The organism is Leptothoe spongobia TAU-MAC 1115 (genome assembly GCF_018739885.1).
In the GTDB taxonomy this organism is placed as follows: Bacteria; Cyanobacteriota; Cyanobacteriia; order Phormidesmidales; family Phormidesmidaceae; genus Leptothoe; species Leptothoe spongobia.
Genome location: NZ_JADOES010000045.1, coordinates 1 through 42,175, shown reverse-complemented (window position 1 = coordinate 42,175; position 42,175 = coordinate 1). Strand labels below are relative to the sequence as shown.

The 42,175-nt window shown below is 48.2% G+C and carries 32 protein-coding genes; 19 read left to right on the top strand and 13 right to left on the bottom strand.

Translation table 11 applies throughout. The annotated features are described in order from the left end of the window. Positions 1–186: 186 nt before the first annotated feature. Complete coding sequence (locus IXB50_RS18490; RefSeq protein WP_215610472.1) at positions 187–1,323, top strand: THUMP domain-containing class I SAM-dependent RNA methyltransferase; 1,137 nt, start codon at positions 187–189, stop codon at positions 1,321–1,323. Between the two features lie 393 nt (positions 1,324–1,716). On the opposite strand, the gene IXB50_RS18485 is transcribed toward IXB50_RS18490, so the two are convergent. Next, positions 1,717–2,688: an endonuclease/exonuclease/phosphatase family protein gene (locus IXB50_RS18485; protein ID WP_215610471.1), complete on the bottom strand. Its 972-nt coding sequence runs from the start codon at positions 2,686–2,688 to the stop codon at positions 1,717–1,719. 83 nt (positions 2,689–2,771) lie between these two features. Here IXB50_RS18485 and IXB50_RS18480 point away from each other — a divergent pair, with 83 nt between their 5' ends. The 3 genes from IXB50_RS18480 (at position 2,772) to IXB50_RS18470 (ending at position 8,076) form a co-directional block, all read left to right on the top strand. Next, a complete protein-coding gene (locus IXB50_RS18480) occupies positions 2,772–3,719 on the top strand; it encodes a glycosyltransferase family 2 protein (RefSeq protein ID WP_216867697.1) in 948 nt (315 codons plus the stop codon). A 103-nt stretch (positions 3,720–3,822) separates the two neighbouring features. Next, entirely contained in the window at positions 3,823–7,374 is a 3,552-nt protein-coding gene (locus IXB50_RS18475; RefSeq protein ID WP_215610470.1) for an AAA-like domain-containing protein, read from the top strand. Positions 7,375–7,689: 315 nt separating this feature from the next. Then, a complete protein-coding gene (locus tag IXB50_RS18470; RefSeq protein ID WP_215610469.1) occupies positions 7,690–8,076 on the top strand; it encodes a PleD family two-component system response regulator in 387 nt (128 codons plus the stop codon). Here IXB50_RS18470 and IXB50_RS18465 read toward each other — a convergent pair. Continuing rightward, entirely contained in the window at positions 8,044–9,402 is a 1,359-nt protein-coding gene (locus tag IXB50_RS18465) for an AAA-like domain-containing protein (RefSeq protein ID WP_215610468.1), read from the bottom strand. The genes IXB50_RS18470 and IXB50_RS18465 overlap by 33 nt on opposite strands. 265 nt (positions 9,403–9,667) lie before the next feature. Between IXB50_RS18465 and IXB50_RS18460 the strand changes: the two genes are divergently transcribed. The 11 genes from IXB50_RS18460 to IXB50_RS18410 all read left to right on the top strand — a co-directional run bounded on the left by IXB50_RS18460 (position 9,668) and on the right by IXB50_RS18410 (position 23,634). Further along, positions 9,668–10,825: a PQQ-dependent sugar dehydrogenase gene (locus IXB50_RS18460; RefSeq protein WP_246564690.1), complete on the top strand. Its 1,158-nt coding sequence runs from the start codon at positions 9,668–9,670 to the stop codon at positions 10,823–10,825. 583 nt (positions 10,826–11,408) lie between these two features. Further along, the gene (locus IXB50_RS18455; RefSeq protein WP_326520835.1) at positions 11,409–12,434 is read left to right on the top strand and encodes a glycosyltransferase family 2 protein; all 1,026 of its coding nucleotides are present in this window, start codon (positions 11,409–11,411) and stop codon (positions 12,432–12,434) included. Positions 12,435–12,498: 64 nt separating this feature from the next. Beyond that, positions 12,499–13,728 (top strand): DegT/DnrJ/EryC1/StrS family aminotransferase, encoded by a 1,230-nt coding sequence (locus IXB50_RS18450; RefSeq protein WP_246564689.1) that lies wholly within the window; start codon positions 12,499–12,501, stop codon positions 13,726–13,728. A 143-nt stretch (positions 13,729–13,871) separates the two neighbouring features. Next, complete coding sequence (locus IXB50_RS18445) at positions 13,872–14,936, top strand: Gfo/Idh/MocA family protein (RefSeq protein ID WP_215610465.1); 1,065 nt, start codon at positions 13,872–13,874, stop codon at positions 14,934–14,936. 9 nt (positions 14,937–14,945) lie between these two features. Continuing rightward, positions 14,946–15,611 (top strand): acyltransferase, encoded by a 666-nt coding sequence (locus IXB50_RS18440; protein WP_215610464.1) that lies wholly within the window; start codon positions 14,946–14,948, stop codon positions 15,609–15,611. After that, positions 15,608–17,041, top strand: coding sequence for an NAD(P)/FAD-dependent oxidoreductase (locus IXB50_RS18435; RefSeq protein WP_215610463.1), 1,434 nt, complete (start codon positions 15,608–15,610; stop codon positions 17,039–17,041). The genes IXB50_RS18440 and IXB50_RS18435 overlap by 4 nt, the downstream gene beginning before the upstream one ends. Before the next feature lie 56 nt (positions 17,042–17,097). Beyond that, positions 17,098–18,096 (top strand): polysaccharide deacetylase family protein, encoded by a 999-nt coding sequence (locus IXB50_RS18430; RefSeq protein WP_215610462.1) that lies wholly within the window; start codon positions 17,098–17,100, stop codon positions 18,094–18,096. Between the two features lie 96 nt (positions 18,097–18,192). Further along, positions 18,193–19,224 (top strand): lysylphosphatidylglycerol synthase transmembrane domain-containing protein, encoded by a 1,032-nt coding sequence (locus IXB50_RS18425; protein WP_215610461.1) that lies wholly within the window; start codon positions 18,193–18,195, stop codon positions 19,222–19,224. 65 nt (positions 19,225–19,289) lie between these two features. Beyond that, positions 19,290–20,879 (top strand): ArnT family glycosyltransferase, encoded by a 1,590-nt coding sequence (locus IXB50_RS18420; protein ID WP_215610460.1) that lies wholly within the window; start codon positions 19,290–19,292, stop codon positions 20,877–20,879. A gap of 60 nt (positions 20,880–20,939) precedes the next feature. Continuing rightward, on the top strand, positions 20,940–22,913 hold the full coding sequence (locus IXB50_RS18415; RefSeq protein WP_215610459.1) for an ATP-binding protein: 1,974 nt from the start codon (positions 20,940–20,942) through the stop codon (positions 22,911–22,913). 61 nt (positions 22,914–22,974) lie between these two features. Beyond that, positions 22,975–23,634 (top strand): response regulator transcription factor, encoded by a 660-nt coding sequence (locus IXB50_RS18410; protein ID WP_215610458.1) that lies wholly within the window; start codon positions 22,975–22,977, stop codon positions 23,632–23,634. A gap of 7 nt (positions 23,635–23,641) precedes the next feature. Here the strand turns inward: IXB50_RS18410 and IXB50_RS18405 are convergent, their stop codons facing one another. The 7 genes from IXB50_RS18405 to IXB50_RS18375 all read right to left on the bottom strand — a co-directional run bounded on the left by IXB50_RS18405 (position 23,642) and on the right by IXB50_RS18375 (position 32,387). Continuing rightward, entirely contained in the window at positions 23,642–26,437 is a 2,796-nt protein-coding gene (locus tag IXB50_RS18405; protein WP_215610457.1) for a protein kinase domain-containing protein, read from the bottom strand. Positions 26,438–26,522: 85 nt separating this feature from the next. Further along, on the bottom strand, positions 26,523–27,467 hold the full coding sequence (fcl, locus tag IXB50_RS18400; protein WP_215610456.1) for a GDP-L-fucose synthase: 945 nt from the start codon (positions 27,465–27,467) through the stop codon (positions 26,523–26,525). 509 nt (positions 27,468–27,976) lie between these two features. Beyond that, positions 27,977–29,362, bottom strand: coding sequence for an adenosylhomocysteinase (gene ahcY, locus IXB50_RS18395; protein ID WP_215610455.1), 1,386 nt, complete (start codon positions 29,360–29,362; stop codon positions 27,977–27,979). A gap of 135 nt (positions 29,363–29,497) precedes the next feature. Beyond that, the gene (metK, locus tag IXB50_RS18390; protein WP_215610454.1) at positions 29,498–30,652 is read right to left on the bottom strand and encodes a methionine adenosyltransferase; all 1,155 of its coding nucleotides are present in this window, start codon (positions 30,650–30,652) and stop codon (positions 29,498–29,500) included. Positions 30,653–31,135: 483 nt separating this feature from the next. After that, on the bottom strand, positions 31,136–31,330 hold the full coding sequence (locus tag IXB50_RS18385) for a hypothetical protein (RefSeq protein ID WP_215610453.1): 195 nt from the start codon (positions 31,328–31,330) through the stop codon (positions 31,136–31,138). Positions 31,331–31,471: 141 nt separating this feature from the next. After that, on the bottom strand, positions 31,472–31,852 hold the full coding sequence (locus tag IXB50_RS18380; RefSeq protein WP_215610452.1) for a VOC family protein: 381 nt from the start codon (positions 31,850–31,852) through the stop codon (positions 31,472–31,474). Positions 31,853–32,093: 241 nt separating this feature from the next. Continuing rightward, positions 32,094–32,387 carry a hypothetical protein gene (locus tag IXB50_RS18375; RefSeq protein ID WP_215610451.1) on the bottom strand — a complete coding sequence of 98 codons (294 nt, stop codon included), beginning with the start codon at positions 32,385–32,387 and terminating at the stop codon, positions 32,094–32,096. Between the two features lie 406 nt (positions 32,388–32,793). Between IXB50_RS18375 and IXB50_RS18370 the strand changes: the two genes are divergently transcribed. The 3 genes from IXB50_RS18370 to nirD all read left to right on the top strand — a co-directional run bounded on the left by IXB50_RS18370 (position 32,794) and on the right by nirD (position 36,216). Beyond that, the gene (locus IXB50_RS18370) at positions 32,794–33,021 is read left to right on the top strand and encodes a hypothetical protein (RefSeq protein ID WP_215610450.1); all 228 of its coding nucleotides are present in this window, start codon (positions 32,794–32,796) and stop codon (positions 33,019–33,021) included. 200 nt (positions 33,022–33,221) lie between these two features. Further along, complete coding sequence (gene nirB, locus IXB50_RS18365) at positions 33,222–35,786, top strand: nitrite reductase large subunit NirB (RefSeq protein ID WP_215610449.1); 2,565 nt, start codon at positions 33,222–33,224, stop codon at positions 35,784–35,786. Between the two features lie 58 nt (positions 35,787–35,844). Then, a complete protein-coding gene (gene nirD / locus IXB50_RS18360) occupies positions 35,845–36,216 on the top strand; it encodes a nitrite reductase small subunit NirD (RefSeq protein WP_215610473.1) in 372 nt (123 codons plus the stop codon). A 44-nt stretch (positions 36,217–36,260) separates the two neighbouring features. Here the strand turns inward: nirD and IXB50_RS18355 are convergent, their stop codons facing one another. Next, complete coding sequence (locus tag IXB50_RS18355; protein WP_215610448.1) at positions 36,261–38,330, bottom strand: hypothetical protein; 2,070 nt, start codon at positions 38,328–38,330, stop codon at positions 36,261–36,263. A gap of 874 nt (positions 38,331–39,204) precedes the next feature. Beyond that, positions 39,205–39,750, bottom strand: a complete 546-nt coding sequence (locus tag IXB50_RS18350) for a hypothetical protein (RefSeq protein WP_215610447.1) — start codon at positions 39,748–39,750, stop codon at positions 39,205–39,207. 221 nt (positions 39,751–39,971) lie between these two features. Here IXB50_RS18350 and IXB50_RS18345 point away from each other — a divergent pair, with 221 nt between their 5' ends. Further along, positions 39,972–41,261 (top strand): MFS transporter, encoded by a 1,290-nt coding sequence (locus tag IXB50_RS18345; protein WP_215610446.1) that lies wholly within the window; start codon positions 39,972–39,974, stop codon positions 41,259–41,261. A 73-nt stretch (positions 41,262–41,334) separates the two neighbouring features. On the opposite strand, the gene IXB50_RS18340 is transcribed toward IXB50_RS18345, so the two are convergent. Both IXB50_RS18340 and IXB50_RS18335 read right to left on the bottom strand, forming a co-directional pair. Continuing rightward, a complete protein-coding gene (locus IXB50_RS18340; RefSeq protein ID WP_215610445.1) occupies positions 41,335–41,745 on the bottom strand; it encodes a hypothetical protein in 411 nt (136 codons plus the stop codon). A gap of 83 nt (positions 41,746–41,828) precedes the next feature. Then, entirely contained in the window at positions 41,829–42,014 is a 186-nt protein-coding gene (locus IXB50_RS18335; protein WP_215610444.1) for a plasmid partition protein ParG, read from the bottom strand. Positions 42,015–42,175: the final 161 nt, after the last annotated feature.

Here is a 42,175-nt window from a genome sequence, read left to right as displayed (position 1 = left end):
CATTACTTGGCGGGGATAGGGGTCTGAGCTCTAGTGTACTATTCGCTATTCTCTTATATTTTCTAGCGAACCATGAGTACTAGGTTCACATTTAGGAGTTTGGCTACAGATACTAATTTTTGCATTTGCAACTAAGCCTTTGTAAGGCATGATTGTGGGGCTTTCTTAGGAGTCTATGGCCTTTTTATGTTCCAATGCTTTGCTACTGTCGCTCGTGGTCTGGAAGAACTAGCTGCAACTGAGCTTGAACAGCTGGGTGCAGACGGAGTGGAGCCTGGGTTCTGTGGTGTAGGGTTTCGGTGCGATCGCAAACATCTCTACACCATCAACCTATGGACAAGACTATCCTTTCGTATACTAGTCACCCTGGCCCATGTCCCCTGTCGCGATAGCGATGCCCTCTATCGCGGCATCCAGAGCATTGACTGGGAGCAATATCTATCCCCAGAGCAAACATTTGCGGTGAAGGCCACCGGCAAGAACGATCACCTTAACCACAGTCATTTCACCGCCCTGCAGGTAAAAAACGCCATCGTCGATCAGCAGCAGGATCGATTTGGCGAACGTTCCGATATAGACACAGAAATTCCTGACGTGCAGGTCAACGTTCATATCAAGGACAACAAAGCCACGGTTAGCTTAGATAGTTCTGGCAGTAGTCTCCACCGTCGTGGCTATCGACCCGCCATGGGCACCGCACCCCTAAAGGAATCTCTGGCCGCCGCCCTGGTACAACTAACGGAATGGTCCGGTAATGTGGCATTTCTCGACCCCATGTGTGGCTCGGGAACCCTGCCGATTGAGGCGTGTTTAAACGCACTAAATATTGCCCCTGGGCTATTTCGCGAGGGCACCAGTCAAGGATTTGGCTTTCAAACCTGGCCTGACTATGATCAGGCCCTTTGGCAGAACGTGGTAGCGGCGGCAAAGAACCGACAGCAGAGTGAGTTAGGGGTACCCGTGGTGGGTTGCGATCTCGATCTAGATATTCTCACCAATGCCCGTACCAATGCCGACAACAGCGGTGTCGATGAACACATCGAATTTAACTACACCGACTTTGCCGACATTGAACCCCCTGCCGACAGCGGCATTCTCATCTGCAATCCACCCTACGGAGAACGCCTGGGCCACACCGAAAACCTCGCCCCGTTTTACAAACTCATGGGGGATATTCTCAAACAGCGCTTCAAAGGTTGGACCGCCTATATTTTGAGCGGTAACAAAGCCTTAACCAAATGCATTGGTCTGAGAACAGCCAGAAAAATACCTATTTATAACGGGTCTATTCCCTGTCAGTTTTTAAAGTATGAAATGTACTAAAAGATAATGAACAACTAGTCATAAACTTCACATATTGAGTTGTTCAAAAAGACAAAAAAAATCCTTAGCCCAATGGGCTAAGGACGTTATCAGGGTGCATCTACCAATTAGAACTACGGGAAATAGAACCTGTTTCAGGACATTTAATCGGTTTATCTAAAAAGACAAAAAAAATCCCTAGCCCGATGGGCTAAGGATTTTATCAGGGTGCATCTACCAATTAGAACTACGGGAAATGGACCCTATTTCAGGATATTCTTGAACGATATTTGAAAAACCCCATATCTTCAGGCTATCAACCTTGACTCCAAAGGGTTCATCTTGTGGGGAGTGTACCTGGTGCTAACCCTGCAAAGGCAAGGGTGACTAGCCAGGATTTCAGAAATCAATACATCAAGTACGATGGCTCAGAGTCACTGTCAGTGGCAGATGGTCGGAACCCACATAGGGGCCAATGGTCCGCTGCTGGGTGATTAGATCAGGGCTATATAAACAATGGTCAATGGCAATTTGAAACAAAATAGGTAAATTGCCTGGCCACGTCATCTGCCAAATCCAGCCTTGCTGAGAATTCTTTAAATTTCCACGAACCATCATTTTCCGGACTCGCTGCGACCATCCAGTAGAGTTAAAGTCACCAATAATAACGACCGATTTATCAGCATCTATCTGTCTACGACTCCAGTCGGCAACAGATTGAAATTCGATGTTTTGAAATTTTGATGCACCGGCATTACCAGGGCGGGTAATATGCACACTCATGAGACTCACAATGGTCTCACCCAAACGCACATCAACCGTGAGTAAAGGTCGCTGCGAATAATTAGGCACCTGAATAATCTGCTTTTGAACAATCTCTAAAGACGAGTCTAACGGCACGAACATGGCGCTGCCATGGGAGTTGGTTTTGGGTTCAGCAGCCACTAGCCGATAGTGGTTTAGCTGCTCGACAATTATCGGCAATGTTGTTGGCGTGATCTCCTGGAAAAAGACAATATCAACAACCTGGCTATCAACGTAATCAATCACTTCGGTGGGTTGACGATTCTGATGATCAATATTGGCATGCAAAATCGTCAGGCTCGGTCCTGTCAAAGAACTGTCTACGACTCCCTGCGTGGGCCATGCCAGTGACAAAATCAGGGCACTGTTTAGAGCTAGGGGAACTAACCACACCAGGCTCCATCTCTGCTGCTGCCATAGACCCATCAGCAAAGGAATCAACAGCAGCCAACAGTACTGCCATCGGAAATGATCCAATAGTTCAAACTGCCACCATAGGCTACCGGCCAACCCACAAAATGTCGCCAGGGTGATGGTCAGACCCAAAATAATGCTGAAAAGATTTAAGGCAATATGGCCCATAGTGCTAGATTCTTTCCCGAAAATGAAAGACTCATCCTGGTATTTGGCACAATAGCTGAGAGCGATTATAAAGGCCACAGACTATGGATTTAGAAACGATATCGTTCAGTATTGTGATTACCACCTATAACCGGGTGGAGCTATTGAAACGTGCGATCGCAACCGCCCTAAACCAAACCGTCCCCTGTCAGGTGATCGTCGTGGACAACGCTTCCACCGATGGTACCCAGGCCTATGTGGAAAGCCTGGGAGACCAAGTGCTCTACCATCGCAATCCCACCAATGCCAACCATTCAGGCGCTGTCAATGCAGGGGTGGAGCGCGCCACGGGTACCTGGATCAAACTGGTGGATGACGACGACTACCTCGCCCCCATCTGTATCGAAGCAATGACTGCAGCCATTAAGCAGCGACCGGAGGCCGTCATTTGCTCCTGTCAGGCTGCCCAGGTCAATGGCGAGGGCCAGGAACTAAGTCGCACCCCCATTATCGGACCAGGCCAGGTATTTTATATTCCCCAAGTCGACATCCACTACGGCATGTTCCTGGAGGTGGTCCCCTTTGGCACCCCCATTCAAGTAGCGGTAAGGCGTGACGCCTTTCTCAAATCAGGCGGATGGGATCTCACCATGACTGGATTTGACGACATTGATTCCTGGATCCGTGTAGCGAACTATGGGGACGCCCTCTTTATTAATAAATGCCTCACCTATCGCACCGTATGGCCCGGCGGCTACGACCAAAAAATCACCCTGCAGCGTCGCCTCGATACTAATATCCTGATTAAGGAGCGCATCTATCAACACGTCAGCCCCAAGCATCAAGACAAATTGCCTACATTACAGACCATTCGTCAGTACCTCAGCCTGCACTGGATGATGGTCGCCCTCAAGCAAAAGCAGCTTTCCAGTGCCCTCACCTTTGGTTTTCCAGCCATATTTTCACCCAAAGCCTGGCAGCTACTTCAGCAAGCTATCAGGTTCCGTCAACAAAAGGCTACCCCTCCCATTAACAAATTAGTCCTTGAATAACACCCAAGTTTTTCCACAAGAAATATACTTGGGTAGGCAATACTGAACCCACAAAACTCCTTCTCTGCCAACGCCCACCTGCCCCACTCACCCCCAATCCCCCATGAACACCACCACCCTATCTCTTTACCAAGTTGGCGGTAGTCTTCATGCCCAAGCCCCCACTTATATCAAGCGCCAGGCCGATGACCACCTATACGAAAGTCTAGGACGAGGAGAGTTTTGCTATGTGTTCAACACTCGGCAGATTGGTAAGTCGAGCCTGCGGGTTAGAACAAAACATCGTCTTGAACAGGATGGTGTGTGTTGTGCAGCCATTGACCTGACCAATCTAGGGAGTGATAACGTCACGACAGAAACCTGGTACATGGGGATTGCCGCAGAACTATGGCGCAGCCTGCGACTAAACGGTAACTTTCAGCAATGGTGGGAACAAGGGGATAGCCTCTCTGCTGTACATCGCCTAGAGCGATTTATGAAGGATATAGTACTGCGGCAGTTAGAGGCTGAACGGATTGTTATTTTTATCGATGAAATTGACAGTGTACTGGCCCTACCCTTTGCCGCTGATGACCTGTTTACCCTGATTCGATACTGTTACAACCAGCGCGTGGATAATCCGCAGTATCGTCGGCTAAGTTTTGCGTTATTTGGGGTGGCCACTCCCACTGACCTCTGTCAAAATCCCAACCGCACTCCTTTTAATATTGGCACAGCCATAGAACTCAGTGGATTCAACCTCGAAGAGGCGATGCCCCTAAGCCGTTGGCTCTCACCCATAGTTAGTAATCCGGTAGAAACATTGGGTTACATTTTGTCTTGGACCAACGGTCAACCCTTTCTGACCCAGAAACTCTGCCAGATGGTGGTTAATCGATTGTCCCCACGGACAGAGGTCTATGTTGAGCAGCCGTGGGTGGATGGTTTGGTGCGATCGCAGCTAATCAAAAATTGGGAATCCCAGGATGAGCCCCCCCATCTCAGAATTATCCAGGAACGACTGCTATCACGGCCTAAACTCATTAGCCGACTGTTGGGCCGCTATAAAAAACTGTTGTCAGGCCAATCGCTCTCCCTCGAAGACAATCACTTACGAGAAGAGTTGTTATTGTCAGGATTAGTGGTTAAACAATCCAGTCATCTCGATGTTCGTAATCGTCTTTATCGAGAAGTTTTTAATGAGTCCTGGATCGACTATCAGCTGGCGCGTTTACGCCCCTATTCCCAAGCCTTTGAAGCCTGGATAAACTCTGGCCAACGAGATCGTTCACGATTGTTGCGAGGACAGTCCCTGGTTGAGGCCCAGGCTTGGGCTAAAGACCAACAGCTAAGTGATTTAGATTATAAATTTTTAGCAGACAGTGGGGCCATTGATCGGCAAGAGGTACAACAAGCCTTAGAGTCTGAACGGCTCAAAGAGCTTGAAGCCCGCTTGGAAGCCCAACAACGAAATGTCACATTACAACGCTTTTTGTTAATTGGTATGGGAGTGGCCTTTCTCAGCATTACCAGTATTGCTATGCTAGCTTACCGCCAATCGCGGCAGACCATGTTGACACGGCAAGACAACCAAAACAATCAGGCACTTTCCGCTAGTTACTACTCCGACGCCCTCTTTAATCGAGACAATCGTCTTCAGTCACTTTTAGAAGCCGTGCGCGCAGCTCAGCAACTACAGCGACTGTCAGTTCCTCAACCTAATGTCAAACAACAGGTCGAGCAAACACTCCGGCGGACCCTCCAGAGTATTACCGAAGCCAACCAGCTGCGCGGCCATCGGGCTCCCGTTTATGGCATCACCTTTAGTCCCGATGGCCAATATTTAGCCTCAGCTAGTTGGGATAATACCCTTAAACTCTGGCATGCCGATGGACAGCCCATTACTACCCTCAGTGGTCACACCAATGCAATTTGGGATGTTGCCTTTAGTCCCGATAGTGAGTATCTAGTCTCTGCCAGCGCCGACACCACTGCCAAAATCTGGCCCATTCGCTATGACAACGATATCCCCACTGTGGTGGCCCCGCCATTGACGCTGAAGGGGCATGAGGGACGAGTAAATGCCGTGGATGTATCCCTAGATAGTCAAACCCTGGTAACAGCAGGAGAAGATGGCCATCTAAAGCTGTGGGATAGGACAGGGGAAATATTGTTAGATATCCCAGCCCATCAGGTCAGTGTTACCCAAGCAGTGATCAGTCCCGATGGATTGACACTGGTAACAGCGAGTGAAGATAAAACCATCAAAATCTGGGATGCTACCAGCGGCAGCTTATTAAAAGAACTTAAGGGACACCAGGCTACAGTCAACGGTTTGGCCTTTAATCCCAGCGGCAGCATACTGGCCTCAACCAGTGATGATCAAACGATCAAACTTTGGCAACTAAGGCCCGATGAAAATAGTTTTGATGATGACAACAGTAGTCCTAACCGTTCTGGAGAGCCCAAAACAATTACGTTAGAAGGGCATCAGGATCGAGTTTGGAACGTTAAATTTAGCCCCGATGGTCGCCAGTTGGCATCGACCAGTTGGGATAATACGGTGAAACTGTGGACCAGTAGCGGTACCCTAGTAACCACCTTAAAAGGTCACGATGCAGGTACCTGGAGTGTAGATTTTAGCCCTGATGGCAATGTATTGGCCTCTAGCAGTGATGATGCCACTGTGCGACTATGGCGCTTAGATAAAATTCCGCAGACACTCCATGGCTACGAAGGTCCTGTCACCGGCCTGGCCCTCAACCAACAAACTGTAGCTGCAGGTAGTTGGGATACAACAATTCGTCTTTGGAATTGGCAGGGCAACCTGCAGTCAGTATTACAAGATCACACAGACCGAGTACGCCAGGTAGCCTTTAGTCCCGATGGACAATCGTTAGCCTCTGCCAGCTGGGATCAAACCGTTAAACTATGGCGACCTGAAGGTAACCTACTGCAAACATTTCGGGGCCATCGAGATCGAGTTTGGGGAGTGGCCTTTAGCCCTGAGGGACAGGAAATTGCCTCGGCCAGCTGGGATCAAACTATCAAGATCTGGCATCCAAACGGTGAGCTGCTGCGCACTCTGCGGGGTCATCGCGATCGGGTATATGGTATTGCCTACAGTCCTGACGGTCAGCACTTAGTATCAGCCGGATGGGATCACACCATCAAGCTCTGGAATCGAAAAGGTGAATTGCAAAAAAGCATCCACGGTCATCGGGCTCCTGTGTGGGGGGTAGCGGTTAGTCCAGATAGCCAGATGATTGCGTCTGCCAGTGCCGACCACACGATCAAGATTTGGACCATCTCAGGGCGCTTTGTGGCCACGCTAAGCGGTCATCAGGCCAGGGTCCATGGGGTAGTATTTAGCCCAGATGGTCAGCTTATAGCATCAAGTAGTTACGATCGCACTGTACGTATTTGGCGACAGAACGGTACCCTAGTAACGACGCTCTATGGTCACAATGGTCCCACCTGGGGAGTTGCCTTTAGTCCTGACGGTCAAACTCTAATTTCTAGCGGCCATGATCGCAGAATTATTCTATGGGACTGGCAGGATAGCCGCAGCTTTGAGCAGCTGCTAGAAGATGGCTGCCGCTGGTTAGACAACTACCTTGCCAACGGGGAGAATCTATCTGATGCCGATCGCCAGCTATGTAGTGGGGGTATCTAGTGCGACTGTTAGGATATTCTTTTAAATTACTTTTTTCACCTTACACAATTTCGGTGTTTTCCCTTAAATTGCTTTCATAGCGAGCTAGTCCATCGGGTATCGGTTGACTTGTAGGCCAGTTGCATCTGAGGCTGCAGTCAGAAAGATCATAATAGTTGTCATCGTTGCTGAGCAAAGACTTAAATGGGTACTTTTGCTCACCAGTTGTCGTTTTTACTCTTTTAATTCTTTTGTTTTTCAAATGGCTTTATGGCCACACTTTTGACGCCGTATCGTTACTGCCACGCGATTTGAAGGATTACAGGAGATGAGGTTATGAAGGCTATTGCAATCGTTGGAAATACTGATCAGTCTCAAACGCTACTTGCTGATTTGTTGCACTGGCATGGGTTGTCTGCATTTCAAGTGGATGAAGGAAAGGCCTTACTGCCTTTATTAAGCTTTATTTCACCTGAACTAATTGTTATTGAATCTTCAGGTTGGGTAGACGCAGAGGTCATTTGCTCACGTATTAAGCGTAGTCCTGTACTCAAACATGTTCCTGTGATTATCTGTGCAGACCGGGCGGATACTGTTGGCCATGCTGATGCCTATGTAAGTTCTCCTTACACCGCTGAAGAAGTGTTTGCCAATGTTCAGGCTCTACGTCCTATGTTTAAGCCCCTATCATCAGACAGCGTAGTCGCTCGACTCGACTCCTAAGCGGCCACCAAAGTACTGCCTGTAAAGATTACAGCTAGCAGTTGCTGTATTTCCCACTAAGGTGACCAGACCCATACTCTCCAAACGATAGGCGGCCATGGGTTCTAATTCGGTAGCGGTATCTTGTTCAATCACTCGATAAAATGTTCTGGCTAGAGTGGGTTCTGCTTCAAAGATAGCCAGATAACTACGCAGATGATCGCTGTAGATACCACTCTGTTGAGGCGCTTCGTTGATCAATCGAGTGAGATCCATCTTATGTACGCTGAGGTTATAGAGCGCTAGATGAACCAAATAGGGATGACCTTCTACTAAGGTATGGAGGGAAGTTAATCCCTGATCCCAAGGTATGTGGTAGCGCTGGGCTAGCTGTTTGGTTTGTTCTAGAGTAAAAGCAGGCAATCGCAGAGGTAGCCCTACATTAAATGGAGACTGATGGATCTGTAGTGGAATGTAAGCTTCTGTCGCATAGGCAACAAGCAATCTGAGATACCCCCACTCTGTGAGATTTTTGGCTTCTTCATGCCACACTCGTAACATGGGCAAGAATTCTTGAGCCATTACAGGATGCTCAAACACGGCTTGAAGATCATCAATCACCAAGAGCAAGGGTTGATGTAGCGGATTTAAAACACTGCTCTGCATGTAGTTGGTACAGCTGACTTTGCTACCTAGATCAATGTTCCAAACATCATCTAGTTGAGCCGTTAGCTTTAACTGTTGAGCAATATTGGCGCAAAACCACCGTAAGAATTTATCAAAGTTGGCTAAAACTCCTGCATCGGCCTGACGGAAGTTAAGTCGAACTATTTTAAAGTTAAGTTTTTGAGCCTGGGCGACGAGGCGATTAACCAGGGAAGTTTTCCCCCATCGTTCTGGTGCACGAATTCTTAGCAACGCTCCCGGCTTTAATAATTCACCCATGGCCTGGTTTTCCACAGGAGGTCGTTCAATATAGAGGGAACTGCCTAAGGGGAGAGGGCTACCAGGAAACGTAGTGTCTGAACTATCGGCACCGGGCCACCAGGGATCGGGGGTGGCAGGCTGATGTAGCTGATAGGCTTGCTGCCGGAGCACCGCGTGGATATTTTTTTTGGTGACACGTTCCCCCAAAACCTGGGATATTTTCTGCCAGAGACGAGAACCTGTGACCCTTACATAATCAGCATCATAGCCCTCGCTAGCTGCAATTTGCGCATAGGTCGAACCCTGCCAACATCGTCTAAAAACGACCTCTTGGATAGCCGTTAATCGATACGGTGAAAGCAGTTTATCAACGAGTGTAATGGCATCTTCAGGAGACATGGGGCCACCACCGTCAACCATAGGTATAGAAAAACACTATCAGTGGACGTACCTCCTACTAACCCTTGGACACTAGGAAGCCACTAATATATCAGGCCATTTGCGTTCTGTTTTGTAATTCAATGTGTATTTTTGATTCGGATTTTTGCCAAAACGTTGCTGAGAAAGCATTTTAGAATTGATTACTATCCATAGGTCTATCTTTATATCTCCCATCTGTTACAAAAAACTACAGACTCAGATGTGAACAAGGTTTAATAGTTCCATGCCGCTGTAGGACATGCTTATGATCGGTCGTTTTAATCGCCTGTGGGGGTGCCTGGGTGCAGCTGCGTTGATTGCCACCACAGCTTGTCAACCATTGCTATCCAGTGTCTCCGATGGCACAAACCAGGAATATCAGGTTCGTGCCATCGCATCAGGCCTGGATCATCCCTGGAGTATGGCCTGGCTCCCCGATGGCAGCCTATTAATTACTGAACGTCCCGGCAGTCTAAGCCATTGGCAAAATGACCAGCTAATACCCATCAGTGGAGTTCCCCCTGTACTAGCCCAGGGTCAAGGGGGCCTATTAGATGTAGCCATCCATCCTCAGTTTGCTGAAAATCGCTGGGTTTACTTTACCTATGCAGCAGGTAACCCAAATGCCAATCATACTCAGGTAGCACGAGCCCAATTAGAGGGGAATGCCCTCAGCAACTGGGAAATAATTTTTTCTGTGTCCCCTCAAAAACAAGGTACACAGCATTTTGGGTCACGGCTGCTGTGGCTGCCCGATGGGACCCTGTTGATATCCATTGGCGACGGCGGTAATCCACCGTTGGAGTTAGAAGGAGCCTTGATCCGTCAGCAGGCCCAGAAAACGGATAGTAACCTGGGCAAAGTAATTCGTCTCAATGCCGATGGCTCAGTCCCCGTTAATAATCCAGTCATTGCTGAGCAGGGAGTGTCGGCCCTGTGGACCTATGGACACCGCAATATTCAAGGACTGGCCTACGATGCGGTCAATCAGCAAGTATGGGCCACTGAGCATGGGGCTCGGGGGGGGGATGAACTCAATCTTCTAACGTCTGGAAAGAACTACGGTTGGCCCTTAGTTAGTCATAGTCGGGAATATCATGTGGACCGGCTTGTCAGTCAGATCCAGTCTCAGCCCGGTATGGTTGACCCATCGATTGTTTGGACCCCATCCATTGCCCCATCGGGATTGGCCGTTTACAGCGGTAATACATTCCCCGAATGGCAAGGAAATCTGTTTGCCGGGGCCTTAGTTAATCAAGAAATTCGTCGTATTCGAGTCACACCCGATGGCAATGCCATTGAAACAGAAGCTATCCCCATCGGACAACGGGTACGGGATATTCGCCAAGGTCCAGATGGAAATCTCTATGTATTGACAGATGAGGATAACGGTCAATTATTGGTGATTGAACCGAAGAACTGACCTAACAACATAAAGCAATCGCCTAAAACATCTGAAGCAGTTGATACCGTCCGTTAGCATCTATTCACTGGCAATTGCACATTCCGGTAATTGCACAAACCTAATGTCAGACAGCTTTATGAAGTCTTTGAATAACTATGAAATCCTCTTTCATAGTTAGCAGTTGTTGTCCTTAATAGTCAACAAAATTTAACACTGCCACCAGGTTTCATTACTCAGGACGCTTTCAGATTTCCCGGTTCTTTTTCATTTCATTTTAAGGAACTTACAGAGGGCTGAGTGAGACATGCTACTAAGCGGGGAAAAATGCTAAGCGCTTTTTGTAAGCCTTCTATTGAAGGTTTGTCAATGAGCCGAAGGATTTATAGGCCCCCTGGGAAGCTGTCCTTAGAATGAGCCGAAGGATTTATAGGTCCCCCTGGGAAGCTGTCCTTAGCCTGTTTGGGGTAATTAAAGTTACCCGTTGAATCGCATTAGAGAAGTGATGAGCTCAACTGTTCGAATATCTCAGAGTCCTGCTCAGTGGCCTGTCGATCCATATCAACATGAGAGACTCTCTGATCACTCATCGGAGAGACCTTTTGTGTCTGTTGTGGTACCAGCTTATAACGAGGCTGCTATTCTTGAAGACAATCTCAACATACTCTGTGACTATCTCCATACGATAGAAACACAGTACTCTTGGGAAATTGTATTGGTTAACGATGGTAGTCGTGACAACACAGGGTCACTTGCTGAACTGGCTGCCCAGCAACATCCCGGTATTAACGTTGTGCATCACCGTGTGAATCAAGGTCTGGGGCAGGCCCTCAAAACGGGGTTTGAGCATTGTCGTGGCCAGTATATCGTCACGCTAGATTTAGACCTGAGCTATGCCCCCGAGCACATTGAACAGTTACTTCAAAAGATCCAGGCAACTCAAGCTAAGGTCGTGGTAATTTCTCCCTATATGCCAGGGGGAAAAGTTTCCAATGTGCCTTGGTCACGGCTAATGTTGAGTGTGTGGGCAAATCGTTTCTTGTCCCTGGCAGCAAAACGAGATACAGCTACATTAACGGGCATGGTGAGGGCTTATGAAGCCTCGTTTATCAAGTCGTTGAGCTTTCGTTCAACTGGGATGGACGTTAATCCTGAGATTCTTTACAAGGCCCGCATGCTTAAGGTGCCGATTGTAGAGATTCCAGGCCACCTTTGCTGGCGCAATCATAGTCGACCACACACACGCAAAGCGGCAAAACCAGCTCGTCGTAAATCCAGCATGAAGATTTTACGACATAGCTGGTCGGTAGTTTTTTACGGGTTTATTTTCCGGCCCGTTATGTTTTTCGTACTACCGGGACTGATGCTATCCCTGGGGGCGGCCTATGTGTTTGCCCATATTGGCGTGCATTGCCTAGAAGCTTATGGTTCGCTGCCCCCTGGAACTGGGTTTTCTGAGTTGATCTCCTACACCTTTGTTGAATATCCCCATGATTATTTTCTAGGGATGATCACGCTAATTTTAGCGTTCCAGTTTTTGAGCCTGGGGTTATTGGCCATGCAGATGAAACATTACTTCGAGGAGAGTTTCTTTTTGGGAACTCAAATCAATAAATCTAATCGCTCTTAAAGCCAGAGATTTAGATTGTCTTACTCAAACGATGTAAAGAGATAAATTAAGGAGCTTAAAAACTATGGTTGGTATGATGCCTAAGCCGACTCAAATGCAACTGCCCTCAGACCAAAACTCATCGGGGAGAACATTAGGAGCAGAGGAAATACAGTTGCTGACAGAGGCCATCAATAGTGGCACTTTGACTAGCACCAAAGGTACCTTTGTCAAAGCTCTAGAAAAAGAGTTTGCCGAAATGTTTGGGGTTAAGTATGCCTACGCTTGTGCCTCTGGTTCAGCAGCGGTCCATACGGCTGTAGCAGCCATCGATCCTGAACCAGGTGATGAGATCATCACTACCTCCGTTACTGATATGGGAGCGCTGGCCCCAATCCTGTATCAGAGTGCAGTGCCGGTGTTTGCAGATATCGATCCAGTCACCTGGAATGTGACAGCTGAGACCATTGAAAAATGCATTAGTTCTCGCACTAAAGCCATCATGGTTACTCACCTGTTTGGCAATCCCTGTGAGATGGATAAAATTATGGCCCTAGCTAAGGCTCATAACATTCCGGTGATCGAAGACACCGCGCAGGCATTTCTAGCGACCCACCGTGATCAAATTGTTGGCACCATTGGCGACATCGGCTGCTACAGCATGCAGCAAGGTAAGCACATTACCACTGGTGAAGGCGGCATTGTGGTCACTAACAATGAGGCTCTAGCTCGCCGCATGTATTTATTTATTAACAAGGCCTGGGGCTATGGCGATCCCAAGCCTGACCATTATTTCTTGGCTCCCAACTACCGCTTGACCGAGCTTCAAGGTGCAGTAGCATCAGCCCAGCTACCGAAGCTAAAAGGCGTTGTTGAAAAGCGCCGTCAGCTAGCCAACAACTTGACCAGTCAGCTGCAGGGTCTATCCGGGGTAACCCCCCCTCACCATGAAACCCATAACACCCATGTGTACTGGAAGTACTGTCTTAGCGTAGATGCTGCGGTTATTCCTGATGGGGCAGTTGGGTTGGCCAAATGGCTCAAGGAAAATCGTGGTATTTTCTCGGCCCCTCGCTACATCCAAAAGCCCGCTTTCTGCTGTGAGATTTTCCGCGATCAGCGCACCTTTGGCAACTCTCGTTTCCCCTTTAGTGTTGCTCGTCCTGAAGCAGTTGACTATGACAAAACTAAGTTTCCTGGTACCTATGACGGTCTAGAGCGAGTGCTAGTACTGCCTTGGAATGAAGGCTACACCCAGGAGCATGTGGACTACATTGCTCAATCAATTAAGGATGAGATCGCAGCGCTTCAGTAATTAAGAGAGTTTTGAGTTTTGACGTCTTAATTTTAAGTCAGCTGAGCGTTTGCCCAGGCCCTTGCTAAACGCCCATCACCTCAAAACTCAAAACTCAAAATTTTCACAACAATGACTTTCTTGATCTTTTACGGAATTTTTCTATGACAATTCAGCCGGTAAAGTTTGGTTTGATTGGAGCTGGAGCCATTGCCCAGACTCACGCTCAATCCTTTGAGCATGTAGAGATTGCCACCTTGGTCGGTGTGGCCGATATTCGTCCTGAAGCTGCTCAGGCCATGGCTGAAAGTGCTGGTTGTGCCAGCTATACCTCCTATGAAGCCATGGCTGAGGCTCAAGAGCTAGATGCGGTCATTATCTGTACTCCACCCATTACTCACCCCGAGATTGTTCTTTACTTCCTCAATCGCGGTGTTAACGTCCTATGCGAAAAGCCCCTCAGTATTGATTTAGAAAATGCTCAAAAGATGTACGCAGCAGCACAACAGAATAATGTGCTGCTGACCATGGCATCTAAGTTCCGCTATGTAGACGACATGGTGAAGGCCAAAAGTCTACTGCAGTCTGGCATCCTAGGCGATATTGTATTGTGCGAGAACGCCTTTACCGCCCGTGTAGACATGGGTAATCGCTGGAATGCGAATCCAGCCGTCAGCGGTGGCGGTGTACTGATTGATAACGGCACCCACTCCGTTGATATCATGCGCTACTTCCTCGGCCCCTTGACCGAGGTCCAGGCAGTTGAAGGTAAGCGGATCCAAGGATTGTCCGTTGAAGATACAGCCCGGATCTTTGTTAAAAGCGCTCAGGGTGTGATGGGTAACATTGACCTATCCTGGAGTATCAACAAAGAACTCGATTATTTCTTGCGGATTTACGGCTCCCACGGTACCGTATCCATCGGTTGGAAAGAGTCCAAGTATCGTCAGTCTTCTAGTCGCGACTGGGTTATCTTTGGTAGCGGCTACAACAAGTTGGAATCCTTTAAAAATCAGTTGACTAACGTTGCCCGTGCCATCCGAGGTGAGGAAGAGCTGCGAATTAAGGCTGAAGATGCGATCGCATCCGTCGAAGTGATCAACGCTGCCTATGAGTCCCTCAACCAGAGCCGCTGGACCAGCGTGAGTACCCTGAGCGAGACCCTGGCGCTCTATGCCCATGGAGACACCAGTGGCAATGGCAAACAACTAGCGACAGGTATCGCCTAGGAGTTCACTATGAGCGTACGGATACACCCCACCGCCATGGTGGAAGAGAATGTCACCTTAGGTGATGGGACCTCGGTGTGGGACAACGCCCACATCCGCCATGGAGCCAGCTTGGGAGAGCAGTGCATCGTCGGTGGCAAGGCCTATATTGCCTACGATGTGATGATTGGTAACCGAGTCAAGATCAACGCCTTTGCCTATATCTGTAATGCCGTCACCATTGAGGATGGCGTCATGATTAGTGCTGGAACGATCTTTACCAACGACCGCTTTCCCCGAGCCACCACACCGGATTTACTCGCCCCCTATCCTTCTGCCCCCGATGAGCATACCCTGCCAACGTTGGTGAGAGCAGGGGCCACCATTGGCGCACGCTGTGTGATTGGCAACGACCTTGAAATTGGTCGCTTTGCTATGGTGGGCATGGGGTCAGTCGTAACCAAGTCAGTCCCAGACTTTCACTTGGTCTATGGCAGTCCGGCCCGATCGGTGGGGGGTGTCTGTCGCTGTGGTCAGCCCCTGGGTCGCTTTACTGAGCTGTCTGACGAGGCAATGGTGAAATGTAGCACTTGCGATCGCTCGTATCACTTTTACCACCAAACAATCACCGAGTTAGTTACGGGTCAAGCTCCCCAGCCTTCCGTTCCCAAAACGTCTATCGAATCCTCAGTATGACTGATCCTTCTTCCCAGCATTGGCCTCCTAAAGAACAGGCTCCCAAGACTTGGGGGCCCAAGTCTTGGGCCATTGTCGGTGGGGGCATGCTTGGCCTCACCCTAGCCCATCGCCTAGCCCAAGCCGGACAGCAGGTTACCCTATACGAAGCGGCCCCAGAATTAGGGGGGCTAGCATCAGCCTGGCATCTGGGAGATGTGATATGGGACCGGCATTATCATGTCACATTGCTATCGGACCTGCGGATGCGGGGCATTTTACAAGAGCTGGGTCTAGAGCAAGACATGCAGTGGGAGATTACCAAAACGGGTGTCTATGCTGATAGTCAACTGTATTCGGTATCCAACGCCATTGAGTTTCTCAAATTTCCTCCCCTGGGGCTGCTAGACAAGATTCGGCTGGCAATTACCATTCTCTACGGTGCCCGCATCAACAATTGGCGCAGATTAGAGCAGATCCCAGTCACCCAGTGGCTAGGGCGCTGGTCCGGGAAACGTACCCTGAATAAGTTTTGGAAACCCCTGCTCCGAGCAAAGTTGGGCGAAAACTATCGGATTGCCTCCGCTGCCTTTATCTGGGCGACCATTGCCCGGCTCTATGCCGCCCGACGAAACGGCCTTAAGGAAGAACGATTTGGCTACTTGAAAGGTGGCTATCGTCGTCTGCTCGAAACGTTTGGAGATCGTCTCAAAGCAGAAGGTGTAGAAATTTTAACGGGTGCACGGGTGGAACAAGTGCGCCGCAGCAAAGAGTCTGACCAGTTGCAAATCGTGCAATCTCGTTTGGATGACCAAGGCAATCAATCGGTGGATGTGCGTAAATTTGATCAAGTCGTGGTCACCACAGCAGCTCCCATTGCAGCTAAAATTTGCCATGGTCTCAATCAAGATGAACTAGCTCGGCTATTTAATATCCAGTACCAGGGTATTGTTTGTGCGTCGCTGTTGTTAAAGCGCCCGCTTTCGCCCTACTACGTTACCAACATCACCGATGATGCTCCATTTACCGGAGTGATTGAGATGACGGCCCTGGTCGATCCAGCAGAATTAAACGGCCATCATCTGATCTATTTGCCAAAGTATGTACCGGCAGAAGATGACACTTTAAAACTCTCCGATGAATTTATCAAAGAAGAGTTTCTTAGCGGCTTAGAAGCCATGTATCCAGACTTTAAGCGGGATCAGGTATCAGCCTTTCAAATCTCTCGGGTAAAGTATGTCATGGCCTTATCCACCCTCAATTACTCCACCCAGCTACCGCCGGTTCATACGTCAGTGCCCGGTTTGCACATTCTCAACTCTGCCCATATTGTCAACGGCACCTTAAATGTCAACGACACCATTCAGCTGGCAGAACGTCACATAGGCTCTTTGCTAGCAGAGGCCAATCAAGGCACTAAGCTACGACACACATCTGACATAGGTCTGTAGCAGCCTGCTAACGACCTAAAAAGCCAATTCATATGCCTATCAGTATGTAACCTAATATGAGCAATCCCCAATCAAAACCTCTAGCAAGTCTCTCTCTGGATCTGGACAATCAATGGTCCTATATGAAGATCCATGGCGATCCGGGGTGGGAGAATTTTCCATCTTATTTGGATACTGTTGTGCCCCGGTTCTTATCGTTTTTAGACGATCTTGAACTCAAGATTACGGTCTTTATCGTCGGTCAGGACGCAGCCCTCACCAAAAATCAAAAAGCCTTAAGGTCCATTGCATTAGCCGGACATGAGATCGGCAACCATTCGTTTAATCACGAGTCCTGGCTACATCTCTACAGTCCTGAAGAGATTGAAAACGAACTGGCCATGGCAGAAGACCATCTAGAAAAAGCCACTGGACAGCGCCCTAAAGGCTTTCGTGGACCTGGCTTTAGTCTGTCTAAGTCAGTGTTAACTATTTTGGCCCATCGGGGTTATCAGTACGACGCCTCAACATTTCCCACCTTTTTGGGGCCATTGGCACGGGCTTATTACTTTATGACCACCAAGCTCACACCTGAGGAAAAAGAACAGCGTAAGGCATTGTTTGGGGGGGTAAAAGATGGCTTTCAACCCTTAAAACGCTACCAGTGGCTGCTGTCCAATCATCGGCTGGTCGAGATTCCAGTAACGACCATGCCCCTCTTCAAGGTGCCGATTCACTTTAGCTACATTCTCTATCTAGCCTGTTTTTCTCCACCGATTGCCCTACTATACTTCCGTATTGCCCTTTTACTCTGTCGACTGACTCGGACAGAGCCTTCGCTACTGCTCCATCCCCTAGATTTTCTCGATCTAAACGATGTACCAGAGCTAGGCTTCTTCCCAGCCATGAAACTACCTGCAGGTAAAAAACAACAGATTTTGCGTCGGGCCCTCACCATGATGAAAAATCAGTTTAATGTTGTGCCCATGGGCATACATGCTCAGGCCAAAGGTCGACAAAACGGCAAGCAAAGCAAGAATCCTAAATTTGGTATGCCGATCATTGAAATGGGTTAAGAGAATTTTGCAGATGCCATAGCCGTTTCCCAATTCGGCACTAATGTACAGACGTTCCATGGAACGTCTCTTCAACCCAAAACTGCCCCTTTCCCTATGTCCCCTAAACGCTGGCTTAGTTTTATTGGTCTTTTCCTCGCCGTTGTCTTGATGATGTGGGCATGGCGGGATGTCAGTTGGACACATCTGGGGCAGACTCTACAACAGATTCACCTGGGGTGGATTGTGCTGGCAACCTTGACCTTTTTGGCAGCATTTGTGATTCGAGCCCATCGATGGGGGCTGCTATTGCCAGGAATCGAAGTTTCGTTTGGCATACGTGTGGCGGCGGTATTTATTGGGTTTGCGGGTAACTGCGTATTGCCAGCTAATGCCGGAGAGTTAGTACGAGTAGGCGTACTTAAACGTCGAGCAGCAGTACCAGTTGCGATCGCACTCGGCAGTATTGTCAGTGCCAGATTATTAGATGCGGCTATCGCCCTACTGTTTCTAGTCGGGCCGCTATTGTGGCTACCGCAACTCCAAGTCAACAATCTAGCCATTGTTGCCCTGGGTCTGGGTGTGGTGATTATCTACGCTAGTTTTTGGTTAGCGGCCAATGCACCCAAACGGATCGAAACCTGGGTTGAGTGGATCCTCATACACCTTGGTTTACAAAAACGGGTGACCACCATACAGCCCATGGTTCGCAATTTGCTCCAGGGCTTTGCCGTGCTCAAGTCTCCCAAGGCCCTAGGCCTGGCTTTACTAGACACCTTAGCCGTATGGCTGCTCTCAGGTATTTCCTTTTGGGTTGTCTTAAAAGCATTCGACCTGACCACACCGGGCTTTATTGGAGCCTTATTTATCCAAAGCATGGAAGCGTTAGCCGTGGTTATACCGTCCACCCCCGGACACCTTGGTGCGTTTGAAGCCGCTGTCCGATTTGCCCTTGGCCTATATGGCATCCAAGGTGATAGTGCCATTGGCTATACCCTGGTGATGCGCCTGATTATGTATGGCAGTCTGAGTGTGGTGGGTGGATTATTTGCCCTGGGTCTGGGTTTAAGTAATGGGCATAACCCGATCAATGACACCCCGGAGACAAGACTATCGAAGACAGACAGTCTGATGCCACCTGACGTTTAGCCCCTCCTCCGACAAAATATCCATCGACCTACCTATATTTAGGCAATTTCTCTAGAGCGCATCCCATGGTGACACCATCTCCAAAGACAGTGACAACGACACCACCCCAGCAAACCATCAACCATTGGAAACTGTTGGCCGGTATTTTGGCACTGGGTCTCTTATTGAGACTGTGTGTCCTCCCCTTTTCCCACACCACTGAGCCAGATGCCATGTCGCGCATATTGATCGGGTGGGAGTGGTTGCAAACACCAAATACTGGGTTACAAAGTGCTGTCTGGCTCCCCTTACACACCTATGTGCTGGGAATTATTTTTAAGATAATTCCCGAGTATTACTACACACCCACACTACTCAATATTCTGTTTGCGGTGCTGACAGCCATTCCCCTGTATTGGTTTAGCTATCGAGAATTTGGGCAAAAGAGTGGGGTGGCTGCTGGAGTGATCGTAGCGACGGCCTTTATGGTCTACCCCCTAGCATTTCGCAATAGCCTGATGGCGTTATCAGATACGCCTTTTGCACTGTTGCTAGCGGCATCACTACCGCTCCTTTCTTATGCTCGTGCTAAGAATGGCACCCTGTGGCAAGCAGCATTAGCGGGTGCTTTTATCACCCTGGGAGCAGGCATTCGTTATGAAGGTTGGGTGCTAATCCCCTTTATGGCAGCAGTTCTATGGCGCTATCCAAAACGGTTATTAGCATTTGGGGCTGTAGCTATGGTCGTGCCCACCCTATGGATGATTGGCTGTGCGATCACCCATGGCGATCCACTCTATAGCTTTAACTACCAAACCCATGACACCGCAGCCACCTTATCAGGTCGTGGTGGTATTTCCCTACTCAAACGCTTTGTAAGACTGATCTTTTTCCCAGGTGTGATGGGATTTGGCCTATCGTTTCCTGTCTTAGGATTAAGCCTTTGGGGCGTTGTCATTGCCCTACGGAAAAGGAGTAGCCAACTCATCTGGCTGGTACCTTTTTTGGGACTATCTTTAATTCTTTCTTACAAATCAGTAGAAGGAACTATGAATCTGCAGCCCCGCTATGCTATCCCCATTGGCATGCTACTCCTGCCGTTCATGGTACTAGGGCTAGAACAAATCCCCCAACAAAAGCGAAAATTAGTCACCGTGGCAGCCCTGGTATTAATGCTGCCATTCTCCTACGTTCTGCATTTATTTCGTCCTGCTTTAAATCTACTTTTGTCAGATACTCGTATGGTCAAACGAGAAAGCCCGGCTTCATTGATAGAGGCTGTACCCCGTCTTTCACCAGGAACATTGGAGTTTTCTAAGCAAATCAACCAAGCCTTAGACTATGACACCGATAGATTAATCATGCTGGGCTATGGTGATGATATTACGTACCTGACGATGCATGCGGTTAAGCTGACCCTGGACCGCGTATGTACGTTAGAAGATTACACCTTAGATAACGAAGTCTTTCGCCAGCGATGTTATCAGCTATTTGCACAATCACAGCAGGGAGTATTAGCCATCCATAAACCAAACTGGCCGACTGACATGGTCTCCAAACCCGTTGAGCAGGTTGCCCAATTAGGGAATGATCAACAGCTGTTGCTAACTGTCGTCGATGAAACTGAGGACTCGGTTATCTATCGTTTTAGGGTTGTTGAGTCATCTGACAGCTAGGGAAAACTGATAGCGGGCCAATGTGAGACGAAGCATCGGCCTGCTATTACCGTTAATCCTATGCAGCATCTCTTAATTGTTGAAGACGACCAGGGAAAACGAGCGGTAAACTTACACGCGGACTCTGGCTCTATTGGTCGTGATATTCGTAACTCTATTGTCTTACATTCCAAGGAAGTCTCTCGTCAGCATGCAATTTTATTGCGAGTGACCCGGCCTGGGGCAGCAGACTATGGATTTCGGATCATTGACGGCAATCTGCAGGGTAAACCTAGCACGAACGGCCTATTTATCAATGGTCGGCGCTGTAACTCCCACAATTTGCGTCACGGAGATGAAGTCGTATTTGGGGCTAACGTTAAGGCACGTTATCACACCGCTGCAGAAAATGTCGAATGGCTGTTGTCGGGCAGTGACGAAGCTGACAAGTACATGGCGACTCTAATCGCAGCCCCCGTAGGACCTCTTATTGCTGAATCCGACGGCTTACAGGAAACCGCTGTGGCGCGTCTCGCGTCGTTCCCAGAACTGTTTTCTCACCCAATTATTGAGATATCTCTTACTGGCGAGCTGACTTATCTTAATCCCGCAGCCGTCAGTCAGTTTCCGACAATCCACATGGCGAAATTAAATCATCCTATTTTGGATGGGGTGATCGATACGGTGCAAGCCCATGAAAAACAACGCTTTGTGCGTACCATAGCAGTGGGCGAACAAATTTTTGAACAGGCATTTCACTATATCCCCCAAAGCGATCTCATTCGCTGTTATCTGGTAGACATTACGGATCGCAAGCGAGCAGAATCTGAGCTGCAGGCCCTTCACGATGGCTTGGAAACACAGGTCAAGGAACGGACCACCCAGGTACTAGCAACAACAGAGCGGCTAAAACAGGAACAAAAGGCACTGCAATCTAGCTATGCCACTAATCGTGCTCTGCTCAATGCCATTCCAGATCCGATGTTTCGGATCAGGGGTGATGGTCAGTTTGTTAACTACAGCGAACCCAAACAACATACCCTGCCATTCAGGCCCGCTGAGTGTCTGCATCAAAATTTAACAGCGGTTCTGCCAGCGTCAGTGGCCAATGCTATGCAACAGCGCATTGAACAGGTACTCAAAACGGGAGAAATTGAAATCCTTGAATTTCAGATTGAAAATGATGCGGGCCTTCTCTATTTTGAAGCCCGTATCGTCAACAGTGACTCCAAGGAAGTGATTGTCATCATTCGCGATATTACCGAGCGCAAACGAGTGGAGACTGAAATTCGCAATACCCTGGAGCGGGAACGGGAGCTCAATGAGATGAAAACTCGGTTTGTGTCGATGACGTCTCACGAGTTTCGAACACCACTGACAACAATTCTGTCATCAGCTGAGCTATTAGAACACTACGGCGAACAGTGGGACACCGCCAAACAACATCAATACCTCCAGAAAGTGAAAACAGCAGCCACCCATATGACTGAGTTGCTTAATGATGTACTCCTGATCAATAAGGTGGAAGCTGGGCGCATGGAGTTTAATCCACAGCCACTATTGCTCAACGAATTTTGCCAAGAAATTATTGAAGAGTTGCAGATTACGACGGCTCGACATAAATTAACGTTGCGATCGCAGCTCTCCGATATCCCCCATCAAATCGACCGCAAACTCATGCGCCATATCCTGACTAACTTACTGGCCAATGCCATCAACTATTCCCCCAGCGGCGGTGAGGTATTAGTAGGACTAGAATCCACAGAGAAGCAAATTGAGCTATGGGTTCAGGACTACGGCATCGGCATTCCCCAAGCAGCTTGCTCCACCCTGTTTGATTCATTCGTGCGCGGTCCCAACGTCGGCACCATTTCAGGGACGGGGCTGGGACTGGCTATCATCAAAAAATCCGTAGAACTTCACCAGGGGCAAATTACCTTTGAAAGCACCGTTGGTGAAGGCACCACCTTTAGAATCACCCTACCTCAGATGGACGGGAAACTCCCATACCATGGTGAAGCACATCTTTGCTCGGGAACTCTATTAAAAACCTAGAGGCTTCTGCATCTACCCAATATATCCATCAAACTGAAATATTGCATTTGCCAAAAAAAATATGGTCAAAATTTTAGTGATCGAAGACGAGGTAGAAATTCGTTCAAACCTTATAGAACTTCTTGAGTTAGAAGACTATGACGTGGTGGGAGCAGACAATGGCGTCACCGGATTGATTGGGGCTGTGGAACATACACCAGACTTGATTATCTGTGATGTGATGATGCCTGAACTGGATGGCTATGATGTATTGCAAGCCCTACGTCAAGATCCTAAGACCCTGGCAATTCCATTTATTTTTCTGACTGCATTAGCCGATAAAGGGGATATTCGTCGGGGCATGGTGTTAGGGGCAGACGACTATTTAACCAAGCCATTCGCCCGCTCAGATGTCCTAACTGCAGTGGAAACCCGTCTACAAAAACAAGCAGCCTCAAAATCTCGGGCAAATCATGCCCAAATCACCGCATTACAACAAGAGATTCAAAAATTTCGCGCAGGTCTTGACAACAATCAAGCCGATTTATTTACAGACATGCGCCAACATCTAAAAGACGCTGTCGTAAAACTAGACATTGTCACTAATATCTTAAAAACGTTACCCCCTGGCGAACAGCGCGAACGCAGTATCGCCCTTGTTCAAAATGTTTGTGCTACAGAGATTAAGATGCTGGCAAAAATACCCAATTTTGAATATTTGTTGGAAACAACATCGGCATAATGTTTGCTCAGTATTGTTGTTTATGTTTAGTTGTTTTGGCCTTTGACAGAGAGGCAAAATGCTCTAATAACAATCGGTGAATAAACAGATACCCGCCCCCTACCTTTTGCAAAAAAATACTAGTGGTGGCATAGTCCAGAAATTTGCTGTAGTTCCAAGGGGTAATGCCACTGACGGTCAATATCAACCGTAACAGCACATGCTTGATTAAAGCTTCACCTCCCCCTGCAGCAAAACCAAAAGCCAGACCTGTTGCCGCCCAGAATGAGGCTTTGGTATTACCAAGGAGAAAACCAGGAACATAGAGAGTCACCATGGCAACAACGGCAAATAGTGTAGAATTACGAGCCGATTGCCAAATGCCTGCATTAGGCTGACTAGCGTTGCCAATCCGTTTACCGCTCAGCCCTCGAATCAGCCCAAAGGTAAGCCCTAAGGTAGCTCCAAAGGCAAGGCCAATGACACTGTGATTGGCAAGACAGTTGCCAGCCAGTAAACAAGCCCTATCACCAAACATAAAGCCAAACCCTACTTTGAGGCACCAACCAATCGGTGGTCCCACGGTGAGGCCCAAGAGTAGATTGTTACGAGCCTTTTGCCAAGACCAGCGCAGTGTCTCTGTAGGAGTGATACGGTTAACACCAAAGATGCGACTACAGATCAGACTGCCCAACAATACTCCCAAAAATAAACGGTCAATGGCCAACACTTGAGAGCCCAGCACCGTAGCGATCGCAAAAAAGCTACACCACAGCCCAATCACATAAGCCCGACGCTGTTTGACAGAAAGCCAATCCGGCTGGATCCGCTCAATCAAAAATACCGTCTCGGATGTGGCTACCAAGCGCTGGGCTAAGCATGTTAGCCAATGCTTGATCTCAGCTGAACCATAGGCATTGCCAGGACGACGTTCTAACATCCGTTGGATGTAGGCATCAAATAACTGTTGTTGATAGTTAGGACGGCCCTCAAGTTCCCCTCTCCCCTGGGGTAGAATCTGCTCAGAAGAGACTCCCTGGTATGTGAGCACCATGATATTCAAAATCAGGGGTGACCGTGCCAGCTCGATCAGGGACATATTTGCATCCTGGATAGCCGCGTCCTTTTCTAACAGAGACTTAAGACCTGTAAGTCCCCGATCTGGACGATTTAGATAGGTCAAAATCTGCTCATCAGTGAGGGGACGCAAATACAGAGCTGCCTGAAATTGAAGCTTTTGAGGCAGTTTTTCATAGTCACGGATGCGACTACACACCACCATTTCAGGGCCATAATCCTGATGAAACTGATTGAGGGCAGCGACGCAGGCTGTTCGACGCTCCTGAGCCACCTCATCAAGGCCATCTAGCAGTAGCAACAGCTGTTGTTCTTCTACCCAGCACTGACCAATGCTCCTGGGTACCTGGTATTTGCTATTCAGCTCTTTGACCAGCCATCGTTCAATGGGTTCATTCAGCCACGAAGAGAGATTAAAGATAACGGGCAACCGGTGGTCACCAGACAACCGCCGGTCACCGGTCACCCGGTCTAACAAATTTCGCGCCAGACTCAGCAGGGTCGTGGTCTTACCGGCCCCTGGCTCACCCAAAATCAATAGGCTGCGGCCCTCGCCAATGGCGTCAAACACATGACTAGCCTGAGTCCCTGTGGGTAAAGGCTGGGGTGACTGGCCTGGAGTAGCATAGGTGATTTGCCAGGGCGGTGCGATCGCATCCGGTCGTTCCTCTAACCCCAGCGTGAGTAAGACCTGACCATGGAGAGATCGCTCTAGGACGCCTTCGATCCAGAAACGACGGACTTTGTTTAAAAGAGCTTGGCGATTGCGATACGTTTGTTGGGAATAGGGGGCAGGAGGAGCAGGGGAGGCAGAGGAGGCCAGGGGAGGAGGAGCAGGGGAGGAAAAAACCGTAGGTTGGGTTGAGACTGCGACACCCAATTCTCCATCCGCCAACGTCACCTCAGGCAATACCGTCGACCCATATTCTCCCGCATTCGTCACCCCAGCCATCAATTGGCTAAAAACATGCAGCGCCTCCATGGCGCTCCCATATCGCTGCCGATGGTCTAAACACACCAACCGGTCAATAAAATCCGCCAGCTCCTCCGACACTGTCACCCCAAGCCGTTCACAGGTGGCCGGGCTCTCAAAACTCATGGGATGGCGACCTGACAACGCCTGCAGTATCACCATCCCCAAACTATACAAGTCACTACCAAAGCAGGGTCTAGACGCTTGCTGTTCTGGAGCCATATAGCCCAAAGAGCCAATCGCCACCGTCAAGTCTCGCCCAGGTTGGGGCGACGCCTGTAGCGCCTTCACCGCCCCAAAATCAATTAGTACCAGTTTCCCTGGTTCTTCTCCAGGCCCCTGACGACGCAAAATATTGCTGGGTTTAATATCTCGATGGATCACATTCTGCCTGTGCACAGCCGCTAGCACCGTCAGCAGGTCTCGCAGACAGGACATGACGTCATCAACAGCCATAGAACCCGCTGCCAATTCTGCTGCCAGGGAATGACCAGCAATATACTCCTGCACTAGATACAGCTCGCCAGCTTCTTCAAAGTGAGCCAACAGCCTCGGGATTTGTGGATGCTCTCCTAGCCGATAGAGGGTTTCTGCCTCCAGGTTAAACAGACGCTTGGCGGTATCAAAAGCATCGGTGTGGACCGGGTTAAGCTGTTTAACCACACAGATGGGATGCCCTGGCAATTGCTCATCGTTGGCCAAAAAGACCTTACCAAAGCCCCCCTGACCCATAAGTTTATCGATGTGATAGCGATGCGCCAGGCGCTGCCCCATAGGTGTTTCTATCGTGTGCTGCTATTTGAGTAGGGTAGCCATATTCCCCTCAAGATATAACAGGCTTTAGCGTAACAGTATCTTGCTACACCCCTCGCAGGGTCTCGTAGTGCAGCTGGAACCAATCATAGGTCTTGGTAATGCCTTCCTTCAGGGAAGTTTGAGCTTGCCAGCCCAGATTAGTCAGCTTAGAGGCATCCATTAGTTTACGGGGTGTGCCGTCAGGTTTACTGGTATCAAAGACAATGTCACCTTCATAGTCAACAACGTCCTTAAGCGTCAGGGCTAATTCTTTGATTGAGACTTCCTTACTGCTACCGATGTTGACAAAGTCGATGCCGTCGTAGTTATCCATCAGGAATAGCAAACCATCGGCCAGGTCGTCCACATAGAGAAACTCACGCAGAGCGCTGCCACTACCCCACACTTCTGCCGTAGGTTGATTGGCCAGCTTGGCTTCGTGGAACTTGCGCATCAGGGCTGGCAGTACGTGGGAATTGGCCAGGTCAAAGTTATCGTTGAGACCGTACAGGTTGGTGGGCATGGCAGAAATAAAGTTAACGCCATACTGACGGCAGTAGTTTTCACACAGCTTTAGACCAGCAATTTTTGCGATCGCATAGGGCTCATTCGTCGGCTCTAAAAAGCCAGTCAGCAAATGCTCCTCCCGCATAGGCTGGGGAGCTAGCTTGGGATAAATGCAGGAAGATCCTAGAAATAATAGTTTCTTAACACCAACTTTATAGGCACTATGGATAACATTGGCCTCAATCATCAAGTTGTCATAAAGGAAAGAAGCACGATAGGTATTATTCGCATGGATGCCGCCGACCTTGGCTGCGGCGAGAAAGACATAATCAGGCTTAGTCGCTTCAAAAAACGATTCGACATCAGCTTGACGACAGAGGTCAAGTTCCTGGCTACTTTTGAGAATCAGATTATTATAGCCCCGGTCTTTGAGGGTACGGACAATAGCACTGCCAACAAGGCCATTATGACCAGCGACATAGATCTTGGCGTTAGTTTCCATAATGGTTATATGTATGAGAAATAAATATTAATGTCTACATTCTACAGCTATCTCTAGTATCGTTATCGATCTATGTAAGATAAGCCTGCTTATCATTGACAATCTTAGTCAATAGCTTACAGGGTAACTCATACCACGGGGCAACAATGGTTTCCTAGTTTACTAAAATTGCTTTTGATAACGATGAAGGAAACGCATCCACTTAGCTTTCTTCATCGTTCATTCTATCTAGCCGGAACTCAGAATACTTTTTGAGAAAGACCAAACTTTATGCCATTGATCGTTGAGGGTCAGACGAAATGATACGGCTTTCTACGTGGGCAGTATCAAATTTTGCTAGACATAACAATCTAATTAATCTCTTTGGATTCTGTTCCTTAATCAGTTCTCTAGAGATTTTAATGATGTGCTCAAAAGACATTACTAAAACCGTAAAGCCCGCATAGTCTCAAGAAATCAGGAGACTATGCGGGCTTTATCAGCTAGACGTTTCTAAACCAGAAACACCCTTAGTACTTGTAGCTATCAGTCTTAAAGGGACCTTCTACAGATACATTGATGTAATCAGCCTGGGTTTTAGTTAGCTTAGTAACCACACCACCAAAGCCTTCAACCATGTAGCGAGCAACTTCTTCGTCAAGGTTTTTGGGTAGTACCTCGACAGTGATAGCGCCAGCTTTCTCAGCATCAGACAAGTCAGCAAACTTGCGCTCATACAAGAACATTTGGGCCAGAACCTGGTTAGCGAAGGAACCATCCATAATCCGAGAGGGATGACCGGTGGCGTTACCTAGGTTAACTAAGCGGCCTTCTGCCAACAGGATCAAGAAGTCTTTGGGGTCATCACTACGATAGACCTTATGAACTTGAGGCTTCACTTCTTCCCACTGCCAAGCTTTGCGCATGAAAGCAGTGTCAATCTCATTGTCAAAGTGACCGATGTTGCAAACAACAGCACCGGGCTTTAGGGCTGCCAGCATGTTAGCGTCACATACGTTGAAGTTACCAGTGGCCGTTACTAACAAATCGGTATTAGCCAATAGCTCTTTGTTGAGGCTAGCAGTAGTACCGTCGTTAACCCCATTAATAAAAGGAGAAACAACTTCAAAGCCGTCCATACAGGCCTGCATGGCACAGATGGGATCAACTTCAGCCACTTTAACGATCATGCCTTCTTGCTGGAGAGAGGCTACAGACCCCTTACCCACATCGCCATAACCAATAACCAGGGCTTTCTTACCAGCCATCAGGTGATCGGTACCACGCTTGATGGCATCGTTCAAGCTGTGACGACAACCATACTTGTTGTCGTTCTTGGATTTAGTCACGGAGTCATTGACGTTGATGGCGGGAATCTTCAGTTCTCCCTTTTCCATCATTTCATAGAGACGGTGTACACCTGTAGTGGTTTCCTCAGTCACACCGTGAATATTGGTCAGCATTTCAGGATACTGTTCATGGATATGACCAGTGAGGTCGCCACCATCATCCAAAATCATATTGGCATCCCATAGCTTGCCTTCGGGAGTACGACAGGTCTGCTCAATACACCAGATGTATTCTTCTTCGGTTTCTCCTTTCCAAGCAAAGACGGGAACACCGGCTTCAGCGATGGCGGCGGCAGCATGATCCTGGGTGGAGAAAATGTTGCAAGAAGACCAACGGACTTCAGCGCCTAGTTCGATCAGGGTCTCGATCAGAACGGCAGTCTGAATAGTCATATGAATACAGCCGATGATCTTGGCTCCAGCCAAGGGCTTGCTATCGCTATATTTCTGACGAATGCTCATTAGAGCAGGCATTTCACCTTCTGCGATCGCAATCTCTTTACGACCCCAGCTAGCCAGGCTAATATCTGCGACTTTATAGTCCCGTGTTAATAAATTTGCGCTCATGGATTCCTTGATGATTAGTGACACTTAATGATCTGACCGATCTGACCTCATAGGTCATTATGCCGTCAGATAATTTTCTATGCATCCAAATTCTTGGATTCTCGCTCTAAAGAGAAAACTGTGGGCAATTATTTTCTAGAGAGCGGCCTTTAGCTGTTCAGCTTTATCAGTATGCTCCCAAGTAAAATCAGGTAGCTCACGACCAAAGTGTCCATAGGCAGCTGTCAGACCATAAATGGGCCGACGTAGATTGAGCATATCAATTAATCCTTGGGGACGCAGATCAAAATGTTCGCTGACAAGCTTAGCAATTTTGTCATCGTCAATTTTGCCAGTCCCAAAGGTATTGATGGAGATCGATGTGGGTTCGGCAACACCAATGGCGTAGGAAACCTGAATTTCACAACGATCGGCTAAACCAGCAGCCACGATATTCTTGGCTACATAACGGCCAGCGTAGGCTGCTGAACGGTCCACCTTAGAAGGATCTTTACCGGAGAAGGCACCACCACCATGGCGGGCCATGCCGCCATAAGTATCAACAATGATCTTACGACCAGTCAGACCACAATCACCTACCGGACCACCGATGATGAACTGTCCAGTGGGGTTAATGTGGTACTGGGTACCAGCATGTAGCCACTGGTGAGGCAGCACAGGCTTGATGATCTCTTCCATTACGGCTTCGCGGATATCGCCCAGGGTAATGTCTGGATCATGCTGCGTAGATAGAACGATGGCATCAATAGCAACGGGTTTACTATCTTCATAGCGCAGCGTTACCTGACTCTTAGCATCAGGACGCAGCCAGCCAAGCTTGCCACTTTTGCGGAGTTCAGCCTGACGCTCTACTAATCGGTGGGAATAGTAGATGGGGGCAGGCATCAGAACGTCTGTTTCATTGGTTGCGTAACCAAACATTAGACCCTGGTCCCCGGCACCGAGGTCTTTATTTTCAGCTTCGTCAACGCCCATGGCGATATCGGCCGATTGCTTACCGATGGCATTGACAACGGCACAGGAAGCTCCGTCGAAGCCTACATCTGAACTATTGTAGCCAATGTCCAAAATAACATCGCGGACAATGTCCTCTAGGTCAACGTAAGTGCTAGTGCGAACTTCACCGGCAATGATAGCCATACCAGTTTTCACCATGGTTTCCACGGCTACACGGGAATGAACATCATCCTTGAGAAGTGCATCTAGAATGGCATCAGAAATCTGATCGGCCATCTTATCGGGATGCCCTTCTGATACTGATTCAGAAGTAAATGTGCTGTATAAACTCATAGCAAATGCTCGTCACAAATAAATGGGATCACCTAGAGCAGGTAATAGGCTGAGTAGATTATCTACAATAATTGATAGCAATCCAACTAGTCTGAACTAAGGTCAAATGATTGAATCAGATTAGGACGGATGATTTTTGGGACGTGGCTATTATCGGCCTTGTTCCTGTTTTTCGCCTCCTATGGCCTGATTCTAGAAATAGTGACAATTGCAAATATTCTAGTATTTCAACTAAAAACTGGTTTGAAATACTAGTAAGTAGGTTATCCAAATTAGGCTTCAGACTCCGAGGCCCCCTTCCGTCCCCCAATACTGGGGGAGACTAGGCTCAAAGCCCCCAGCATTGGGGGTTTGGGGGCATATCCGAGGAGGTCAAACTTCTGATATTCCATCTTATAAATGATTAGGCCAACCTACTTACATGCCGATCATAACTGAGGAATTGCCCAAAAATACTTGGGGCTAAATTTAGCCATGTCAACATTACAGCCGTAGCAGACTGAACAGTACACAGATCATTCTGGCCTGATCTTGAAGCGATCGCTTTGACCGATCGAGCCGGTCTGGCCAGCCATGCCCCAGAAAATCTGGGGCAATCACTTGATATCTAGCCTTGACCAAAGGAGGAATCAATGCATGGTAAAAATATTCCCAGGTGGAAATCCCATTGATTCCCATCGGCCAAGTCGAGGAAGGCTGGCATATCGCCATCTGCCCAGCACACCAGATTCATCACAATCTGCTTCAAGTCGAGGCAATGGTCACGCAAATAGCCATGGCCAGACTGGAATCGGAATTGATATCATCCACGGCAAATATTCAAACATCACCCGGTGTGCCAGCAATAACAACAGTATAGTCATCTGGGTCACTTAGCCAAATCTCGCGATGGTTGGCATTTGAATTGATTTGAGGTCCTTCGAGAATCCTTGCCTGAAAGGCCTGCGCCTTGTCTACTATTTCATCGAATCGATCTGTTTGAAACCAAAGTACCGCCCCATTTCCAATCGGTACTGAAGGATCACCAAGGTGCAAATGCTCATGTGCGTCCCATCGATGAAGTTGAAGCACTATGCGATCACCGTGCATCATCCGCTCATATTTATCACCACCATGTCCGCTACGTAGTCCAAGAACGTTTTCGTACCAATTGCGGCTTGACGATACATCGTGCACAGCGATTAACGGTTGAGGTTTCATCTATTCGAACACACCTTGGGACGACTATCTTTGTACTGCATAATGTTCTCAATCACCCGCCGCAAGTAACCTTGAAATCCTATCGACAAACTCTTGGCGATCGGTGTGCATTGAGATTGCTAGGAAGGGTATAGAAAACATTCGATTTTCGTACTCTCAAGACTTTATCATCAATTAATGTTGTAGTTATGTTTGCGGCTACAACAATTATTTTAAGTGGGCATTGTCACTCAGAGAAGAGTCAGGAGGTTTTACAATCAGTGATATTTGCACGGTGACGATATGTGTCTACCCAGACGAGAACCTCTTCTTCAGAAGCCATCCACTTTTGCTGACGGGTATAAGGGTCACAAACCTCCCACCAGATATTGCCGTCATAATCGACAACTTGTTTGACACTAATCTCATTTTCAACAATTAGCCATTGCTTTAGGACCTGATAAGCTCGAATCAGCCAATTGTCTGCAGTTCGCAGCTCTGATCTAAAGGTTGGGGACGTAGATTTGTGAGATTGTTCAGAATAGAAAAGTTGCATGGTGATTCCTCGTGTGTTGGATTAAATAAGTTTGCTTACTGAGTGGTGTACCTTGTTTGTGCCCTCAGCCGTTGAACCTACTATCGCTAAAATCCTCAACAGAAAAAATCCTGTTTTATTCAGGTTTATTCAGGAGAAAGGGTCAGGTTTATTCAGGTTTCATAACAAAATTCTCTTTTCTAGATCTAAGATCAGAGTAAGATATGATCTGAATCACGAAAAACAATGCTCATATCATCAGCAATAGTAGATACTGTGTTACGAGCTAGAACTGGATAGTTCGGCAGCAATTACATTGCAAAATCACCCGCACGGGTACTATCCAGTTTGGATTTTTCACCCTTACTTGTTATGTAGAACATAGCAATTAGAACATAACAAGTAGTAGTTAGCTAGGATGGAACAAATGCCATTTCAGAACAACTACGCGAATTTGGTTGTCGAAAAGCCCCAATCCCACACTCGTCTGATCCGAGACTATGACGGTGCCAATAAAGACTTCGACATCATTATTATTGGTTCTGGAATGGGCGGCGGTATCTTGGCTGACGACCTGGCAGATCGATTAGGTACCAGCAATCCTGTCCGTGCCCTTGCGGGACTAGCCTTGAGACTGTCGAAACATTTGGGTTAATAAATGACAATATTCTGTTTCATTTATTGTCGAATCTGTTGCACTTTGTCGTAAATATTGACTCCTTAGGGGGCAAACATATGAATACTTCCTTGCTTATGCAATTGATGCATCGATTTCTGGCAAAAACTGGATAGGAGACTAGTCTTTTTGAAAGGGATCGATCACTGTAGGGAGCAGTGAGTTGAGAAACAATCAGTATGCCGAACAGCAAGCAAACTCTCGTCGTTGTTGGCAATGGGATGGTCGGGCATCGGTTGCTTGAATTGATGGTCGCAAAAGGTGCTCTTGACCATTGGCATCTGATTACCTTTTGCGAGGAACCGCGAGTTGCCTATGACCGAGTCCACCTAAGTGAATACTTTGTAGATAAAACGGCGGCGGACCTGACGCTGGTAGAACCTGGTTTTTATCAAGACAATGGGATTCGGATTTATGTGGGCGATCGCATCGTTGAGATTGACCGGCAGCAGCAGCGGGTGACATCGGCCAATGGCGTTGAAATTGCCTATGATCGGCTGGTATTGGCAACCGGCTCCTATCCATTTGTGCCGCCGATTAAGGGCAATGACACGCCAGGAACGTTTGTGTATCGCACCATTGATGATTTGGATGCGATTAAGGCCTATGGTGCGCAGTCCCGTGTAGGCGTTGTTGTAGGCGGTGGGCTGCTGGGACTAGAATGTGCCAATGCCCTAAAGTCTCTGGGCTTAGACACCCATGTGGTGGAGTTCGCTCCCCGGTTAATGCCAGTACAGCTGGATGAGACCGGGGGGGACGTTCTCAAGGAGAAAATTGAAAGTCTAGGAGTGCAGGTACACACTAGCAAAGTCACCACGGAGATTGTTAGCGAAAATGGCAAACTAGTATCCATGCAATTTGCCGATGAGACATCGCTACAGACGGATATGATTGTCTTCTCGGCAGGCATTCGCCCCAGGGATGAGCTGGCGCGCAGCTGTGGGTTGCAGCTGGGAGACCGGGGCGGGGTGGTGATTAATGAGGCCTGTCAAACCTCTGATCCGAAGATCTATGCCATTGGGGAATGTGCCTTGTACCAGGGACGTATCTTTGGGCTGGTGGCACCGGGGTATCAGATGGCGGAGGTGGTCAGCGACCAGCTGCTGGCGGGAACAACGGCGCAGCAGTTTACTGGGGCGGATATGTCCACCAAGCTAAAGCTGCTCGGGGTGGATGTAGCCAGCTTTGGGGATAATTTTGCTAAAACACCGGGAGCAAAAGAGCTGGCGGTGACGGATACGGTGGCGGGCACCTACAAAAAACTGGTGGTGAGTGCCGATGGCAAGCTGTTATTGGGGGGCATTCTAGTAGGGGATGCAGCCGCCTATGGTACCCTGCTCCAGCTGATGCAAAACCAGATGCCATTGCCCACTAATCCGCTGAGTTTGTTGGTGCCTGTGAGCGGTGGCGCGGCGGCCCTGACCATGGACAAACTGCCTGATACGGCCCAGATTTGTTCCTGTAATAATGTGTCTAAGGGGCAGCTGTGTGAGACGATTCGGGAAGATGGCATAACGGATTTGCCAACGCTAAAGAAATGTACGACGGCAGGTACCGGCTGCGGTGGCTGCGTGCCCCTGGTGAAGGATATCCTGACATCGGAACTGAAGAAAGCTGGGGTGGAAGTCAACAATCACCTGTGCGAACATTTTCCCTATTCTCGTCAGGAGCTGTATCACCTGCTGCGGGTGGGTGAAATTAAGTCCTTTGATGCGTTATTGGCCCAATATGGCACCGGCTATGGCTGTGAGATTTGTAAGCCAACGGTGGGGTCGATGCTGGCTTCGTCCTGGAACGATTACGTGCTGAATACGCCCCATGTGGGTCTGCAGGATACCAATGATTCGTTTCTGGCCAATATTCAGAAAGATGGTACCTATTCTGTGATTCCGAGAATACCGGGTGGGGAAATTACGCCGGAGAAGCTGATTGTGTTGGGGCAGGTGGCGCAGGAGTTTGACCTGTATACCAAAATTACTGGGGCCCAGCGGGTGGATCTGTTTGGGGCACGGGTGGACCAGCTACCACTAATCTGGCAGCGGCTGGTGGAAGCTGGGTTTGAGTCGGGCCATGCCTATGGTAAGGCGTTGCGGACGGTGAAGTCCTGTGTGGGCAGCACCTGGTGCCGGTTTGGGGTACAGGATTCGACGAGCTTGGCTATCGAGCTGGAGTTGCGCTATCGGGGGTTGCGATCGCCCCACAAACTCAAGTCAGCAGTATCGGGCTGCACGCGGGAATGTGCCGAGGCCCAGGGCAAAGATTTTGGCATTATCGCCACGGAGAATGGCTGGAATTTATATGTGTGTGGTAATGGCGGGATGAAGCCCCAGCATGCGATTCTACTGGCCACCGATCTAGATAAAGAGACTCTGATTAAATATCTCGATCGGTTTCTGGTGTTCTACATTCGCACTGCCGACAAACTAGAACGTACCTCCACCTGGTTTAACAAGTTGGAGGGCGGTCTGGATTATCTGAAGCAGGTGATTATCGAAGATTCCTTGGGGATTGCCGATGAGTTAGAGGCCCAGATGCAGTATCACGTGGATACCTATCAGTGTGAGTGGAAAACAACCATTGAGACTCCGGAGAAGGTGCGGCGGTTTAGTCACTTTGTCAATGCGGATGCTGCCGATCCGTCGTTGGCCTATGTGCAAGAGCGGGGCCAAAAGCGACCGGCTACTGAGGCAGAACGGGTGGTGTTAAACCAGAGTCAGGATGCATTGACTACCCCCGTCCAGTAAGCCGCCAATGTTGTTTTAGAGAGATTTTTGGAGATTTTTGAAAGTGATGGAAAGTCCCATGGTGCAGTCCACGACGACGACCGATTCGATAGACTGGGTAACCATTTGTGCGTTGGATGCGATCGCACCCAATACCGGTGTGAATGCCCTAGTGGGTACAGAACAGGTGGCCATATTTCGCATCGGCCCAACCGATGAAGTCTATGCCACAGGAAACTTTGACCCATTTAGTAACGCATTTGTGATGTCACGGGGTATCCTGGGCGATCGCCAGGGTGTGTTGAAGGTGGCATCCCCAATTTATAAACAAAATTTTGACCTAAAAACAGGTGTTTGTCTGGATGATGAGACAGTCTCTCTACCGGTGTATTCAGTACGTGTGGTTAATGACCAAGTTCAGATAGGGACCAGCTGCCAAATGAGACATTAATACGATGAAGCCTATACCCTGACTCTATCTCAACCAGTAGTTTCCTAAAACTCACCTGGATTATCATCCAAGGCAAGGAGAAAGTTAACCAAGTCTGACTGTTGCCGAGCGGTAAACCCCTCCTGACCATCAACATAGAATTCATGGCCAGTGCCATCTAGATTATTGATCGTCAGCGTAGGAAATGCTTGATTAATGGCAATTACTTGAGCCCGTAAGTCCCGATCAACCAGGGCTCTGAGACTACTGGCACTATCTGCTGGCTGGCTGGGAAGAGGACTACTGGGCAGTCCTAGCAGTGTGCCCGGTAGTCCTAACCCAGTGGAATCAACAACGGTAAAACTACCATTTTGATTAAATCGCAGTGCTCCTTTTCTCACTGCTACGCCACCATCATGGAGATAAGGGGCACTCAAATATAATCCTCGCAGAGACGTGGTTTTATACCCTCCATTTGGTAGTAAGCCCGAGGGTAAACTCGTTGAGCTGTTAGCAACGCTCTCCGTTGGCACATCAACAACGGCACTCCCCCTTGATGAGGGAGGAACAGTCGTTGTAGGTGTGTAGATTTTAGGCTCAGCCAACAGGTCGATTAACCCTAGCCGAGACCGTCCACGGGCTGGGTTAGTCCTAATTTCACTCACTGGATGAATCTTGTTATCCGTGAAGAAAGGGGGAATATGACAACTGATACACCCAGCATCTTCAAAGACTTTGGCCCCCCGTTGGACAGAACCACTTTGTAGAGCAGCCTGGTTTTCAGGGGTACGATTTGGCGGTGGAGTTAGGCTATTTTGCCAGACCGACATCGCGTTGTTGGCGGCTAAATAGAGCCCCCTGGCATCATCCTGGGAATCATTCGTATCGGGAGAAAAGACTAAGCCATTAAAGGTAAATAAACTGGGGCTCAAATTAGGATATGTGCCCGTGCCAGGGGCCGGAATCTGATCTTCCAATTCTGCCAGGGCTGGATTGGGAGCAACCTGGCGTAACCATAATGAAGGTTGAATGGGTGGGCCATCCGGTAGACGAAGACTCGGTATGGCCGCATTTTGTAGGGCCACACCTAAATAGACTTCTGGATCAATTCCTAATGTTTCTGCACTGAGCTGAGCCGCTGCCAGGATATTAATTTCTGAGGAATGGACACCATTGTTGGTAGAACTCAGCCCTGCAAACGGACCAATGGAGAACTCTCCCCCAGCAGTATAGGGCTGATTGCCAAAGGTAAATAGACTGGGAATTTGAGTGGTATTGTTAATCCCATCTGGTGAGCTTTCAAAGAAACCGACCGGCAAAGATAACACTAAGTCATCAAACGCTTGTTCAAATTTATCTGGATCAGGCAACTTAACCAGCTGTCCCTGACTATCAATAATGGTTTTGCCATTACCTTGATACCGAGGATCAAGGGGATTAATATTTAACCGGGCAAAGCCCGCTGCGCTATTGGTGGCTAACGCCACCAGGAGGCGTACATCTAAATCGCCATTAGGGATACCGTCAAGCCGTTGACCTGTCTCTGAAACGGCAACATGACAAATAGCACAAGTAATATCACCATTTGACTTGAGGCCAATGGGCGATGTTCCACCGGGTACTACATCAAATCCGGTATCAATGGGAAACCCAGCGGGTAATGTTACACTTCCTAAACTAAGGGATTTCTGGAGCTGAATCCGCAGGTTTGAAGTCCCTCTCCCTGCCAGGGTTTGAATCGCTTGTGCTAATTCAGGTTGAACTTTCTCCAAGCCAAAGCCAAAGCCTAATACCGCTTGCAGCCCAAACGTATCCCCAAGCTTGCGTTCAAAAAAGAGGTCTTCCCCTGATTCCAGCATGTTATCTGTAATCCGGACCAAGGAGCGTTTGACCTGGGAAGATGACGGTGAATTTGGTAACCGCCTTGGATTTTTGACTACTTGAGCGGCTGCTTGAGGAGATAGTAACTGGCCAAAATAGTCATAGTGACCGATTGGTTGGGTTGGCGCTGACGCCAACAATCCTTCATTGGCTAAGGTTCTACGGGTTGAAAAGAGAGCATCATGGAGTAACAGCGATGTCAGACAGACAAACGCCAGAAATATAGAAAGTATGATTCTTCGAAGGCGTCCCATGGGATTAAAATATCTCCCTCTTCAAACCTAATTGGTCAGCAAATCATTACACAGTCCCCATAACCTAATAACCATGGGGACATTTGCCAGCATATATACTTTTGCCTTGTCGCTAATATAGCGGGTTTCGAATTAGAGAAAAATTAAGCTTCATAAATCCAACGTCTTAGGGAAGGGATTGGGCTCGATAATAATCAGTAATTCATCATAGTTATGGTTAGGCTTTCTGGGCTCCATTCTGCCGTAGGGTTCTCCCGGCACATATGGCAGCTCTATTTCAGCATGGTTGGGATTTATGATTTGGGATTAATGTGCTAAGGGCCTATATCTCTTGGATGGTTGTTAACTTTAGGGTTGCCATGGGGAGAGCAATGATCAAGTTAAAGTCCAGTAACTTAAAACTGCCTACTTTCTGGCGTTTTCACCTGAAATGTAGCATCGTTACTTTATGCACTCTGTTTATAATTGGCTTAACGACCTGGCCCCTTGTAGCACAGGTTTATCGCCCTGTATGCTATATCGAGACCGCAGATGGCTCATACCTTGACTTGTCTGCACTGTGTGGGTCACAAACGACCAGGGAGGTACAACGTTCTCCAGAGGATTTGTTTTTCGAAAACTTTCAGCAACAAACTCAGCAGTATCCCCAAGCTGTGCGAAATAACCTGTCAACCTATCCACGGGAAAATGCCCTGGCTTCAGGCCAGTGGATTTGTCAGACGTTCAGGCGGGGCGGGGAAAGCGCAGTTGAGATTCGCAGGCAGGCTTTATTGGAGCGAGATCGGTCAACCTCAAACGTAGCTAAACAAGAGATCCTTCATACCGCAGCCATCCGACACCTGTGTTCATAACTAGGATGACGTGTTAGAGCGCTCTAACAGGACGTGTGAAAGCGATTTAAAAGTAAACTGCCTACTCCCATAGCAAGTAAACCCATTACAACACTGGCTTCAGGAACGTCTGTGGTGGTGGGAACAGCGGCATAGGATACAGTTCCTAAACCATCTGGAAAGGTAAAACTGCCAGCTTCACCATAGGCAAAGTCTGTACCAAAGATCCCAAAAGAGGGGCTATCAGCTTGTAAAGGGTCAACAGAAAATTCAAGACCTAGCAACTGACTATTTTCAAAACCTACCAGGCCACCAAGTGGGTCAGATGCCTCAGTAAACGTTTCATCCAGGAAACCAAATTCCAGGGAATCTACATCCAGAAACTCTGTACCTATACCTGTAAGGACAGTCTCATCAAAACTGAAACTCCCACTAAAGCTATCGCCTACTGCTAAAGAGCCAGCAAAGACCTCTGTTAGGTCAACTTGCAAAGAAAATGTAGCCGCCAGAGATGGCTCTAGAGTGATTGCCGTTAAAAGTACATATGCACCAACAGTAGCGGCTGCAGGCTTAAAAGAGACTCTAGTCATATCTTTCACCTTCTTTAAAGACGTTTAATTCGCGCCTTACTCAATATGGTAGAGATTCTTACCTCTAATTCAACTCAATTGCACAAAACTTAGAGTAAAGGCTTTGAGAATACTTGAATCTGGAAGGTTACGATATTCCTATGAAATCACGCCTACTTATCCAGTAGGCCCCTAAAACTCCGTAAACTAGCTAAAACGCTAGACCTCTCGGAGCTGAGATCGTGGGACATAATTTAGAAGTAAACGCTAAGCCAGTGGCTGGAATTCGATGGTTGATCCCTCCGATTCTGGCCATCACAGTCTTTGTTAATTTCCTAACCCGCAATAGTTTAGCCCTAGCCCTGCCCCAAATCGCCCAGGACTTTGGCTGGAGTAACCGCGAACTTGGTAGCAATGGTGAGCTACTTCTAGGCATATTCTTCATCTCCTATTCCCTAGCCAACATGGCCCTGAGCCCCATGGCAGAACGCTTTGGCCCCAAGCGAAGCCTGCTGATCGCCATGGCCGTTTTCTGCAGCCTCACCATTTTCTGTGCGCCTTTGGGGACCTCGTTATTAGCCCTGATTATTCTGCGATTGCTGTTGGGACTGAGTCAGGGCATCCATATCCCGATGATGAGTGTGTTTATCAGCCGCTGGTTTCCATTAGAAGAACGCTCACGGGCAAACGGTATCTGGAGTATGGGACTGATGCTGGCTGTCAGCATTGCTCCTCTGATTGTTGTTCCCCTTAGTAACGCTCTGGGCTGGCGATTGGCCTTTGCCATTATCGGTGGTGCCGGTCTGTTCATAGCGATGCCGCTGATGGGGATTCTGGTGCAGGATCATCCCCACCAGAATCCCAGCATTGCCCCAGATGAATTAGCCTACATTCGGAGTCATAGCGTTGTTTCATCTACCAAAGAGCCTAGCCAGAAGTCTGGGTTGACGGGCTCCCAGCCATTTATTAAAGATCGCCGCTTTTGGATTGCAACGTTGGGAGGTTCCCTGAATAACTTTTGTAGTTTTGGGATCTTGAGCTGGCTGCCGGTTTATCTAAATCGTGCCAAGGGTATTGATTTTGATGCCTTAGGGTGGCCTTTAGCCATTGTCTTTGCTGTTGGCATTGTTGGCATTATGGTGATGGCGGTAGTGGGCGATCTCATCCAAAAACGTACTTTATTAGCCGCCATTGGTTTCCTAATTGCAGGGCCAGTTCTTTATCTAGCCACAACTACACAGCAAATTGGGTTATTAGTCGCTCTCTTTGCCACTGCCGTCTTTTGTCAAAGTGCCTATTTAGCCCAAGAATATGCCTTGATTCAGCGACTGTTGCCCATTTCACAAATTGGTGTAGGCACCGGCATTTACAATGGCCTGGCGGTGCTCTTTGGTGGCGTTGGTGGATCGTTTATCCCCGGTTCGATTGTTGCCGCAACCGGTAGCCTGGATCTGGGGATGCTGAGTGTGGTGGTTGGCTCCTGGCTAGCCTCATTTGTAATGTTTATTTTGGCTCGTTTAGCCAAGTACTAGACTAAAACTAATAACGCGATCAGGTGTAATCATCGTAGTTCCACGTTGTGTTGGCCTACCGTTGTCCACGTAGCTATTGTCGAGGGCGAATTAGAAAAACAACCACCTGTCCTCGACGTTCCCAATGTTTGCGATTGGTAGGTATCATTTTGATAGCGTCTTCTTCAGATTCCAGTAAGAACCGAATTTCACCTGGGGCAAAGGTGCAGTCAATAAATTTGAACGATCGATCAATCCCGGCTGCTCTATCAGCGTTGAATTTTGTCAGCCCTTGGGCACAGGCAATCTTGCCACGATGCTCTAAGCAAGCCCGCTGCCAAGTTCCAGAGTACCTAGGTTTTCCCTGGGAATCGGTTCCGAAACAGTTGGTTTGAAAGAATTTGGGTTTCTCGACATTGCCATAATTGAAGCCGAGGAAAACAGTCATTATGCGGAACTGGCCAACAGCATCTTGGGCCACTAAAACATTATTTTCATGCTGCATAAACGCTCTCCACACAGCTTCATCCTGGCAGGGGATGGGTATCTTATTAGCTAAAATATATCGCTGCGTATCGGCAGAGCACATTAATTCTGATCCAAAAGTTTACGACCATTACGAATCGGTTGAGTGATGGCATCCCTAATAAAATCACTCATGGTGACCCCCTCCTGGGAACACCATGCATCGAAAGCTGAATGTTCTTCCTGAGTAAGCATAACCTGGACAGGCTTATTTTTACGCTTCTGTGGTGGTAATGGTTTTCTTGGCATCCTGACTAAACCTAACGACTTAAGACTATGAACCGATTATACTAACCCTTATAAATATCATGATATAAACATTGTAATGTAATAGGGTGCGACTCTTTCATAGTGACATAATGTAACGAATTAGATAGGTTTTCAGTGAATATTTTTGTTTTGTAGCGATG

What these genes read in the sequence shown, in the direction of transcription:
- IXB50_RS18490 (WP_215610472.1), top strand. Translation starts at nt 187, where the DNA reads ATGTTCCAATGCTTTGCTACTGTCGCTCGTGGTCTGGAAGAACTAGCT.
- IXB50_RS18485 (WP_215610471.1), bottom strand. Translation starts at nt 2,688, where the DNA reads ATGGGCCATATTGCCTTAAATCTTTTCAGCATTATTTTGGGTCTGACC.
- IXB50_RS18480 (WP_216867697.1), top strand. Translation starts at nt 2,772, where the DNA reads ATGGATTTAGAAACGATATCGTTCAGTATTGTGATTACCACCTATAAC.
- IXB50_RS18475 (WP_215610470.1), top strand. Translation starts at nt 3,823, where the DNA reads ATGAACACCACCACCCTATCTCTTTACCAAGTTGGCGGTAGTCTTCAT.
- IXB50_RS18470 (WP_215610469.1), top strand. Translation starts at nt 7,690, where the DNA reads ATGAAGGCTATTGCAATCGTTGGAAATACTGATCAGTCTCAAACGCTA.
- IXB50_RS18465 (WP_215610468.1), bottom strand. Translation starts at nt 9,402, where the DNA reads ATGGTTGACGGTGGTGGCCCCATGTCTCCTGAAGATGCCATTACACTC.
- IXB50_RS18460 (WP_246564690.1), top strand. Translation starts at nt 9,668, where the DNA reads ATGATCGGTCGTTTTAATCGCCTGTGGGGGTGCCTGGGTGCAGCTGCG.
- IXB50_RS18450 (WP_246564689.1), top strand. Translation starts at nt 12,499, where the DNA reads ATGGTTGGTATGATGCCTAAGCCGACTCAAATGCAACTGCCCTCAGAC.
- IXB50_RS18445 (WP_215610465.1), top strand. Translation starts at nt 13,872, where the DNA reads ATGACAATTCAGCCGGTAAAGTTTGGTTTGATTGGAGCTGGAGCCATT.
- IXB50_RS18440 (WP_215610464.1), top strand. Translation starts at nt 14,946, where the DNA reads ATGAGCGTACGGATACACCCCACCGCCATGGTGGAAGAGAATGTCACC.
- IXB50_RS18435 (WP_215610463.1), top strand. Translation starts at nt 15,608, where the DNA reads ATGACTGATCCTTCTTCCCAGCATTGGCCTCCTAAAGAACAGGCTCCC.
- IXB50_RS18430 (WP_215610462.1), top strand. Translation starts at nt 17,098, where the DNA reads ATGAGCAATCCCCAATCAAAACCTCTAGCAAGTCTCTCTCTGGATCTG.
- IXB50_RS18425 (WP_215610461.1), top strand. Translation starts at nt 18,193, where the DNA reads ATGTCCCCTAAACGCTGGCTTAGTTTTATTGGTCTTTTCCTCGCCGTT.
- IXB50_RS18420 (WP_215610460.1), top strand. Translation starts at nt 19,290, where the DNA reads ATGGTGACACCATCTCCAAAGACAGTGACAACGACACCACCCCAGCAA.
- IXB50_RS18415 (WP_215610459.1), top strand. Translation starts at nt 20,940, where the DNA reads ATGCAGCATCTCTTAATTGTTGAAGACGACCAGGGAAAACGAGCGGTA.
- IXB50_RS18410 (WP_215610458.1), top strand. Translation starts at nt 22,975, where the DNA reads ATGGTCAAAATTTTAGTGATCGAAGACGAGGTAGAAATTCGTTCAAAC.
- IXB50_RS18405 (WP_215610457.1), bottom strand. Translation starts at nt 26,437, where the DNA reads ATGGGGCAGCGCCTGGCGCATCGCTATCACATCGATAAACTTATGGGT.
- fcl (WP_215610456.1), bottom strand. Translation starts at nt 27,467, where the DNA reads ATGGAAACTAACGCCAAGATCTATGTCGCTGGTCATAATGGCCTTGTT.
- ahcY (WP_215610455.1), bottom strand. Translation starts at nt 29,362, where the DNA reads ATGAGCGCAAATTTATTAACACGGGACTATAAAGTCGCAGATATTAGC.
- metK (WP_215610454.1), bottom strand. Translation starts at nt 30,652, where the DNA reads ATGAGTTTATACAGCACATTTACTTCTGAATCAGTATCAGAAGGGCAT.
- IXB50_RS18385 (WP_215610453.1), bottom strand. Translation starts at nt 31,330, where the DNA reads ATGGGAATCAATGGGATTTCCACCTGGGAATATTTTTACCATGCATTG.
- IXB50_RS18380 (WP_215610452.1), bottom strand. Translation starts at nt 31,852, where the DNA reads ATGAAACCTCAACCGTTAATCGCTGTGCACGATGTATCGTCAAGCCGC.
- IXB50_RS18375 (WP_215610451.1), bottom strand. Translation starts at nt 32,387, where the DNA reads ATGCAACTTTTCTATTCTGAACAATCTCACAAATCTACGTCCCCAACC.
- IXB50_RS18370 (WP_215610450.1), top strand. Translation starts at nt 32,794, where the DNA reads ATGCCATTTCAGAACAACTACGCGAATTTGGTTGTCGAAAAGCCCCAA.
- nirB (WP_215610449.1), top strand. Translation starts at nt 33,222, where the DNA reads ATGCCGAACAGCAAGCAAACTCTCGTCGTTGTTGGCAATGGGATGGTC.
- nirD (WP_215610473.1), top strand. Translation starts at nt 35,845, where the DNA reads ATGGTGCAGTCCACGACGACGACCGATTCGATAGACTGGGTAACCATT.
- IXB50_RS18355 (WP_215610448.1), bottom strand. Translation starts at nt 38,330, where the DNA reads ATGGGACGCCTTCGAAGAATCATACTTTCTATATTTCTGGCGTTTGTC.
- IXB50_RS18350 (WP_215610447.1), bottom strand. Translation starts at nt 39,750, where the DNA reads ATGACTAGAGTCTCTTTTAAGCCTGCAGCCGCTACTGTTGGTGCATAT.
- IXB50_RS18340 (WP_215610445.1), bottom strand. Translation starts at nt 41,745, where the DNA reads ATGCAGCATGAAAATAATGTTTTAGTGGCCCAAGATGCTGTTGGCCAG.
- IXB50_RS18335 (WP_215610444.1), bottom strand. Translation starts at nt 42,014, where the DNA reads ATGCCAAGAAAACCATTACCACCACAGAAGCGTAAAAATAAGCCTGTC.